The following is a 57,671-nucleotide window of genomic DNA, read 5'->3' on the forward strand; positions in this document are numbered from 1 at the left end:
GCGGTTCGCTGATCGGGTACGGCTCCACCACCGGCATGCTGAAGAGATCGAGCAGCAGATAGTCCGGCGGCACCGTAAAGGGAGGCCCGGAGACCGGCGTGCCGAGGCCGCGATGACCCTGTGGCAGCGGGCGAAACAGCAGCGTTTGCCAGGGCTTGTTGGCAAAGACCTCGCTGGGGAGGGAACCGAACGCCACGGCGGAGGGGATCTGCCGGTTCGGCGAAAAGAGCGTCATCGTCGTGTCATAGGAGGTGCTATGATACTGGTAGTAGGGCGTGCTCGTGCTGCTCGCGCGGCCATCTCCCTCATCCACCTTGTTGATATAGGGCCCGTCCGAGATATAGCCGAAGCCATTATCCCAGTCGCCCAGCACGGTGCTATTGCCTCCTCCCATTCGTACGCCCGCGTCATTGGGCGCGCGATAGCCGAAATCATAGGCGACCTGCATCTGCGAGTAGGGACGATAGGAGTCAAAACTGCCATTGCTGCTGGTGCCGATGCTGTAAGTCTGCGGATAGGTTACGTATCCCGACGGGTTGATCGGGAGCAGCTTCCCGGGAGTCGCGCCGAAGTACGGGTAGTTCATCGCCGTGCGCAGGGAATGCGCCATGAAGTTGCTCGGGCTGTCATAGTTGACGTTCCTGGCAAAGTAGGACGATGGGACATTGCTCTGGGCGGCGACCATGCGGGTGTCGCCCTCCGCCACCTCCACGCTCCGCACGACATCCGTGTACTTGCCATCTTCCCGTCGCCCGAGGATCCAGGAGACCGTTTGCCGTTGCCCGGTATTTCCGAGATCACCGCGGGCATTGAGACGGCCTCCGTAGTGATTCGCCGCGTTATTCGGCCCGACAAAGGTGCGAAAGTCTCCGAAGACGACCTGTCCGCCATCCTCCGGGCGCGGGGAGGTCAGAGTGACCACCGTGTTGACCGGGGGGAGATTCGGCACCGGCCAGCCATCAGCCGGGGAGGAGGGGATGTCGATCGTCAGTTTCTGGATTTCGTTCGCGGGGGTCTGGTTGTCGAGGATGGTGACGGTGATGGTACCGCCGGTGAAGTTGAACTTGCCGCCGACTGGGAAATCCGACGCCGTCTCGGTGTAGGCGATGAAGGGATAGACGTCCTGGGAAGTGGTCCCCAGTGTGCCCGATCCCTTGCTGGCGACAAATGGAGCCCAGCCCATCAGGCCGCCGACAAAGGTCTCGTTGACCAGCGCATCCCATACCGTGAAGGGATACGATTTCCACCCGCCGGAGGGATAGGCCTTGAATGTCGCCGAGGAGGGGAACCCCTTCATCGGGACCGTTGGCGTGGTCGGGTCGGTCACGGGTCCCCATTGGAAATTGTTCAGCCCGTCGATCTTCACCTGAAACTTCGGATAAATGTGCATGAAGCCCCGCGATGGGTCGAAGAACTCCAGGAACAACCCGGCCTGCACCCGGATGTTGCCCGGCTTTACTCCGGTGGGGTTCGAGCTGGCATTCCAGGCATTCATCGTCACGGGAGGAGTGAGCGATGGGGAGTTTTCCGCGTTCCCGATGAACATGAGGAAAGCCTTGCTCACCGTGGGGAAACGCCCAAAGCCCTTCGTTCCTGTCTTTTTATCGACGATGGGTATTACCTGTCCCTGCCCGAGCTTTGTGGAATCACCGGGGGCAAAGGGATTGGCGACCCGGGTGTCGTAGAGATTCGCGCTGCGGATGTAGTCAAATATCCCGGTGAGGATCTGGTCGCAGTCGGTGGCTCCCGAGGAGTTCTGCGTGTTGTATTTGCTTTGGAAATCCCCTCCGAATCCCGGGATGGGCTGCGAGGTGAGATGGCGGAGGTAATCCATGAGCATGCGATTGCGGCCGAGGCCGTTGACGGAGCTGGCCGTGGGCAGGTCGATGGTGGGACTTTCGCTGCCGCGCTGGGCCGGATCGGTGCTGCGCTGGAAGAAATACTGGTATCCGTTGATGGTGGAGCAAAAGGCGATCTGCTGGTCAAACACGCTGCGATTGCTGGCGCCTGTGCTGCTGCTGATCGGCCAGATGGCCACCCGTGGCTTGTTGAAGAGATTGACGTCGGGCGCGCGGCTGTTCGCCGTGAGGAAGAAGCGCCCCCGCGCGAGCTGCTCCTTCGTCAGCCCCTGCAGGGCTCGGGTGGACCCCGAGAGAGTGGGGGCAAAGATCAGTTCGTCGATCGTGGCATAGAGACGATCCGAGTCGAGGGAGAGCGACGGGATGGTGGACGCTCCGGTCTTCACCGTCTGTACGGTGCCGCCCTGCGACCCTCCGCCGACGATGCGGGGCGTGATCGCGTAGATCTGGTTTGCCGTGAGCGTGGGAAAGACGACGCTCAGGCTCGTCATGGCCGGGTGGCCGGGATAACGCTGAAACTCCCGGTTCATCGGCTGGTTCAGCGAGAGAGTCGTTGTGTCCTCGTCGGAAAGGAAGCGGGGCATGTCCATGTACGTGCCCTCGGAGGCTGTATTGACGTTGACCTTGCAGGTATCGTCGTCGGTCCAGAAGGCGATGCGTCCGGTGATGGGATTGCTGGCGGTCGGGCGCTTCGAGGCCGGGGCGTTGTCAAAGGTTGCCGTGGTGCTGCTGGTGTCGTCTGCCACCGTGACCGTGCCATCCTGGAGCACGTAGAGCCATTTCGTCGGCATCGGCACCGGCGTGTTGGTTACCGAGATGGCGCTGCCCGGGCTGTAGCTCACCTTGGACGGATCGACCGAGAAGCCCTCGACATCCGGCAGCCCGTCGCCATCGGCATCGTACCCCAGGTAGGCCGGCACGCTGGCTCCGGCGCGGTTTTTTGACAGCGAGCGAATGGCATTGCCGTCGAGGATGGGAAACACGGCGGTGTTCCCGGAGACGACCGGGCTGTTCAGGTCCGTATAAAGTGCCGGCTTGGTGCTCCACTGCGTATTGACATCCGACACGCCCGGCGTGAAGGAGGCGACCTGCGAGGAGGGCACCACCATGGCGTCGGAGGAGTACAGTTTGTAATACGCCTTGGCTGCGCCTGTTTGATCGTAGACCCGGATCATTCCCGGCTGTGAGGCCCACGTCTCCTGCACCCCGTGAGAGGTCGCAGCCTGGATCGCCCCGATGGCTATCTGCGCCGCGGAGTCCGCCAGTTGCTTCGACCGGGCGCCGTCGGCGTAACCTTTGGCGCCGGAGTGCTCGGTCGTGACGTTCGAGAGAAAGGCGATGATGAGCGCGGTGATGAGCACCAGGAAGGCGAGCACGAGCACCAGGGCCATGCCCCGTGTGTGATACCCGGCAGAGAGCAATATTCCGTCGCCTCGATGGGGAGTTCTCATGGCAGAGCTAGTTGGACTGCTCCCGGCTCCACTTCGCCGCCTTGAGGGCGACGTTCATGGTAAAGATCCGGTAGCTGAGGTTGAGTGATTTCAGGTTGCTCTCGAGCTGCTTCAGGTCACGGTCGTACATGTTGGCATTCGAGAATTCGCAGCCGGCATAGATGGGCCCCATGTTGGGTGGAGAGTCTCCGGTTTGCAGGCGGTTGAAGGATGTTTCATCGACCGCGACCATGGTTACCTGGACCACGGGCGGCAGCTGGTTCTTCGAGTTGATCGTGGGATCTGACTTCCCGACCGTGGAGTCGTAGAGATAGGTCGGCGCGAGCTTGGTGCCGGTCGTATCCTCCTGGCTCGAGAGTTTGGGGAGGAGGATGAGGGCGACGACATTCTCCGCCAGCACACGCACCGGCCGGGTGGACGCCGTGTACGGCGAGGTGCCATCGACGGCCGACTTGAACCACGAGACGCCATTGTAGCCCGCATTGCCGCCGGAGGATTTCTGGGCCTCATCGTAGAGAGAAAAGGACTCGGCCGGGCCCACGAGTTCCATCAGGCGGGAGCGATACCTTTCCCGGGGAGGGTTTGCTCCCTGGTTGACGAAGCCGGGTCGCCAGTCCTTGTCGCTGCCAAACTCGAGAAAAAATCCGCACGTGTTCAGCAGGGTGCCGAGGTCGGAGTAGTTCGTGTCATTGACATTGCCTAATGGGGCGGTGAAAAACACTCCGTGAGTCTTCGCATCCGGGTTGGAGAGTATGCTCGAGGCCGGTCCGCTCAGGAACCTTAGCTCCGATTGCCGGGAGTACGTGGTCGGATTGTTGGGATTATCATAGTCCCAATACGGATTGAGCGTAGCCTGGCTTAGCTTGCTCGTGATCGATTCAAACGCCTCCCGCGCGCCACGAAACTCCTCGATGCGCCCGCTTGCATATCCCCATGTCTTCCGGGTGGCGTCGATGATCGATGCGATGATCAGGAGCAGCAGCGCCAGGATCGCCACCGAGACGAGCAGCTCGATCAAGGTAAACCCCCGCAGTCGCCGGGGATGCGGGTCGGCTGCAAACACGACACTCATCGATTTTTCGCGACAAAGGCCTCGGTGGTCACCATGCCCACCGATCGATCATTCCACATCCCGGTTGAGCCATCGGTGGCCAGCGAGCGATTGCCGGGATTATTGACGATCTGGATCGTCACGGTCGCGAGATTGCCGTTGCTTGCCGGGGTGGAGCCGCCTCCCGGCAGGTCGGTGGTGGGATTGATCCACGTCTTGACATGATAGACTGCCGAAGATGGCATCGTGACTTCAGAACCCTGGTCATCAAAGTACCGCGTCGTGGAAGGGAAAAGAAACGGCGAGGTATGTCCCCCGACGAGTACGTCAAAATCCGTCTGCTGAATGTCATTGAGGATGCGCTGCGTGATCTGCGCCCCGATCGAGGCGTCGACCGCACGGCGGAACGTCTGCAGCCCGACCGGGAGCACTCCCACCAGCGCGACAAAGGCAAATGCCACGATGCCAATGGCGATGGTGACCTCCACCAGGCTGAAGGCCCGGCGCGCCGCTCCGCCGCGACGATGCCTAAGGATGATAGATGCGTGTCCGCCCATTTGCCGGATCGATTTGAACGGTTGAGTAGTCCGAGGGCGCCTTGGCCAGGCCATCACCTTCGGACGCATGATGCAAAGTCAGAAACCATGAGGCGCTCGACGGGGAAAGATCGGTCGAACCATCCGGCATGAAGCGAAACTTCACGCATCGATAGGATTTTCCAATTTCCGGCAGCGAATACCCGACCTCGGCTCCGCTGGCCACCGCCGGGGAGAGTCCTCCACTACTCGTGGCCGTAATGATCGAGGAAAGAGTGGATTGCGAATCGGAGGTTCCGGAGTCGATGAGGATCGAGGACGGCAGACGATACACACGACTGAGCGGCGATGCCGTGCCGGAGTCGAGGATCTCAAAGGTCTGAAGCGCGCGGTACTTTCCGTCGCCGGTTTCCGGCGAGGCGGCATATTGATAGAGCCTCACCTCCACGCTGCGGTTTTTTGCGATCGCCATCTGCCGGGCCAGCCCGAGCTGCTCGCTCAGGATCTGCGCTCCGGTGCGCAGGTCGGAGGCTCGCATGACCGACGATACCGCTGGCATGGTGAACGATGCCAGGATGCCAAACACCGCAATGACGGCGAGCAATTCCAGCAAGGAAAATCCCGCATCACGCCGACGCGGCGCGACGCTGCGATATATCCGGTTTTTTTCGACGGAATTAGCCATCAAGGGACACAGAACCACATCTGAATTCGTGGGAGGAATCATGGGGGAAAGCTGCATGGGAATATCCTATGGAAATTTTTCAAACACCAGACACTGCTGGAATCGAATCCGGGATTTTCGTCGATTTGTTTAAATAATTTCAGGCATCACCTGAGAATTTTTGGGGAGATATGTCGTCATCGGAGAGCACCTCGCAGCACCGCCTCCCGGGTCACGCTGGTAAATTTGCGGCGACCTGGATGGGGCCTCGTCACGAAACGCCTTCCATCTGTCACAAGGTTAAAACGGGTAGTTACAAAGTAAAGAGGTCGCCGCCAGCCGACACGGGTATTTCAATATTTTGTTTGAACAAAAGCCCTCTTTTCCCCCTTGTTTTGGGCAAGGAAAAGCGGGCTGATGATACGCGGCACTCCTCCGCGATCACCAGCCCGCCTTGGTTTGCAGCGATTCTGGCTGTCCCGCGCCCGGCTAGGGAGCGCGGCGGGTTTGATGGTTAGGCAACGTTGCGGCGCGATTTCGTGCGGAATCGACGATTGGCTCGGATGAGGGCGATGCGCTGCTGCACGCTGGCAGCCGACCGCAGGCCGTCGGCCGGGGTGTTTTTCACATAGTCGAGGAGCTGCGGGATCGTAGTGCTCGCCACATGGAGTCGCGTGTCGGACGAGGCGTAATAGATCAGCACGGTACCGTTCTTGCGGGCGACCCAGCCGTTGCTGAAGACGACATTGGAAACATCGCCGATGCGCTCCTCGCCTGTCGGCGCGATGAAGTACCCCTGCGGACGCGCAATGATCTTCCGGGGATCAGTCAAATCCGTGAGGAACAGATAAAGCACATAGCGTAGACCGGCGGCCGTGTTGCGCACGCCGTGTGCGAGGTGCAGCCAACCCTCGGGGGTCTTGATGGGAGCGGGTCCCTGTCCATTCTTCAATTCGCTAATGGTATGGTACACCCGGGGATCAATGATTTCCTCCTTGCCCGTGCGGGGCTTGTCGAGGGAACGGCAGAGGGCCCAGCCAATCCCACCTCCCGAGCCTGCATCGATGAAGGAATCCTGCGGCCGCGTGTAGAGTGCATACTGGCCGCGTACAAACTCCGGGTGCAGGACAACGTTGCGCTGCTGTGCCGAGGGGGTGACGAGATCGGGGAGACGCTCCCAATCCTGGAAATTGCGGGTGCGCACGATGCCGCACTGCGCGATGGCGCTGGATTGATCGGCCGGCGGGGCTTTCGGGTCCCGGCGTTCGGTGCAAAAGAGTCCATATATCCATCCATCCTCATGCTGCACGAGCCGCATGTCGTAGACATTGGTGTCGGGACTGTCTGTCTCGGGGATGACGCAGGGTTCGTCCCAGAAACGGAATCCATCGATGCCGTTCTTTGACTCGGCCATGGCAAAGAAACTTTTGCGGTCCCACCCCTCGACGCGCACGCACAGCAGCACCCGTCCTTTCCATTCGATCGCCCCCGCGTTGAAGGCGGCGTTGATCCCGAGACGCTCCTGGCAGAAAGGGTTCGTCCCCGGGTTCAGGTCGTACCTCCAGTCGAGCGGCACATGATCGGCGGTGAGCACGGGGTGGGTGTATCGACTGTAGACTCCGTTGTACCACGCGGGATCGATGGGATTCCGTCGTGCAAGGAGGGCGGAGTGTTTGCGCTGGAGCTTGCCAAGCTGAGAGGTGAAGTGGGTCTTTTTCATAGGGAAAGGCATCGGCTACATTGCGCCGCGGCGGGCTTCGAGCTGCCGGCGGATCACGCCCAGCTGGATGCGATCCAGCGGATACCGCCAGACGAAGAGCAGCCCTGCACTCCAGATCAGGACGGGCAGGCCGACATAGAGCAGCAGCATCGAGTGCAGCACCTCGGGGGGCTGCTCGCTGGCGCGCTTGACATCGAAACCCGAGAGCGAGAGCACCAGCCCACCCAGGCCCATCGAGCAGGTGAGCGCCGCCTTGATGAACCAGGAGTAAAAGGCGTTGAGCGCTCCCTCGCGTCGGCGGTGGGTCTGGAGCTCGTCATAGTCCGCGATGTCGGCCTTCATCGAGGGTACGAAGAGCCAGATCGCCGAGATCGCCGCAGACTCAAACACGCCCGGAATGACCTGGAGATAGGGATGATGGGGATTCATCAGCACGATGTTGGAGAGGTGCCCGATGAGACTGATGAGGAGCATGATGCCCACCACCTGCTTCTTGTCGAGGCGCTCGCCCAGCCAGGTGTAAAACGGGATGCACAGGATGCCGGTGACCACGATCACGCTGCCCTTCCATCCGCCGATGATCGAGGCCGCGGCGATATCGCCATGGCAGACATAGTAAATATTCACATACTGGCCGAGGGCGCTGACGGAGGAACTCCCCACCACCAGAAAGAACGACATGCCGATCAGGAGCCAGAGCGGTCTGCACCGGAAGGACTCGCGGATGCTTTGCCAGAAGGGGTCTCGCGCCTGCGTGCGGGTCTCCGCCTGATAGTACCGCTCCCGCACAAAGAGAGCTGGCATGAGGCCCACGACGAGGATGATGCCCGCGATGAACCAGCTGCTCACCTGCATGCCGTGAACGAGGTCGGGCTTTCCCGTCTCGGGATGGGCAAAGAGCGGGCCGGAGATGAACGCCATCGCCCAGCTCCCGATGAGGCCGCACATCTTGCCAAAGAAAGTCATCCATGCGGAGAGCCGCGTGCGTTCATCGTAGTTGGGCGTAAGCTCGAGTTGCAGCCCATAGTACGGCATCGCCCAGCAGGAGAAGCAGGTGTAGAATACCATGCCCACCACGAGGAGATAAACGAGGGTGCCCGTCTCGCCCAGCGATGCAGGCGGCCGCCACAGCCAGGGAAACACCATCGCGGTGAGGAACGCCCCGGCGGCGAGAAACGGACGCCGCCTGCCCCAGCGCGTCCGGGTGTTGTCCGATACATTGCCCATCACCGGGTCGAGCACCGCATTCCAGGCCTGGAGGATCATTAGCACGATCCCGAGCTTTGCCGGATCGATACCCATCCCGATGTTGAAATACGGCATCCACAGGGAACCCAGCAGCAGGGTCGTGCACAGATAGTCCGCCCAGATACCAAAGCTGAAGGCCGCCTTCTGGGGCAGCGGGATGCGGTCGGAGACCGGGATCGAGGGGCTGGCTGTCAGCACGTTCATTGGGGAGAGGGGCAAAGATCTCTGGCTCCCTGGCTCATCCGACTGCGGTATTTTTTTTGGACGAGGAGCAAGGTGCGGCGAGGATTCCTGCGAAAAGTGCTGTTTTCAACCGCATTTGCTTGCACTTTTATCGTCGAAAAATGAACTAACGGCCTTCACGCATGAGCGGCGTTCCTCATCACCTGTCTCCACATCGACCCGTCATCCTGGTCGCTCTGAACTGGTACTCCCTCGCCATTCATCGCGGCATCGCGCGGTATGCCAGCGAGGCGGGCTGGATACTCGACTCGAGCATGACTCGCCATGGACTCGTGCCGAAGGACTGGCACGGCGACGGTATCATCTGCAGCCTGCACTGGGACTCCAGCCTGCATGAGATGATCGCCCGCACCACGCTGCCCGTGGTGAACATCGGGGGGACGATTCTCAACCGGCCTGCCGTCATGCAAAACGACCAGGCGATCGGGAAACTCGCCGCGGGCTATTTCCAGAAACGCGGGTTTCAAAACTATGCGTTCTTTCTCAAGTCCAACGCTCTCACCTCTCGCCACCGCTGCCGGGCCTTTGCCGAGGCCGCACGTCGAGCGGGCGGACGATGCTTCGTCCTCGACTGGCCCACGGCCAGCGCCATGCCGAGGCAAACCCGCTACTCCCGGCACTACCCCGCCAATGAACATGACGAGCGACGGTTGCTGGACTGGCTCGCCGGCGAGATCGACAACCTGCCCAAGCCGGTCGCGCTCTTTGGCGAGTTCGACGATCCCGCCATCGATGTACTCTACGCCTGCCGTGAGCAGAATATCATGGTGCCCGAGCAGGTCGCCGTCCTCGGGATGGATAATGATGAACTGCGCTGCGAGTTTGCTCCGGTCCCGCTCTCGAGCATCGACATCAACCAGGAGCTGCTCGGCTACCGGGCTGCATCGATGCTCGATCAGCTTCTCAACCGGGAGCTGCTCCCCCGCAAGATCGTGCGCATCCCCCCGGCAGGCATCGTCACGCGCCAGAGCACCGACATTCTTGCCATCGCACACCCGCATGTTGCCACCGTGCTCCGCTACATCTGGCAGAACTACGCCCGGAGGATCAATGCCAAGACGGCGGCGGCGATCGTCCCGATCTCCTACCGCTGGCTGCACGATGCCTTCCTCCAGCACGTGGGCCGGACGATTGCCGACGAGATCCAGCACAAGCGTCTGGAGGCCGCAAAGAAACTCCTCACCGAGTCGCGTCGGAAAGCCGGGGACATCGCCGCCGAGGCGGGTTTTCCCAACGAGGACCGCATGGGGCGTGTCTTTCGCCGCGTGGAGGGCATGTCCCCGATGGCCTACCGCCGCCGCTTCGGGAAGGTCCACTCATCCGACCATCCCGCGGTACCTCGGAAGAAATAGGAAGACCTCCGCGACAGGACCGATGGCTCCCGCCCGCCTCCCGTTTGGCGAGACTTAGCGCCCCGCGAGGCCCCGGCGGTAATCGGACGGATTGCAATCCTCGTATTGACTGAATACCCGATGGAAACGGCGGGGATTGTTGAACCCTGCGCGTTCAGCGATTTCGGCGATGGTGAATTCTGTTTTCAGGAGAAGCTGCTGGGCCAGCCGGATACGGGCGAGCTGGAGTTCGCCGTGAATCGTGGAGGCCAGCTTGTCATGGAAAAGCCGCTCCGCCGCCCTGCGCGACATTTTCAGAAAGGTGCAGACCTCGCCTGTGGTGATCTCCTTTCCGGCATGCTCCTGGATGTAGAGGAGAGCGTCCCGCAGGCGCGGCTCGAGCGTGGAGCGCAAACCGGTGGATTCCCGGGCGATTACGCCCTGCGGCGGCAGAAAGACTGCCCGGGAGGTGAGCCGCTTCTTGCGTATCATCCGATCCAGCATCTCTGCCGCGAGCTGTCCGATGGTCTGGCTGGGTATGGCTATGCTCGAGAGGGGTGGGGAGGAAAGCCTGCATTCGGACGAGTCATTATCCACACCGAGGATGGCGACATCCTTGGGAACCCGCAGGCCGGAGAGTCGGCAGATCTGGCACAGCGTTCGCGCGGGCAGATCGTTCGATGCCAGGATCGCCACGGGCTTGGGCAGGCGGTGCAGCCACCGGGCGGCCTGCTTTTCCATGTCGGACCAGTTTTCCGTAATCGGGATGCGTGGGAAAAACTCGGCGTGACATGGGGATATCGAGAAGCCCTGCCGCTCCAGCGCGAGGCGAAAGCCCTGCTCCCTCCGTCGTGAGAATGCCGCTTCACGGCTGCCGTAGTAGCCAAAGGAGCGATACCCCAGGGATAAAAAGTACCGGGCAGCCTCCTCGCCGACCTTTTCATGGTCCACGTCGATGACCGGCGCGCCGGGTTCGTCGAACGTATGGGTGATGGAAACCAGCGGCAGGGCGAGCCGCATCAGGCCCCTCGCGAGCTTTTTGTCCGAGAGGTGAGCGATGATCCCGTCGGGCTTCCATCGCTTCAGGAGGGGGAGCACCCGCTTGTCCGGCGAGTCTTCATGATAGGTCCAGTTGAGGCGGTTTGCTTCGGCATGGGCCAGGATTCCGGAAAGCACGTCGCGGCAATATCCCAGGTCCTGGCCGAGCAGGAGAGCGATGCGGTATGGCGCAAAACGACCCATAAATGTCGTAAAATGGTATATCGATTTCATCCCGTTTCCAAGAAGATGCCGCCCCATGAGCTATTTCATCGGTATCGATGTCGGGACGGGGAGCGCACGGGCGGGCCTGTTTACCGCCGAGGGTGCGCTGGTGGCCCATCACAGCCGCGAGATCAGGGTCTGGCGGCCTGCTCCGGATTTCGTCGAGCAATCCTCCGAGGATATCTGGTCGGCTGTCGTGGAATGTGTCCGCGCGGCTCTCGAGAAATCGGGCGTGCGACCGGAGGAGGTCGCGGGCCTGGGCTTTGACGCCACGTGTTCCCTCGTGGCGGTGGATGCCGACGGGCGCCCGGTCACGGTCAGCCCGGACGGGCGGGACGAGCAAAACATCATCGTCTGGATGGATCATCGGGCCTTGCTCGAGACCGACCGGGTCAACGCCGCAGGTGATTTTCCGGTGTATGAATTCGTCGGCGGCAAGATCTCCCCCGAGATGCAGACGCCCAAGCTGCTCTGGCTCAAGACCCACCTGCCGGAGTCGTGGAGCCGCGCCAGATATTTCTTCGATCTACCGGATTACCTCACCTATCGGGCGACGGGCTCGACTGTTCGGTCCATGTGTTCCATGGCATGCAAATGGACCTATCTGGCTCACGAGGCGGATGCCGGGAAAAGCGGGTGGTGCGCCCCGTTCCTCGAGACCATCGGCCTTGGGGATCTCGTCGCTGAAGGATACAGCCGCATCGGCACGGATATACGGCCCATCGGCCAAACCGTGGGCGAGGGGCTGGGCAGTCAGGCGGCCGCGGAATTCGGCTTGGTTCCCGGGACCCCGGTGGGCGTATCGATCATCGATGCCCATGCCGGAGGCGTCGGCATGATTGGGATGAAGCTGCCTGGGGAGGCGGAGGGAGAACTGGACCGGCGTCTTGCGCTGATCGGTGGCACGTCCTCCTGCCATATGGTGGTGTCCCGGTCGAAACGACCCATTCCCGGCGTGTGGGGGCCGTATTGGTCCGCGATGGTTCCCGGCTACTGGCTCAATGAAGGTGGCCAGTCGGCCACCGGTGCGCTGGTGGACCATGTGATCTCGACTCACGGCGCATCAGTTCTCGCGAAGGAGGCGGCCCGGGAGCAGGGATGCTCTGTTTACGAGTTTCTCAACCGACGCCTTGATGCTCTGGCCGAGGGTGGCTTCCTTGCCTCGCTGACGCAGGAACTGCATGTATGCCCGTACTTTCACGGCAACCGCTCTCCTCGCGCCAACCCCCATCTTCTCGGGATGATCTCCGGTCTGCGGCTCTCGGCTGGCATCGACGATCTCGCTCTGCTTTACCTCGCGACGATTCAGGCCATCGCGTATGGCACGAGACATATTATCGAGACCATGAATGATGCCGGGTACCGCATCGACACCCTGCTTTGCTGTGGCGGTGGCACCAAGAATCCCGTCTTCCTCCAGCAGCATGCGGATATCACCGGCTGTCGCCTGGTCCTGCCTGCCGAAGCAGAGGCAGTCCTGCTCGGTGCCGCCATGTTGGGTGCAGTCGCCTCAGGGGCCTGCGAGTCCTTGGAATCCGCCATGGGTGCCATGTCCCGTCCCGGGAAAATCATCGAGCCCGACCCTCGGGCGACCGCATATCACGCCGCCAAGTACAAGGTCTTTCACCGCCTTTACCACGATCAACTGGCCTACCGTAGCATCATGGAAGGCACGGGAGAACCGACTTGATGAGAATTCCCTGATCCTGCTCCACCGTCCATGTGCTCGCCTCGTCGTGCTCGATGGAGCGGCTGTTACGGATCGCTCCTCCTCGATACACCGTTCGCGGGGGCGATGTTGGCCGCTACTTTCCCCTGTTTCATTCTTTCGCCTGACTGGTCGGGTATTCCATGCGTGACTCAGCGCCTGCCTCGTCGAGGTTTTGATGGTTTATGACCGTGCCATCATCGAGCGGGTTTACGTGCGAAAGTCGCAGCCGGATGAAGAGCTGTTTCATATCGCGAATGCCGCCCCACGTGAACCAGACACCGGTCACGAGCGCGATAAAGATGGGAGCGGCGATCCCGACTACATGCCAATAGGATAGCCAGACCGATTCCGGCCAGGGAGCGACAATGTTCCAGAGCGACCCGATGATCACCACCGCGAACCATAGGATTCCCCAGCCAAAGAGAGAGCCGGCGATCCATTTGTCGGCTCGGGTAAAATTGCTGTCGATACCCACGATTTTGCCGACCAGGGAAATTTTCCGTTCCGGGGTTGCCGGACTCTCAGCCGGGGCTTTCTCGATGGTCGCCGCATAGGGGCCTCGGTGCAGCATCCGATCCATATTGAAGCTTTCGCGACAGGTCAGCAGCGACACGACCACGTAGGTCGCAATCGCGATCAAAGACGCCCAGAAGGCGATTTCCACGCCATTCCAGGGGAAGGAGGGACCATAGATCTGCCGTACCAAGATCCCGCCACCAGAGAGCGTGGACCCTACGATCATCGCGGCCCAGGCGGCAGGGACTGTCCCCCGGCTCCAGTACAGCCCTCCTATGATCACCGCGCCGGCTCCACCGACAAAGATCGCCGTCGTAATCTGGAACCACATTATGATGTACTCCGTCTGCTTGAATAGCATCCCGAAGAAAAAGGCGAATATGGCGACCCCCACGATCGATAGTCGCAGGGCTCTTATGTGCTGACGGGGGGCCAGCGGTTTCTTGCGAAACGGCATGAGCACATCCTGCACAAAGATGCTTCCCCAGGAGTGCAGGTGCGTCGAGTCTCCGCCGATCATTCCCATCACCAGGATCGCACACAGCAACCCCTTGATGCCCACTGGCAGCAGAAAGGAAACCGCCACCGGGAGCTCCATCTGCTTTTGGATCTGAGCCTCGGGGATCTGCGCGACGATCGCGGGAACGGGCGCTGCCTGCGTGGCAAAGTCCGGATGCTTCAGGAATGTGATCGCGCAGACCGCGAGCAAGGTGATGACAGCTATCTTTCCCATTTCCCGCCAGCGACCAAGGACGGATGCCATCCGGGACTCGTGCGGATTCAGAGCCGCAGAGTTATACGCGCTCGCATTCTGCCAGGCCATGGTTCCATAGACAGTCAGAAAGGTCATCATCATGACGTAGAAGATATTGAAATCCTTTATCCCTTGAGAATCGAAGGGGTTGACCATGGATTGCCCCGGCGGCCGGGCGGAAAGCGTCTGGGCGATTTGATCCCAGGAAAAGATCAGGAGAAGCGCCCCGATCAGCACCAGATAGGACAACTGGGACAGGATTCCCTCGATACAATCGCTGACCATCATCGTAATCAACCCTCCCGTTAGCGTCACGAGGAGCGTGATGCTGAGGAATACCCCCATCAAGAGAACGAATGTCGGAACAGGATAGGCAAACAGGATAATCTCTCGCGGCAGGCCCAGTATGTAGACCATGAAATGCGAGCCGACAGCCGGGATGATGCCAAAATTCATTATCCCGGCAACAAAACCCAGCACGCCCGCAAAGACGCGGAAACGCTTGCTGTATCGTATCTCGAGGAACTGGGCGAGGGTCATCGCTCTCGTCTCTCGATACCGGTAGATCACAAATCCCGAGATCGCGACGACGAGAAGGATCGGCATCTGGAGCCAGATCCACCAGTTGGTTGTGAATCCGGACTGGGCGATCTTTTCAAACAGGGCGACGAAGACGACTGCTCCCGCTCCCATCTCGCCCTTGGCAATGGTCAATAGATAACGTCCCGCCACTCGTCCTCCCGACATAAAGTCGGCGACGCTTTTCATGTACTTTTGCGTCAATACCGCGACCGATAAAACGATGGTGAGCGGTATTGAGAGAACGATCCAATCCAGAATAGACATTGCAGCTGTGGTTTACGGGCTCTGGGGGGCGTTTCTCTTTTCGTGAATCGCGTTCTCTCCGGCAGGAGGGAACTGAGCCGGCCTTCCCGTTGCTCGATCAGCGATCGAAGTCGGGACTTCCTATCGGCGTCGTGTCGTCGGAAGAAACATAGCTGGGCGTGTCTCGCGTGACTTCCGATCGATAGAGCTCGCTTACGAGTTTCAACCCGGCTCCTCCGCTCACGTACAATACGCAGACTTTCCGGGAGTGAGGCTTGGGCATCGCATTGCGGAGAGCCACGACTTTTGATCCCAGGACTGTAAGATCGATCCAGCGGTTGTCATTTGCGCTGGAGCACAGGTCCATCGCGTAGATTTGCCTGGATGGCTGAGATACCGTTGAGATCGGGCGCTCGGAGAGCAGGGAGTTAAAGCCATACTTCCAGTCCGGATCGGGGCACCCGATTTTTTCGTCGAGCTGGCTTGGTGTCATGTTCTCCGGCATCGAAAGATATTTCGCCAGTATCCCGTGCGTATTCGTTGGATACTTGGAGTTGGGAAAGACCCCGTTGTTCTCCTGTACGTACAGCTGCATCGCGACTCCCCAGCTACGGATCGAGCTTACGCATCTCGCAGCTTGCGCATGGGTCCTCATCGATTTGAAGGCAGGCAGCACGAGTGCCGCCAGGATCGCAATAATGGCGACAGAGACGAGGATCTCGACCAGAGTGAATCCCCGGCGGCAGGCGCGATGGCAGGGACTCGAGAGAGTCGGAAGACCGCTGCCTTCCGCGCGTTTCACGATCCTGAGACCCTGGGGGGTCGGCCGACGGGAGGAGCAAAGCCAGACTGGGGGAATCTCACGTTTCATTGATTTCCTTAGTGGGGAGGATTTTATGAAGTTTGCTATAGGTCTCCTATCGGCTTGATTCAAATCGCTTTTTGTTTAAATCATAAAACAGATGTCGGAGAGTCAGCCAGAGGTCCGGATGAAAGATATTGCCGTTGCCCTTGGCTGTTCCGTCGCCACGGTCTCCCTCGCGCTGCGCAACGATTTCCGGATTTCCGAGGCGATGCGCGCCCGGGTCACTCTCCAGGCCAGAAAAATGGGGTACAAGCCCAACCCGCTCGTTTCATCCCTAATAGCTTATCGGAGAAAGCCGGGCCATTCGGAGGCAGGCACGCTTGCCGTGCTGACAAAGTTTGGTGTGTTGCAAAACCGCTGGAAGTTCGATGACTATTTTTATTTTTACTCCAGGCTATGGAATGGACTCGTTGAGCGCTCCGCCGAGTTGGGATTCCGCGTGGAGGAGGTGCCCCTTGCTGGCACTGAGAATGAAGGGAATAAACTGACCCGCATTTTCAGGACCCGGGGCATTAAGGGCATCATTTTGTTTCCGGGCGGTCCGTTGCATCAGCCGTATCCCGCGATGGATTGGAGGCATTTCTCTGTTGTCGCGGCGGCTTTCCATTCGGAGGAGTTGCCCGTGCATCGCGTGGCCTCAGATCATGCCCAGGCCATGAAAACCGCCATTCAGCACGTGGTTGCCCTCGGCTACCGGCGGCCGGGGCTGGCTCTGACGCCATTCCTGGACCCCGGGATTCGCTTCGCCATGTCCGGTCGCTTTCTGGCATGGCAGCAAGGCATCGCTCCCGACCTGCGGGTGCCTTTGATCGAAAGCAAGGCGCCGGAGCTGGATCGCAAGGCCTTTGAGCTTTGGGTAAGACGTCACCAGCCCGACGTGATCCTGTCGCTGACTGATGAGCATTACGGATGGCTTCGCGCCATGAAATCGCAAAAGGCGAGCCGGATCGATTTTGTCCATCTGGCGAAGAAAGAGAACAGCCCTCTCGCCGGAGTGAATCTGCGAAGCCACGAGGTGGGTCGCTCGGTGATCAATACCCTGGCCAGGGAGCTTTACCTGAACCACTCCGATATTCCCAAGGTTCCAGAGTTGATCCTCGTCAGCGGCGAATGGCAGGACGGGCACTCCGTGCGCCGGAAAATCGCGACTGATAAATAACCACCGGTTTACGGGTGAGCCGGGGGACGAGCTTATACAAGCAGGGATGACATGTCGGCCACGTAGACACGCCGGGTGTCGCCGTCCATGCCGTTGAAGACCACGAATCTCCAGGATCGGTCCCAGGCCGGGTGGGGGTCGCAGCGGAGCGCCTGGTGGATCTTCACCGCGGGATTGAGGGCATTGATGCGCGCCAGGCATTGCTCATTACCGGAGCGCAGGTCGATCCAGCGCAGCGGTACAGTGCCATCTCCGAACGCGGTCGGTTCGTTGACGTAGGTGTCTGTGAGCAAGTGGCAGCCATCCGGGTGCAGGGTGGGGTGACCAGAGCCGGCAAGATGTTCCGTGCCGGGAATGATGCGCAACCCGGAGCCGTCGGTATTGACTTCGACGAAGCGGAGCCGGTCGTCGCGAGTGACGGCAGGGAGAGCGAGGTTTTGGGAAATGCGGCGGCCGTCGGGAAACCAGGTGGCGTGATGGCCGGGGTGTTGCCAGAGGTCGGGGCCGGTGGCGCAACGGAGCGTCCCGAGGTCGGGGACGGCGGTTTCCGGATCGATGCGGAGAGTGATCCATGCAAACCGCACCGCCTCATAGTCGGTCTGAAACATGTCCCATCCGGCCCGTTCTCTGGCGCGAAACCAGCGGAGGCTAAGCATGAGGGCGTCGCCTTGAGGGTTGAACTTGCCATGGAACCCCGTGATCTCGCAGCGCTCGGGCGTATCGGCTGGCGCGACGGTGTCGAAGCGCACGGGCGATGCATTGGCCGCGGCAGTGTCGAGTATCGCTTTTATGGATAGGAGCAGGCGGCGCTCTCCCGAGCGAGTGTCGGTGATCCAGAACCCCTCGTCATCGACCGGCCCCACTCGCTGCGATGGCAGGGCGATGTCTGGAAGGACCACGCCGTAGCCCCGCTGGGTTTTGGCGGTAAGCGCGAGATTGGCGCTGATGAGCCACCGGCCATTGGGCGAGGCGTGATACACGGTGCCGCCAAGGCGCATGCGCCTCCCGGTGAGTGCGTCGACCTTCCACGCGAAGGGCGTCCACGTGGAGGGATCCACGTCGTTAAAAAACAGCTCGTGATCGGAATGGCCCCAGTTGAGGTTTGCTCCGAGTTGATGCTCCCAACCCCGGGTGGTGGCGAGGACGGTCTCGTCGCCGGTTTCCAGATCCACGCACGCCACGTCGGCCACGTCGCCCGGTGAGGGCAGCCGATCCTCGAAAGGCAGGCGCAGCACGCCCAGGTATCGCCCCGAAGGGCTGATCGGAGATGTGTCGAAGAACCGATGCGTGTACCTCCCGGCCCGAGGCGTCACGCACCAGACCGGAACGAGCGGATCGTGGTGCCGAAAGCGAGGAAAATGGCGGTCGAGGGACGGGGTGATATCCATCCGTCACGGATTACCCGGCGGGTTCTCGGCGCGCATTTGGATTTCGATACGCCCGCCATGCGGCAGCCGGACCTGATGATGAAGGGCTGAAGGGTTGGCGGCGTTGATGGGCGGCAGGGTGGTAATGTCTGCCATCGGCAACGGCTCTCCGCCATCGATGCGCACGGTCTCGATCCGTCCGGGCGCGGAAAAATCCAGCGTGAATGGGCGCTCGGCTACCAACTCCACCTGGAGCCGACCGAGCTCTTTTTCATAGGCACTGGAAACGAAGCGCGCGGGCTCCCAGTTAATCAGCCAGATGCCGGTTTCGTGGCCGCTCCATGCCCCGACCATCCCGGCGGTGCCATAGGGTGGCGTCTTCTGCTTGATGTACTTGAGCCAGATGTCGATATCGTTCTGGATCTTGTCGGCCGGCCACTCGGGCAGGAAGGCACGGATGGCGATGTGGGTGGCGGAGCGAGTATTATTGATGGGCATGGTGCGCCAGCCGGAGAACTGGTTGTCCATGAAGTCCGCCTGGAATTTCCGCATGAAATCCGCTCCGAGGATATTGAAGTAGAAGCCGGAGAGTTCGGGCATTTCGCCGGTCCAGGAGAAGATCATCGCCACATGATCGAGACCGCTGCCGGAATCTTTCGAGGCCATTTCCAGAGCTGGACCGTCCTCGGCGAATCCGACTCCGAAGAGCGCGGGGAATTCGCCTTTGGGATCCAGGTAGTGGACGAAGTTGAGGCGCAGCGCGGTGGCTGCGGCGATCTTGGTTCGCAGGTAGGCGATGCGCTCGAGGTCTTCGGTTTTCCCGAGGACTTCCGCCATGCGCTCCATCGCGGCCAGACCGGCGTAGGCGATGGTGTCCATATCGATGGAGCTGAACTTGACGGCTTCGCGCGAGGTGGTTTGTGGGACCGCCCAGTCGTTGAGGACTTCAAAGATACGCAGCGTATCCATGATGCGCGGCCAGAGTTCCTCGACGAGCGCCCAGTCTCCGCTGTACTTGGCGTAGAGATAGGTCGAGTACGCCGCCTGGCCGACATTGGAGTTGGGATCGCCAAACATCGCAGGCAGCATATGGCGGTCGCGCCAGCCACGGATGTAATAGGGCTCTCCGGTGAAGCGCTCCTTGCGCGGGATCCAGGACGATGGCTCATACATGCGGCGAACCAGGGGACGGGCAACGTCGAGAAGCTCGCTCCGAGACTCATTCGCAAGGAAACCTCCTCCTATGAGGGCATGCGTCCAGCGTTTGTAGTAGGCCATGATCCAGGGATGGTTGGATTCCACGGAGAGGGGCGGCTTTTTGACCGCTTCGTGAATCTCCGCTTCGATGCTTTTGATGGTGGATTCGAATTCAGAACGCCGGGGGAAGGCCGCGTGAGGCGCGGCGACACGGGGCAGTTCGTAAGCCAGGGTATTGCCTTCCTCCCAGCGCCAGGGACCGATCGGGGTGGCCACGCCCTTTCCGGTGCCTTTCGGGGAGACTCCGACGGGAATGCCCGTCCAGCCGAGAGAGTCTCGTGCCCAGCTGTAGATCGGTGGGATCGGCGCGTAATCAGCCGCCTGCCAGCCGGGCTGGCCCCAGCGGTCGTATGAAAACTCGTTGAGAATCCGCACGGTGTTGGCCTCGACCTTATAATACTCCCGGCAATCGACGGGATAGGTGCGGAGGAAACGCGTGAGGAGACGGGCGCGGTCGGCGAGCAGTCCCTCGTCCCAATGATCGTTGAGCAATCCGTAAAAAGCGGTGCTCACCCCCCACTTGCCAGGTGGCAGGCGGAGGCCTGCTGGCGTCCACTCCACAGGCTCTTTGGCATCGGAGGTGAAGAGCACGGCCACAGCCTTGTCTCCCCAGAAGGTAGGGCGTCCGTCGAGGCCCCAGATTCCGACAAACCACGGTTCGCGCAGGTCGCGCAGGGTTTGCGGCTTGGTGATCAACCCCTGGCTGGTGAGGATCGCGGCGGGGCCGATTCGGGCCGATCCACCGGAGCTGGCGGCCAGGCGCTGGAAGCGGACCTCATCCTCGTCCGGGGCGCCGCTGCGGAAAGGGAGTTGCCCACCTCCTCGGGAGCTGAAGTTCAGAGGCCGGGGCGAATCAACCAGGAAGCCAGGGACGAGGATTCCATAGGTATAGCGGATGGTGTCATTTTCGACCTTCAGATCCACGCGCATGGTTGTCCAGTTGACGGCGATCTTTTCGGAATCGTTATAAGATTGGCGGAGTCGGACTTTCCAAAGCTCCTCGTCGCGGCCGGTGTCGTCGGTTTGCTGGCCATCGACATAGAAGTCAAAATCCTGGCGGCGGCGAAGCTGCTCGCCGTTTGCAGCATAGGCGCGGAACCAGGAGGCTCCCACGATCTCGGTGAGCAAACCGTTGTATGCCGTGTTGCTGAAGCGGCCCGAGGTATGGTGGCTCAGTCCTTCTCGCCAGCTCTCTCCCTTGATCTCGCGGGTGGGGAAGTTGATGGCCGGGAGCGGGGACCATATGGCCTCCTTGTGCGGCGGCTGGATCGGCGTGAGGGCTTCGAGTTTGAGGCCGACCTCGGGATCAGTGCTCGCGATGAGGAGACGATCGAGGTTCTGCGGGAGCGGCAGGATGTCGTAAGGCTGGGCCTCGGTGAGCGACGAGAGCTCCACGGTATAGTCGTGGGTGCCGGCCTGGACGGCGATCTCGGGATGGCGATAGGTCACGTCGTCGGCGATGTCGCTCGACGCGCCGCGGGCGCCTCGATTGATCAGGGCGGTCACGTTGGCTGTGGTGTCTCGCGGAGAGGTGAGAGTGAGGCGCAAGCTCGTCTGGTGGGCTTGCAGCGGAGCTTGGACAAATGACCATTCGGCCGGTGCGATCTCGACCGCGCCTATGTCGGCAAATCCGCCCTCGGGCCTGGTCTTGCCAGGTTCCTTCCAGACGGATTCCACGCGGATGTGAATCTGGCGCACGGTGCGATCGATCGGTGCTGTCTGGATCTTTCCAGGAGCCTTCAGGAGCTCGACATGGATGGGAGCAGCCCCATCGCCATCCAGGATGATGGAGAGTTCGCGCGGGAGCGCGGAGTTTCCGGGACCGCCTTGGACGAAAGCCATGCGCCCGATCTTCTGGGGCTGCTTAAAGCGGATGGTGATGACGCTGCCCTCGAGTTTTTTGAACTGACTGACGGTATTCGCCTTTCCGTCCAGGAGACCTCGGGTGGACCGCTTCTGGTCTTCGTCACTGGTGGAGAGAGTTTCGATCTCATTTTCGCCCCATGCGATCCAGCGCAGGGGCGGCTCGTGTTCTGCCTGGGACTCGGTAGGGGCTGCCGCTGCCTGGCGAAGCACGGGACTGCCGAGAATCCCGCAGAAGGCGAGGGCGAGCATAAGGAGACGGGAGGGATGGGCGGAACGCAGAGGAAGCATGGAAGCGTGGTCGGGGTTGTTGCTGGAGATTTCGCTAAGGGGTGCTGGTCGGTTTGGGGGCTGACGTAAAGGCGGCCCGGAAATTGGGCGCTCCGGGCGAGGTGGACGAACTCCACGCCGTCTCGGTGCCGGTCCAGCGTTCAATGCCATTGCTCGTGATCGACGGGGTGAACCCGTATTGGGAGGGAGCCTTGGGCACGCGATCCGTGGTGATCGGCACGCTATTAAGGATGTAATAGGACTTTCCCTTTTCCAAAATGACGTTGTCGGGGAAGGCGTACTGCCCGTCGAGATAGGTGGAACTGACGGCGATCAAACCGTTGGTCTCATTGTTTACCTGCGGGTAGGTTTTTTCCGCAGGATCAAACTTGGAGGCATCAAAGATCAGCAGGTATCCCCGGCCTGTAGGCTCTCCTCCGGAGCGTCGCGGGGACAGCCAGGTGAAGGTGGTTAGTTTCCAGGCTGGCGAGGCGCTGAGCTCCGGGATGTCTGAGGGCGTGATCCGGATGCCCGGCGCCGTGACCGTGGAGCTATTGCCGTTAGCAAATTCCAGACTGACCGATCCGGCCCTAAGCTGTGCGCACGACAGGCACGCCAACAAGCCGATCAACAAGTATCCTCGAGGGGAAGAAGCATTCATGGTTGTACAGATTATAAAAATGGTCCGACGAAATACGAGGCGGGCATCCGTTTGTGTATTCGGTTTATTCGCGGCTGATTGTGGCAATCAGACGGCGGAAAGTCTGCGGCTCTCTGGGAGCGAGGGGGACTCCAGGTCCAGGACAGCACGAATCGTGCGCCCCATTTTCGCCGCGCCTGCGTGGACCACATTCATCGCCGCCGTCACCCGCCCGGACGCCCTGGCACGATCCGATGCGATTTCCTTCAGGATCTTCACGATAGCTTGCGGAGGGACCTCATGGATATTGTGCAACCAGTCCGCGAGTCCGATGTCGGCAAACATATGGGCTTTCCGGCCGTGATTGGGGCTGAAGTAGTGGATTGCCGGGGTGCCATTCGCCAGAGCCACGATGCATGAGTGCGGCTCCATGGAGACGACGACGGCAGCCCGGGCGTACACGGATGCGGCTTCATCGACATTCCAGAAGTGATCCCGCAACACCACATGGCTTTGCACCTCGGCAGGGAGCTGTTCCAGCAGCAGCCGGCGGGCCATGGCTATTTCCTTGTCCACCTCGGGAGATAACAGGACTTTTTTTCCAGTGGCCGCGACCCATCCGCAAATGACCTGCCGCAGGCTGTCGGCCCATCGCTCATTCTCAGCTATCTGCCCCGGCGTCGGCACCCGGGGGTTCAGGACGTTTCCGGCTCCACCTTCCAGGCTGGGCGTGTTGGTTCGCATGGTGACCGAAAGAAACTCGCCTTCCTCCAATCCCGCCTCGGCAAGAAAAGCGATTGCTTTCGCGTCGTCGATCACGTCGATCCCGAAGCATCCATCCGGACCCCAGTCCAGGATCTTTGGATTGAGTCCGTAATCGCGCAAATACGCGAGGGACAGGCTGTCCCGGCAATAGATAAACTCGGCCTGGCTCAGCAGGTCGGGCATTTCTTCGCCTCGGTCGGCACGGAATCCGTCAAACGAGTGCCCGTAAAGGCCAAACGGCTTTTGCGCGGCCACACACCGGCGAAGCACCGTCGGATCATATCCATATCCGTAAACATGGTTGTAGTGCATGCCGGAGTTTTGGATCACGAGATCGCACGTCTCGAAAACCTCCGCCCAGTCATCGTGTTCCTCTCCGACCGAGCTTGGCAGGAAGGTGACTCTCGGGAACCTCCGGCGCAGCATCTGCAGCACATCGGCGTTCCATCGGTGTAGCAGGACGGTTATCGCCGCCTCGGGAAGTTCCTCCTCGAGGCGACGCAGCGTTCCCGGGGTATGACCGATGTCTCCGATATTGCAGGTCTGCCATCCGGAGTGCAGCACGATGTGTTTCATGGCGGACAGAAAAATGGCAGGGTCAGCGGCGGCTGCGGCGGAGGCGCATGAGGAGGAATCCCGCGCCCAGGATACCGAGTATCGCGGCTGATGGTTCGGGGACGGTGACGCTGTTGAATGTCACCGCGCCGGTCACATTGGCGCTGAACTGGACCGCGACGGTATCGAAGGTGAAATACGGGCTGATATTATCGACACGAGACAGTTCGATCCCGTTAACGGTCGATAGCAAACTCAGCCCCGCCTCTGTCCGGGTGAGAGACAATGCCCATGTGGAGGGAATGTTTGCACCGAGTCCTATTGTGGCATTGCTTACTGTTCCCAGGGAGGGATTGTTTGAGGAGCCGCCAGCAAAGATTGCATTGTTGTTTGTCGCGATGCGTTCACGGATGCTGTACGCGCTGGACGTGGCGGCCGGGTTGAACCAGGTCGAGTATCCCTGGTAGGCGGCAAAAGCAGCGTTGTCGAAGCTGTTGCTGTTCGCGGTCACCTGGCTTCCTCCCGAGTTGAAGAGGCCGAACCGGACGGCCTCCATCGCATTCGGTATCTGGCTCATCGTGATGTTGAGGCTCAGGGTGATCGTCTGTCCCAGAGCGATCGTCTGGGGATTGAAGTATCCGACGATATTGACTGTCGCCGCAGTGGACGCGGGCGTGTAAACCAAGGAGCCGGAACTCACATTGAGCGAGGACCCGGTGCCTCCGCCGACGCGATACCAGCTAATACCATCGAGTACGGTCTGCGAATAAGCCGACTTTAGCGTCGGCATCAGGAGGGCTATGGCAGTCAGAGCAATTGTGGGGAAGGAGGGTGACTTCATGGTCCGCACCATTGACTCCCGAATGACCCGACTCAATTGTCATTTTGTTTAAATCATTAAACCGTTGGCGCTAGGAAATTGCTGGGTGGGCGCAGTGAAGGTGATTGGTGCGTCCAGCGAGGAATCCGCTTCGCCCTGTCCTGATTTTTTTGGCGAATGGCCTCCCTCTGGTTCGGTGGATCGTCCTGCCGACGACGGGAGAGAACTCGCGGGCTGCCTGCCCGGATGCCGCGGTGGAGATTCGCCACCCGGGCGGAGCAGGCTATACCTCGGGAGGCTTGTTGCGAAAGACCCAGCGGTAATATTCCGAGTGCTTGAGGTGGGCGGCGGCGGGCTCGTCGAGATAGACCGAGGCTTTCCTGTGCAGTTGCAGTGCCGACGCGGGGACGAACGCGGAGAGCGGGCCTTCCACCGCCGCCGCCGCCGCCTGCGCCTTTTTTTCCCCGAAGCCGAGGAGGCAGAGTTCGCCGGCTTCCAGGATCGTTCCAATACCCATCGTGATGACGTGAAGCGGGACGGCGTGATGCGCGTCAAAGTAGCGGCGGTTGTCCTCGACGGTCTGCGGGGCAAGAGTCTTGATGCGCGTGCGGGATGCGAGCGAGGAGCCGGGTTCGTTGAACCCGATGTGACCATTGCCCCCGATCCCGAGCACTTGCAGGTCGATGCCTCCCGCCTTGCGGATTTCCTCCTCGTACCGGGCGCAGTATTTCCCGAGGTCGCAATAGTCGACCTTGCCGGAAGGGACGAACACCCGGGCGGGATTCACGTTGATGTGACGAAAGAGGTTCTCCCACATGAAGGCATTGTACGATGAGGGATGGCTGGGTGAGAGGCCGAGATACTCGTCGAGATTGAACGTCGTGACGTGTTGAAAATCGAGGTCCTCTTCGCGATGCATGCGGATGAGCTCGGCGTACAGGGCGAGTGGGGAACTGCCGGTGGCGAGGCCCAGCGTGGCGGAGGGCTTCTGGCGGATGACGGTGGCAATGCGCTGCGCCGCCAGGGCGCTCGCCGCCTGCGCGTCGGGTTGGATGATGACTTCCATGATCAGGAGCGAAATGCCCGGCGCAGCCCTGCCTCCGCCGAGGCGCGGAAGCGATCGATGAACCCGAGCGCAAATGCTACGGGATCGAGCCGGGTGTCTTTCAGCAAGGCGGAAAGGTCGATGGCCAGGGCAAGGTGCGTCGCCTGGTCGGTCGTGTGCGATGCCGCGTACGTGGCGTTGGCCCGGCGGCGGCCCTCGGTCGCCAGGTCGTAGCGCTTCCCTCCGGCGATCTGGGAATCAAAGACTCCGTTGAGCGCATTGGCGATATGTGGCGACTGGCTCACGTCAAAGGCGACTTTTTCCTCGTCATTCACCCAGTCGAGGCCTCTCCAGACCTCGCATCCGTACAGCATCTCCGGGCGGCTCTCCTCTGGCAGCGACCGTAGCGCCTCGATCACACTGGCAAAGACATGCAGGTGGGTGTCGTGCTTGTCCAGGGGGCTGTGCGTATGGACGATGCGCGGGCGTGCTGCGATGCACAGGCTGGCGAGGTCCGTCGTCAGGGAGCGGCTGCCTTCGCGGAGCTCTTTGCTGGAGTACCCGAGCTGGGCGATGAACTTGTATTGACCGATCGCCGCCGCCAGTCGCTGTTCCCGCCGACGGATCGCCGCCATCTCGGCGTCGGTGGTTCCCGCGTATTTGCCGCACCGTGGACTTCCGCTGCCATCGGTGCAGACCACTCCGCCGAAGGAGGCCCGCCGGTCTGCGAGGCCGGGGAGGATTCCCTGGAGGGCCATGAACTCCAGGTCGTCCTGATGTGCGGCGATGCCGAGATGCTCCACCTGGAGCGATGCGTCCGGGTAAAGGTCGCCGGCGGGAAGGTGAATCTCGGCGGAGGGTTGGGTGAGGGCAATCATCGCTGCGTGGGAGTCGGGTTTTGCTCCGCGGTTCCCGTCGCGTGATCTTCCCACGACTTCAGCGAAATCCGATGCGGCACCGGGATATCCCGCCCGTTGAGGGTGCTCACGTCCCTCTTCTGGATGAGGTGTACCGGACGCGATGCGTAGCTTCCATCCGGCTGTCTCCAGTGGATGAGCCGGATGTACTCCATGACGTCCCCGGCATCCTGCAACGGTGCAGGATCGATGCGGAGCCAGGGATCGTCGGGATCGGACAAATCGACCGTCACACCCGCGAGACCTTCGAAATACTCGACCAGCCAGGCGGTCGACCCCGACAGGCCGAAGTTCATTCCGTTGCCATAGTGAGGGTCGTCCTTGTCGGAGGCATACGAGTTGGCGGGAGAGTCAAAGGGTCCGCCGAGCGCATCGTCTTTGCGCAGCACGGAAAGAACGGGGGCGAGGCTCTGGAAGGATGTCATCGTTTCTCCCGGCAGGCTCCGGCGGAAGCTGTGCATGAAGATCTGCCCGTGGTGATATTCTCCGTTTTCCGCCGTCCCGGGCGGGAGCATCCCCATGCGGCCGACAAGGCGGATTGCCGTCGGATTGTTGGCGACTGGCGGCGCGATGAGCGGCAGGCCGAGCTGAGAATCCCACAGGCGGTCGAAAGCGGAGAGGATGGAGCGGATCATGGCATTCACCTCCGCAATGGGAGTCAGGTACTCGCGCTCCAGCGTGAGCATTTTTATGCCATAGGCATTTGCCGTGACCACGCGCCGGGGCCGGCCGTCAAAGTCCCGTCCCCTCGCGCTTCCCAGGGTGTAGCCGGACTCTCCTGCGTGGTAATCGGGTGTGGTCCCGTCCACCCGGAGTTCGTGGAGGGAATCGACAAAATTGTCACCCTCCCAGGCCCAGCGAATCGCATTCAGCCGGAGCTGATTCGCCATCTCCCTGGCTCGCTGGATTTCATGGTGTATTGCCACATGCCATGAGCGGCTCCGGAGGACGGGCAGCGCGAGGATGTCAAGCATCTCGACGAAGGCCTCGACGGCGTGGGCGGTCAGGCGGGTGTTCACTCCCCGGCCGTTCCCGCGAGTCCCGGGCGCGCCGACGATGCTGGTGCCAAACATGTCGATGGGATCGCACCAGTCGCCATACAGGATCTGTACCATGCCGTAGGGCGAATCTTCCGCCGATCGCCGGATGTTCTCAAAGATCTCGGCCACGACTTCCGCGATGGGCGTCTCGGTGTCGTTGCCGATCATGGTGGAGTTGACCGGGTCGCCGGGCGATAGCAGGCGTACGCTTGGAACACTCACATCGAGGATGGAAAGATCGCCGGTCTGCCGGATGTACCGGCTCAGGGCATTGAGCAGCCACAGCGAGCTGTCGGCATAGGGCCGGTTGTCGTTATGCACCGCCTTGGTGCGGTCGAGCCAGCGGCTGGGGTATTGCCGGGGAAAGGTGCCGTGAAGCTTCTCCACGATGGTCAGCGGGATGCCTTCCCGCCGTATTGGCCGCCGGTCGGAAGTGCGAATCATCAAGCCGAAGGCATGCACCAGATCCGCCCGCACCCGTGCCGGATCGTTTCGCATTTTCACCCACATATCCTGGGCGCGATCCCGCGATCCGACCTCGATCCCATCCGCCAGCGGAGAGCCATGAGCGCGGCAGTTTTCATAAAGCTCGTCGACCGTGGCCCAGAGGGAGTTTGCGTAACGGGACACCGCAGGCTGCGCCGCCCAGTTAAAGAAGAAGCCGGCGCTGTCCTTTGCTGCGGAAGCCTCCGATGGTGCAGACATTCCCCCGGTGGACTCGATAAGGTTGGTCGCAGCCACACGGAATCTCTCCTGCGCCGCGGTGTAGCCCGGTTCGTCAGTCGCAAGCTGCTGGCGAAAGGCCGCGATGACCTCCGGATTCTCGACAAAGAGCAGATGCTCCTCCAGCGAGGCGCTTTCTCCGGGCGCGAGCTCCCATGCGTGAGCCGTGGCCGCCAGCGTGGGAGTGGAGAAGCGATTCAGCCTCTCTCCCGCTCCCTCGGGAAGGAATCCCCCGCGAGCTACCGCTTCCGGCCACAGGGCCGATGCCGCGCTGCTGCCTACGAAGCTCTGGTAATCGCAGGTCGCCCCGAGCCACTGGAGATGATGCCGCTTTTGCGCCAGCCGCTTGATCTGGTGAATCTCCGTGAATGGCACCGGGCAGGCCACCACGATGTCGGCGTCGGTCACGGGCAGTCCTGCGTCATACCAGTTATCCTTGTTATAGCTGAAAAACTGCGTGCCATGGACGTGGAAGGAACTCCATAGCTGGCCTCGCCGCGCAGCCGTCCCGGTGTTCTTCAAATGAGTGCGACGGACCAGCGCCGGGCCATGGGGCGTCATTGCCAGAGTGATCTCCACCGCCGTGGCGATCGCATCCGACGTCCCGGCGAACCAGATCGCCCTGTTGGCTCCCGTCGTCTTGATGACCCGGTGTGTGTCGCGCTTTTTCCACACCGGATTGATGAGGGAATAAAACTCGCCGCTCTCGAGTCGCAGCCAGACATTGTGACTCGGCAGCCCCGTCTCGCGTTTTACCACGGGATCGAAGCTCCCCTTCAGCACAGGGATCTCCTTTTGCTCCAGCAGGGTCCGAAAATGCGTCGAGCCGTTTGTCTGTACCGTCACCATCGCATGGCCCTCCTGGGCGACGAAAACTCCAGGGCATCCCTGGAGGGCGCTGGTGTAAATGACCTCTCCTCCGGGTCCATATCCGCCGTGGGAACTCACCGGCGAGGCAAGCGGCAAGCCATGGATTTTCTCGGCTCGTTCTGAGAAATTGGTGAAGCGCATAAGCTATTGTTGGAATTCAGTCGACTTTGGGAAATGGGATTAAACCACCTTCAGACAATGTATTGCGCGTGGGAAGTCCTCGGGATCTTCGGGATTCCGACAGGAAAACGGTTGAAAGGTGATACAAATGCTTTAACGTATAAGCTACCTTCAGTCAACAGACGTTGTTTCCATGCGCAGAAATCCATTTCATCCGGGAGTTTTCCCTGCAAAGTTGAGGAACCTGAAGCGATGAGTGAACCGGCTCGCTTGGATTCCAACGGCGCAAAGCCGGGCGATGGGGCGCATTCCGATGGTCTTTTGCGGTGTGGAAGCCTCACCTACACGCGGAAAGGACTGGTGGTTCTCTTCTGCTGGCTGCTCTGGGGCGACTTCTGCTTCAACCTCATGGAGACGATCGTCCCGAGCATCATTCCTCTGAAACTTCAGAGCCTTGGGTCCGCGAACTGGCTGATCTCCCTGATCATGACGACCCTGCCCGGGGTGTTTAATACGACGATCTGTCCGTGGGTGAGTTTCAAGAGCGACCGCTATCGCAGCCGGTGGGGACGTCGTATTCCCTTCATCCTCTTTACGATGCCGTTCCTGACGGCCTCGCTCTTGCTGATCGGCTTCAGCGATTCGCTGGGCGGCTGGCTGCATCGCGTCTTTTTCTCCGGCTCCGCCATTTCCCAGGGGGCGGTGGTGATCATCCTGCTGGGAGTGTTTGTCGGGATGTTTGACCTCTTCAATATGTTCGTGGGGTCAGTCTACTATTACCTCTACAATGATGTGGTTCCCGAGCATTACCAGAGCCGCTTCATGGGCTGGTCCCGGCTGGTCGGCGTGGCGACATCCACGCTCTACAACTTCTTCATCTACAAATACGCGCTCAGCCACATGCGGGAGATTTATGTCGGGGCGGCCCTCCTGTACTTCTTCGGCTTTGGCCTCATGTGCCTGAAGGTCCGGGAGGGGAGTTATCCCCCGGTGGAGGAGGGCGGTGGAGGTGGCTTCCTTGCGGATGTGCGGGTGTTCTTTCGCGACTGTTTCTCGATCCCTTTCTACTGGCTGATTTTCCTGGGCAATATGTTTGCCGCCATCGGGGCGACCTCGGGCGTCTTTAATGTGTTTTTCCTGCAATCGCTCGGCCTCGATCTCGATCAGATCGGAAAGAGCGCCGCCATCGCGGGGGCGCTGGTTGCTATCTGTCTCGCCTTCGCCGGCTGGCTGGCGGACAAGTGGCATCCGGTGAAGGTCGAGGCTTACGTGACAGCCTTTAGCGTCCTCCCGCTCATGATGGGGCTGCTATGGCTCTTCATCGATCCGCCTCCGGGGCATATCCTGTTTTGGATCATCGTGGGAGGCAGCGTGTTCTCGGCGCTGCTCACGGCGGTGAATGCCGTTGTCGCCATGCCTCGCATCATGCACTTGTTTCCCCGCGAGCAATTTGGAGCCTTTTGCGGCGCCCAGTCCATGGTGAGAGCTGCGGGAACCATGATCGGGGGAGCAGGCGTCGGCATCTTTCTGGATCTCGTCCGGCGGATGGTTCCGGAGAGCGGTATGTACTTTTATCGCTATGCGGTGGTGTGGCAGGTCTTCTTTGCCTTGCTGACCTTTGCCTTTTGTTATGCGGTCTTTCGTCGGTGGAGGCGGTTGGGTGGCGAATCGGGTTACGTGCCTCCCATGCAGGGACAGCAGGCGAGCCTGGCAAGCGCTCCTCCTTCCCGGCCGGAGCGGGCCTCTGGCGGACTCATGGTTCCTGTCATACTGGCCTGGGCGGGGTTGTGCCTGATGCTGGCAGCCTATCTGGTCTATTTCGCCTGGGTAGCAAAGGACCCCCACAGCGCCATGATTTGCGGCGCTTTCCTCGCGGCCTTTATCGTCTCGCTGTGGATCTTCCGCCGATTGATGGCATTCATGGAGCGAGCGTAGGGAAAATCGCTTAAGCGAATTATTGGCTTATCCGGGGTGAAGCTTCCGTCCTCCCATCAGGCATTGCTGGAAGAAGTAAAGGTTTCTGGAGATAAAATGAAAATATCAAACCGCTTGAATATAAAGGCTTGCGTTGATTCCCCGACGTCAGGTCGCAGTGACAGAAAAATTCCAAATTCCCAATTGACTGGGAGCAAAAATCAGCTTAAGCGTATAAGCAATCTATGAAGCGCAAGTCGACCATGGCGGAAGTTGCGAAACTGGCGGGGGTTTCCGCGTCGGTGGTTTCGTATGTTTTGAATGGCCGTGCAGTGGAAATGAGAATTCCTTCCGCCACGCAGGAGCGGGTGATGGAGGCCTGTCGTGAACTGGATTATCGGCGCGACTACCTGGCGAGCGCGATGGCGGGCAAGCGTACCAAGGTTATCGGGGTGCTTTTCTGTAATAGCCGCGGGGATTTCATGAGCGACATCCTGAGCGGCATTTACGACGTCCTGCGGGAGAACGACCACCAGGTTGCGCTGACGATCGTGGACGACAATGTGAATATCGAGCGGGCCGATCTGGAGTCGCTCATACATCGGCGCGTGGATGGCATTGTGGCCTTTCCGATCTGGGAGACACGCCCTGGCGACCATTGGCGCAAGGCGGTCGATTCCGGCATCCCGGTGATGTTTCTCAACATCGTGCCTAATGGCGTCAATGCCCCATCGATCGATATCGACAACTTCCAGGGAGGCCGCGAGGCCGCCCGGCTTGCGGTCCAGAATGGCTGTGAGGAGGCGGTGATGTACGAGTGCACGACTGGCACGCCTGGCCTGTCGGCGCGTGACGCCGGATTTGCACACGAGATCCGGCAGCTCGGAGTTCCTTTGCGGCGGATTCCCATGTCTTCCACTGGCGAAGCGTTGGCGGAATGCCTCGTCTCCGCGGAAAAAGTGACGGGATTCTTTGTCTCACGTGCCTCGGATTTTGTTCCTCCCCTTCGCCGTCTGGTGGAGGAGGGTGTCGAGTTTGATTCCCGACACGTCTTTGTCACCATCGGCAGCGCGCCCGAGGCCCATTTCATTGCCAACCCCTGGTTCATGCTTCCGCATCCGGCCCGTCAAATGGGTCGCCTGGCGGCGGCCAAGCTGTTGGAAAGCATTCGCAACGAGAACTGCCCGATCGAGAAGATCGTTCTCCCCCATCATTGGACAGCCAATGCAGCCGCCAGGGAATTGCTGGCCGGCGACGTACCGATTACCGAGGAGCGCCAAACCCGCTCTCTGTAAAAGCACAACATCAACATTAACTAACAATGAAAAAAGCAAGGTACTCCACGACGTTCTTGTCAGGTTGTTTTCTCGCCATATGCGCCCTTTCGATCGGACGCGCTGGCGCTTCCGTGTTGATCGATCCGATGGACTCCATCGGAAACTGGGGTGCCGGTGGCGGCCCTAACGCAAATCCCATCACGCTGGATGTTGATACCACCATCAAGACCGAGGGCACCGGTTCGCTCGACCTGACCGCGACCTTCCTCGACGTGGGCGGCGCCTATGCGGATCTCTATCTGTCGCTGTCCACTCCGCTGGACTTTAGCATGGATACCTTCAGCGTCGCGTTTCGCACGACCGACCCTGCTGCTTACGTCGTCTGGCGTCTCGGCACCGTGGAGGGTCCTGTGTATGAGGCGACGTATGTCCCCACGGCGGCCAACACCTGGGGCACCATCTCGTTTACCGCGAGCGACTTCACCTCCAACGTGGCCAACCTCCAGAATGTGAACCTGATCCAGTTTCGTGTCATCGGCGATGCGGTGGGCAGCTTCCCAACCACGGTTTCCAACCACTTTGACAATCTGCAGATTGTCCCCGAACCCCAAACCTATGCGCTTCTGCTCGTGGGCGGTCTTTTCTTTCTCGTAGCCCGCCGCTCACGCTCAAGCGTGCGCGCCTGATATATCGCACATGAAAACCTCTCTCTTCTATCTGGCGGTATTTGCGGGGATGGGGCTGGTGAACCTCTCTCCGCTGCAAGCCGGGGACATCTCTCTGGATTTCAAGCAAAGCGCCATCCGGGAGGAAAAAGGCAGCCAGTTGGCTTCCGGTACGTTTTCGGTGAAGGGCAACGATCTCTCTATCAAGGTGGAGACCTCGGCTTCATCGGAGTTCGACTTTTACCGTTTGGTCATCCCTGCCTCCGGCCAGGTGGATGTGGGCGCGAAGTTTGTCATGGAGGCGGATGTCACCCTCGCATCCGAAAACTTCCTCGACATCGTTCTGCAAACCGATGGTGGCACGCAGATATTTCACGCCATCAAGGAGTCCGTTTCCGGGCGCATCGAGATCCCAATCCGGGATTTCTCAGTGAGCGGCGAAGGGGCCTTTCCTTATAATATTGTCGAGATTCGGCTCATGGTTTCCGGCGACAAAAGCGCCGAGACGGGCGAGGATACTATCGTTATTAAGAAACTGGAGATTCTGGAGTGAAGATGCACTTTCTTTTGCCCAAATTGCTCAAGCGCATAAGCAGGCGCGAGGCCTTCTCGCTGATGGAGGTCCTGGCCAGTGTGGCGATCATTGCGATCCTCGCAGCCTTGATCACTCCCCTGGCGGGACGGATGAGGGATCAGGCAAACCGGGCAAAGTGCATCTCAAACCAACGGCAGATATTTGTGGGTGTTAGTACCTACGCCACGGATCATAATAGCGAGGTGCCGTCCGCGCGGCCCGTGGCCCAGCAGGGGGAAACTTATCAGGGGCACATTTATAACGACGACACCTACGGCGCGTTGCTCCTGCTTTATCCCGGGTACGTGTCGGACAAGCGGGTGTTTGTCTGCCCCTCTGACAGGGAGAGCAATCGCCGCCGCTGGGAGGCCGACCAGATGTCGGGACTCTATACGAGCTACTTTGCCTATCGCGATCTCGATAGCAATGGCGACCGCGTCAGGCGGTTCATCGCGACCGATCCCAACTACGCCGGGCGCCTCCCTCTCTTTGGGGATGCCGCCAGGAGCAACTTTCACAAGACCGGCTATAACGTCACATTCATGGACGGGCATTCGGAATTCGTGCCCGCCGAGATGTATCAAAAGGCCCCCTATGTGAACTTCTTTTGGGAGTAGTCTTTACAAGCAAGGCGTACCTCATGCGTTTCCTCCATCTTCTTCTGTTCGGAGTCCTTCTTCTGGCGGCCTGCGCCGCAGCCTCGGCGAAAAGCCTGCTCGTGGTCGCCGGAGACAACTACGAGGAGTTTCACACCTTCCGGCACTACATCGATCCCGCGATCAGGCAGAGCCTCGAGAAGGATGGCTGGGTGGTGGGGGAATGCTCATGGGATGCCCTCACCGAGGAGACGCTGGGCCGTTTCCAGGCGGTGATCTTCCTCCAGACCCCCGATACCTTCATCAAGGCCGACAAGGATGCGAGGTTGGGTCGTATGCAGACTCTCCTGCGGGATTATCTCTCCCGTGGCGGCGGAGTGCTCATCTTTCCCGATCTCTTCCGGGGGACGGTGCACAAAACGATCAATGCCTGGCTGGAACCCTACGGCATCAAGGCGCTCCCTCAGACCGTCCAGGAAACTCCCCGCGGCCAGCACCCTTTTGAAGCCTATCCGGCCATGGGCGTGGCTGGCACGGGCAATATCGCCAGGGATGCGCTCACCGATGGAGTCTCGCGATTCGTCTATCCGGAGGGAAATGAATTGACTACGACCTTCCAGGCTGGTGCCGACTGGAGGGTCCTGGTACGCGGGGAGAAGACGGCTCAATCCGTCCCGAACGAGGGCGTGGTGGAATCCGATCCGCTCTTTTCCGAGGAGCCTCCCATCGTGGCCGTGCGGGAGGCCGGGGGCGGCCGCATGGCATACTGGTCGGGACATTCCTCATTTTTCATCCTGAAGCCTTATCACCCCTACTGGGACGAGGGCCGTGTCCTCAAGGAGGGCGACGACCTGCGTCTCCTGGAAAATCTCCTCGCCTGGCTGGCGGGCTCGTCTGCCAGTCAGCTCGGGGGATTCACCAGCGAGGAGCAGACAGGCATCTTTCATTTTGAACAGGCGAGGGAGAGAAACATCTCCCAGGAGCAGCGGATTCCCGGTTCGCCCCGGCGCGGCGTGATTGGGCTGCAATCCCGGCTGAGCGGCGGCTCCCTATCGATCACCGATCTTTGCACGCAGGCCCGGCAGCTCGGGCTCGACTATGTTGTATTCACCGAGGATGCCGCTGCCGTATCGTCCGCCGATGTCTGGGAGGACTATGTCAAAGCCTGCGCCGAGGCCTCGGGTCCGGATTTTCTCGCTTTCCCCGGCGTGCTGGTGGAAAGCCCTGAGACTCATGACCGCGCCGTGGCCTTCAATCTTCGCAAACCCTGGCCGGAAACGCCATGGAATGTTGGCGACTTCGAGTCCTTCGTCCGGATCGGCGTGAACAACGCCTGGCGCGCCTTTTTCGCGCTGATTGATCCAGATGCCGCGCCTGTCCCGCTGGCGAATCAGGGAGCGGTCAATGCGATCGCGGTGGACTCCTCCTCCTCCGACGAGACCCAGGGCAGGCCGACGGCGGCTGGCATCTTCCAGCGTACCCAGCGCGAGATGTGGGGGCTGGCTCCCATCCGGTACCGCAGCGTACGGACGGAGAAGGAACTGACGGAAGCCGCCGAGACCGGCACGACCTTGCTTTACTCGGAAAAATGGGGAGGCGATTTTCGCGTCTCGCAGGACGAGATCACTTTCTCCGCCGTTGCTGACGGTCCGGTGCTGAAGAGCTTTTCGGCCTCCGGCGAAAGCACGTGGACGCCGCCGTTCTCCAGCCGCTACCGGGGACGCGTGGAGATCGAGCACCTCGTGCAGGGGCAGGTCGTGGAGCTGTGGTTCGGCCAGAATCGCATGCGGGCGGTGACCGCCCAGTCGTCCACGGTAGCCTTCCCGTTCAGTTTTGTTGCGGAAGGTTCCGGCCATCTTTTCGTCCGGGTGTTGGATCAGGAAAAACAGACGATTCTCCAGGCATCTGCGCTGAAGTTTGCCAAGGTGCGGTTCAACTCCTTCGTCGGTTCTGATCGCATGAACGGCTATTGGTATCCCGTGCGCGAGGCGAAGCCCGATACGCCGGGGAGTATTTTCATCGAGGGCAAATACGGTGTCATCGGCACCTCGGTGTATCCGCAACTCGCGTGGGGAGATCACTGGCAGTTCCGCTCGGAGAACCAGAACCTGTCGGAGCCGCTGGGATTTGAGGTCGGCGCGCCTCCGGGCACCATCGACCGGATGTGGGCGGGCTTTTACCTGAAGACGCCTGCCGGATGGGAGTCGCTCGCGCCGTGGAGAGGCATGAGCTACTTCAGCTCCGATGCCGCCGTGTGGACGGACTCGCCGATCGCTGAACGCCAGGAAAGCAAAGTGGACGGCCGCAAGGAGATCCGCGTCGAGCGCTCCATGCTCCTCGATCGCAAGACCGATGTCACCGGGTATCGCTGGGACGATCACGCCATCCTCTGGGTTTCTGCCGAGGCGGTCGCCAGGGAGGCGTCGCTACCAGAGGCGCGGGTTCTTGCTCTCAGGTTGGGCGACTCGCGAGGCAAATTCTCCACCCAGTCGATCTTGCGCGCCTCCGGGGAGCTCGAGAAGTCGGGGTTGTCCATCGGGCAGCGATTTCAGCTTCATGCCGGCGACGGCTTCTCGCTCGGGGACCTGCCGATGGGAATGGTCTCGATCTGGGCGCTGCAGGATCTGGATGGCGAGGTATTGGCTGATGCCGACCGTGCGACACTCCAGCTCTTCCCGCCTGCGGAAAGCTGGCCTCCTGCGACGGGCGATCGCGTGACGGCATCCTATCTGGTCGTCATCTCTCGTCATCAATCCGGGCAGCCTCGCGAGCTCGACAGCGTCCGCGCTGCCGTTTTCTCCGACAATTTCTGGCAGGCGGAGGCGGATCGGAAAAAGCCGGCGGGGGATGGGATTTCTCGGTTCCGCCAGCTTGTGTCGCTGGGCGGAGGTGTTCGTGGTGGTTGGGGGACATGGAGCCGCCCGGGGTGCGCCTGGCGGGCCGAGATTCGTGATTTCGCTCCGGGTTCCGGCGTCGGGATCCTGAGTCGCAACGATGGCGGCTGGACCTGGCGGCAGATCGAGACCGCTGGAGAGCGCGGCATGGTGTTTGTGGAGGCCACTACAAAAGAGCGGGCCTTCCTCGGCCAGCCCATCCTGTGCGACATCCCCTCCGTGAAGATCGAGCTCGGAACCCTCGATCCCCAGGGCAAGGCCTGGAAGGTCTCCCTTCACAACCCGACGGCTCAACCCGTCTCCACCAGGCTCCGCGTGCATCCGGACCTGGCCCGCATCGTCAAGATCGACGATCCCGCCTGCACCGTGAAACCCGGCGAAACAGTGGTTCGTACATTGGAACTCAATTCAGAAGGACGTTAATGACTGAACTAAACATCAATGAGTCCGGGCTGGATCGCCTCAACGGCAAAGCCATCCTCGGCGTATGTGCGTCGGGCGTGGCTGCGGAAGCCCGCTTCGCCGTCGATCCCGATTACAAACAGCGCCTCGAGGCCGCCGGGGCGGTGGTGAATCAGGCTTACTACGAGCAGCTCAGCGCGGATCTGCTCAGCCAGCATGATCTGGTCTATCTGGTCGGCTTTCCCAAGACGGACAGCCCGGAGTACATCAGCCTGGTCGAGCGTGAGACGAAGCCTCTTTTGCGTGCGTTCGTGGAGCAGGGCGGCGGGCTGCTCGTGTTTGTCGACGACCACTACGGGAGATTGTTCGAGCCGTTGAATCGCTTTCTGGCCGATTTTCAAGCCGAGGTTTTATGTGAGCCGTTGTTCGAGAAAAACAGCGCCAATAACGGGAAGCTGCCTACTTCTCCCGAGATTGCCACGCTGCGCACGACGGCTCTCAATTTCCGCCATCCCGTGCTGGATGGCGTTCACGAGATCGTTGTGCCCAATGCCTGGCAGGCGGGGGTCTGGCCTCTGCGGCTCGACGCTGGCTGGGAGATCCTGGCGAGCGGTGAGGCGACGGTGGAAAGCCGCGTCCTCTGGCAGGAGCAGGTCGCGACGTTCCGGCAATCGCCGCCCTTCTGCGCTTCGCGCAGGGTGGGGGCGGGACGACTCGCCATTTTCTCCGCACACTCCACCTTCTTTCTGGGCAATGGAATGCATCGCAGATGGGACGGCCATTTCTTTGCCGAGGCCCAAAACGACCGCTTCCTCGCCAATCTCCTCGTCTGGCTCGCGGAGGAGTCAACTCGGAAGCAGGCAACTGCCTCCCTGACTCTCATCGATGAGAACCAGACGATGGACTGGTTCACCTCCGTGCCTCCGGAAAAGCAGCCGATGACATGGCCCGCGCACAAGGGCATGGTCGGTCTGCGCTCCTCGCTGAGCGGGGGCTCGCACTCGGTGGCGGAGCTTTGCCGTGCGGCAAAGGATGCCGGCTTTTCCTGGGTCGTTTTCGCCGAGAAGGAGGAAGAGTTTCCCGATGCCAACTGGCCCCGGCTGGTGGCCGAATGCGAGGCGGAGAGCAGCGAGACCTTCTCCGCGCTGCCGGGCGTGGATTTTCTGGCGCGAAATGATTTTGATAATCGCGGCATCGTCATCCTGCCGAGATTCTGGCCGCGCAAGCTGGAGAACAGGCGGTTCATCATCCAAATGATCGAGGAGGGCGGGGGATTTCTCGTCTTCTCGCAGCCGTCCGCCGCCCATATCCCGGCCTGGAACAATGGTGGTTTTCAAGGAATGGAGATTATTACCTATTCCGGAGAGGGCGAGGTGATCGGAAAGGCCTTTGATCTTTACGAGAAGCTCCAGGCACATGACTGGTTTCAGGCTCCCATCGCCCGCTACCACGTGACGACCCCGGGGCAGATCGCTGCGCTGGCTGTGAGGAAGGGCTTGTTTCATACCTACGCGGCGGCACCCAGCCCGGGCCAGGTGCGCGACTCCCTGCCAAAGATCGAGGGCATGGAATATCAGGAGCTCTTTGTCAGCTCGGGGCCGTTGATCGAGCAGTTCTGGATGGAAGGTCCCGGAATGATCAAGGACATCTGGGAGGGCCGGTATTATGCGTGGTCGCTCGTGCCTGATGAGGTCATGACGCTTCATTGCCGCGTCTCCGGTCCCGCTCCCATTGAGGAGCTCCAGATCTGGGACGACGATCGCGTGTGTGCGGCGCAGCATCCGCGACAGGCCGTGGTCGATTTTGCCCTTCCGCGAGTCAATGACCGGCGATGTCGTTCCTACCGCCTCGTCGCGCGTGATGGCGAGGGCGGCGAAGCATGGTCCACCGCGAGAAGGGTGCGCGGCAGCCGGTTCCAGGCCCATGGGGGCGGCGACCGAATGAATACCTATGGCTCGCATTATTTTCCTCATCCGCGAGGCGAGTTCACGCTCCTGGGCGAGAGATGCTCGGCCAGCGCGACGATGCTCTTTGGCCTGGGCTGGAGACAGCACCAGTTGAACATCTATCCGCCCGTGGCGACTGTCGACTTTCACCCCGAGGGCGGCGAGTGGGGCGCTCCGGCGGGAAGGGTGGAGCGAGTCCACCTAAACCCGGTCATCCAGACGACCGAGGGATCCGAGATCGAGCGGCCGCTGGAGAGCCGCCTCGGCTTTGACTTTGCCTCGCACGAGGCGGCTGTCCTCCACGATGGCATCCATCACTTTGAGGACGTTAATTACACCGCCGCTCTCGATGGCTACATTCCCTATGCGCGTCCCCATCTGGAAAAGTGCAGCCCCGGCGTGGCCCGCTATGGCGAGACTCGCCTCATCGACGCGGAGATGTCCTATCGCTTCGGTCGATGGAGGCCCGAGGGCGGACCTGTCGTGATGCGGATGGATGTCAAGGTCACCGCCAAGAGGGACCTGGAGATCGCTTCCTGCGATGGACTGAGCCTGCGCATCCTGGCGCTGGAGACCGATCTCGATCGCTTTGTCTCCAGCCTCCATCTTCTCGCCCCGGGATCGGAACGGCGGAGTATGGACTACCCTGAGGCATTTTCCCTTCTTCCGCTGGGCGGGCAGGGATATGTCGCCGCCTCCGAGCAGCCTTATGGGAGCTTCGGCATCTATCAAGTGGCTGGCGCTCCGTTTACAGCGCGGGCCGGGAAGGTCTCCGGCCATTGCGAGCTGGAGGTCGGCTGGCAGTTGGAAACAGGAGCGAGATTTGCCAAGGGATACACCTGGTCGGCGAGCCTGCTGCTGGTGATCACCGGCACTCCCAAAGGCGGTGACTATTTCCATCGCCTGCACGAGGCGTTGGCTGATGGAGAGGGCCGATGGACGTTCACCCGGGGAACCCGGGCGGACGCTGGGGCCTATCCGGTACGGGTCGCGGCGACGGATTACGCCGTGGCGTTCCAGCGTGTCGCCTCTCCACAACTGAACGAGTGCGGGGTGGGCGAGTTGCTGGAGGTTTCCGGTCTGAAGGATAACTGGTCCGTGCTGGCCTTTGATCGGCAACGCGGTGGCCGGCCTCTCGGCTGCGCGCGGGGAGTTGCCTACTGGACCCTGCCGGATTTTGACCTGGAGGCTGTCGTTGGGCATCCCGTCATCTCCGAGTGCGAGGACCTGGAGATACAGGTCGTTCCCCGGGACGGAGGGCTTCAGATCTGGACCCACAATCCCACCTCCCAGCTCGTGGAAAGCGGCATCCGTACCAATCCCGCCTTCCCGGCGCTTTCCCGCTTCCTGCAAACCCTCTCCCTGCCCCCCGGCGCTTCTCAGGAGACTTTCATCCCTCTTCATTGATCATGGCCACGAATCTCGACCGCCCTCAGCATCTGGAAACCTGGATCGGACATCCGCACGGGTTGCGCCTTCGCCGCCATCCGCGTCAGGCCGAGGCCATGCGTTTTCTCGATGAATTCCCGATGGTCATCCGGTTTTCGGAGATCATCGAACGATCGGGCCTCGCTCCCTCCGCCCAGCCGACGCTGCGGGTGGAAACCCTCCCGGCCTTCCGTCAAAGCTCCGTCGGGTTGACGGTGGAGCTGCGTCTGGAGATTTCCCTGCCGGGCTCCGGCCCCGAGCCGAGGATGGCAAAGATCACCGCATCGACGCCCGAGGCGGAGGTGCAGGAGTTTGCGGTACTTCGCGCCGGGAAACGCCAGGTCGTGACCTTTCCGTTCCCGGAGTTCGCCGAGGCCGTCGACATGCATGTCTCGGTCGAGATTCGCGACGAGGGACGTGTCGATACCGTCGCCCGGCTCGTCCCGGAGAAGAAGTGGACATTTCACGTCGCCTTCCAGACCCACCTCGATCTGGGGTGGACCGATCGCGCCGATCGCGTGATTGCGGCTCTCCGCAAGATGACCTCCGTGGATGCGGTGGATATCTGCCGGGAGTTTGGTGACCGGCCGGAGGGCCAGAGGTTTGTCTGGACCTGCGAATGCAGCGAGGCTCTGCGCTACGCCTGGGAGGGTGGCGATGCCGCCCAGCGCAAGGCGCTCCTCGAGTGCATCGATCGGGAGCTTATCCAATGCTGCGTCCTGCCCTTCACCTTTCACACCAACCTCATGTCGCGACGGCTGCTCTCGCGGGCGATTCAACGGAGCTTCGAGCTTCGCCGTGAGATCGGGGCCGAGCACATGCTCGACCTCAGCGTCGCCCAGCAGAACGACGTGCCCGGTCACAACTGGGTGCTCCCCGATTTACTGGCCGAGGCCGGAGTGCGACGCGCCGTCCTGGGCCACAACTGGCTGGTCAAGGGCTGTCCCCTCCCTCCGCTCTTTCGCTGGAGAGGCCCGGATGGCGGCGAGGTGCTCGCCCTTTCCACGACCTGTGTGGACTATGGCGGCGCCTCCGGGCTGCCTGCCGATCCCAGGGACTTGCGAGGATTGTCGAGGAACAACCCCGACGGAGCCGACATCGCTGGCACGGCGCTGTTTCGATCCATCACCTATGGCGAGAATTGCGGCCCGGCCTTTGCCTCTCGCGAGCTCGGGAGCATCACCCGGTGGCAGGACGAGTTTGTCTGGCCCAGGCTGAAGGTCGGTGGTCCCAAGGACTATTTCAACCATCTGGAGACGGAGATCGATTACGGATCACTTCCCATCGTCGATCGCGAGATCAGCGACTGGTGGCTCGATGGACCGGCCAGCATGCCGACCGCCATGGGGAAATTCCGTCGCGCCCAGCGCATCTTTGATCTCGGCGCGTCCAGCCCGGATCTTGAGGAAGACCTCACGCTCTTTGCCGAGCACTCCTTTGGGCTCAATGCCCAGTTGGTCAAGGTGAAGGCGGCCGAGGCGGGTTGGCGCATCGACGAGGGCTTCGAGGAGTACATCGCCTCGTGGCATGACAAGGAGGCCTACGCCGACGACGCCCTGGCGGAAGCCCGCTCCCTCGTGGAGCATTCCGCCGCGTCAGGCAGTTTTTCTCCGGAGGAAAACGTCGGGTCCTGGGAGATCGCTTCCGATGAGCGCGGCCTGGTGCGGCTCACGGACCCCGAGGGTACGACATGGGTCGATGCCTCGGCCGAGCCGGACCTCCCCCGCTTTGGCAGCCTGATTCAGAAATTCCTTCCCCGGGAAACCGGCAGCTGGTTTCACCATGACCTGCCTTTTGCTCCGAATCAGGGCATCCATGCGGCCAGGGTGATTTCCTCGGACTCCGACGCTTCCGCCCTGGTCGTCCGCCAGACGCTGAGTTCTCCCGCGGGAGCTATCGACGACATCAGCCTGCGAATCGAAAATGTCGGGGAGACCGGAATCCTGCGCACCGAGTTGATGATCCATGGCAAGGAGGCGACGGCGCAGTCGGAAACTCTCGCGCTCGCGCTGCCCCTTCTCGTTGGAAAGCCTGTCTACTCGGGCGACGTCGGCGGACGTATGCTGCGCGTGGACACGGATCAACTCCCGGGAGGCAATCGCGACGCGCACGCCTTCGGCCTCGGCTGGATGGTCGAGGATGGGAGCAAGCGGCTGCTCGTCAGCTCGCCGGATGTTTTCCTATGGCATTTCGGCGGATTGTGGCACGGAAACTTTAACCGGCGCGAAATGCCGCGCACCGGAGAAGTCTATGCCCACCTGTTCAATAACGCGTGGCAGACCAACTTTCGTGTCTGGATCGAAGGCGAAATGTCCTTTGTCTTCTACATGAAACACCTCGGCCAGGATGAGGCTCCGCTTCCGGCTCTGGAGAAAATGGCTGGCCTGTGGTGGGACGAGCTTCCGCGAAAAGCTTCGGGTGTGAAACCAGCGTTTCGCGCCCCGCAGACAGCTACCGTCTAGTCCATCTCGGGACTCACCGTGAGCGGGCATGGATTCCATGCCCGCAGCTGCGCGGGCGAGGGTTCCCTCTAGTGACGAGGCGACACTAGTGACGGGGGGAATTGCCTGCGCCCGTTTTGATCGCGGCCTCACCGAGGTTGTGATGGGCCACCACGGTACCGTCGTCGAGATGGTTCACGCGCTGGGAGCCGAGGAAGAAGGTGAGGAACCGCGCTCCCACCACGGGAATGACACCGAAATTTGCCAGGCCTGCGGCGAAGCCGAGAAAACCCGTGAAAATGCGGAAGCGCTTGCTGTAGCGAATCTCAAAAAACTGTGCCAGCGTGAGCGCGCGGGTTTCGCGGAACCGGTAGACAACCCATCCGCTGATCCCGACGATGAGCGTCACCGGAATGCTCAGCCATTCCCACCACGTCAGGACGAATCCGGACTTGGAGATACGCTCAAACATCGCCACGAAGACGACCGCGCCGACGCCCTGCTCGCCCTTGGCCACGGCGAGGAGATAGCGTCCCGCGAGGCGACCGCCGGAGAGAAAATCCGCCACGCTCTTCATGAAGCGGTGCGAGTAAAACCCGACGACCAGCAGGATCAAGAGCGGGATGGTGATGATGAGCCAGTCTATCCAGTGCATGATTGGCGATGCGTGCCGCGTTACGGGAGGTTGAGCAATGGGCCGGCCTTGGGCTGGCTGACCTGCCCGAGATCGAGAGTTTGCTTGAGGTATCCGGCATCGTTGTCCAGAACCGAGAGGTTCAGGCGCAACGGCTGCGAAGGCAGGGAGGACTTGGCGATCGTGATGTGATAGGTGATGCGGGCGATGCTGGTGGATTCCTCGCGCTGAATGGCAAAGGTTGCCTCTTTGGAGCCGATGCTGGCTGCGCTCCCGTTGACGAGTCCTCCGGTCGCATCGAGAACGGGCTTGCCGTCTGCGCCGGCCAGCACGAGGCGCACGGCGTCGTTTTGAGGCAGTTGGTCACTCGTGGATGCCGCTGTCATTCTATCGTCCATGACACTGAGAAAGATGTGGAGGCTCTCCGTGGTCTGGCGCGTCCACACGATGGCGGAGAGATCCTTCTCACCTGTGTACCAGCGGCTCTGGTCCGGCTCCTTCACCCAGAGATTTGTGAGTTCGGAACTGCCGAGTAGCGCGAAGGGCTCCAGCGGCAGCCAGCCGGCTGGCTGGTCTGGATTCGCGATGTCGCCGAGAGGGGGCACGGGACCCTGGACCTGGAAGGGAATGTCCGTGCGGGCGATCTGCTGACCGGCGCTCTGGATTGATACGGTCAGGCGATCCGGGTCGACTCCTCCCGAGGTGAAGATCGCCAGTTCCTTCGGTCCGGCGTAATCAACGACCCATCCGCCGCTCCCGCTGAATCCGGTGACGGCGATCGTATTGCGTCCCGCGTGGAGAGGAAGAGTGAAGGTGTGACTGCCAAAGTCTCCACCGCCATGCACCCGGTCGGTCGTGGTGTCGTAGAGCTTCTTTCCATTGACGAACCATGTCATCCAAAAGTCTGGGCTCGCAGCGCAGCGCAGTTCCGTGGCGGTGGGTGAGTCAATATAGGCAAAGGCCGTTCCGGGTCGCCACTCCGAGAAGCCGCCCGCGATCTTGCCAAAGTTGATCCTGTGATCCGGGGTCCATTGAAATTCACCCGCTGACATTCCGCTCTTGGTGAGTAGTTCGTCAGGGACGCTGGAGAGTTGTGCCGGAGTGAGCGTGGTTCCGTCGACATCGAGGAAAACCCTCCACCAGACCGGGAGGCTGAGCGGGGTTTCTGATCGGCCGAGCGCGACCGAGACGGGGACGGTGGCCGGCTGGTTCAGGGGCAGGGTGAGAGCAGAGTCCTTTGGAGTCGCCTCGATGGCGACGCGGGCATGCGGGGCCACGGTGACCTGGACGTCGAGAGGCTTCGCCGTCGGATTGAAGAAGGAGAGCGTGACCGGGTTGGTCGTGCTGGTGAGGAGAGGCGTGTCGAGGTTGGCACGGAGGAGGGGTGAGAGCACGTCGACCGCGTCCGCACCATCGGGAGAGGTCCACGCGAGATAGACGGGGTCGGGGCCGACCGGGAACGAGGCGACATTGCCGGACATGACTTCCACCGGCAGCGTGTTGCCAAACATGTCGTAGAGTTTCACATCTTCCACCTTGGAGTCCGGCGTCGCGAGGCGAACGAGGAGCGTGTATTTCGCGGCACGTTCGCAGAAGGCCAGCACCGTCTTCCGTCCATCAGGCGCACCTTTCTCGTTCCGGCCCTCAAAGAGGTATCCATTCACGCCCTCGGCTCCGGATTTCCCGGCAAAGTCCAGCAGCCGGACAAACTGCTGATGCCGCAGGCGCTCGACCATGGTGCGATAGCTGAGAACGGAAGGCCGCGGTTCGATGACATGCTCGGTCATGCCGTAGCCGCCCTCGTGCCCCTCCATCATGACGAGGCGGAAGTACATCAGGAACGGCTCATGGACCGACTGGGCAAAGGCGGTCTTCTCGACCACGGTCCGCGCCTGGTCCATCAGCGTGGAGTGATCCGTGCCCATGTAGCCCGACTCGGTCTCGATGAAGGGCATGTGGTCCTTCCCGAATTGCCGAGCCGTTTCGCGGATGCGTTCATACGCCATCCGCTCGGCCTGAATGCCCGGTCCATGACCGTGATAGCCAAAGGCATCGATGCGCTTGGTGTCGATAAGCTCCAGAAACTCCCGCGAGCGCTTCTCACCGATGTCATGAACGAACGACAGGCCGCCATTCATCACGACGGTTGCGTCTCGTGGCAGGCCTGCCTCTTTCGAGCCTTCCTTGATCGCGTCGTACATGGCGTAGAAGCTCTCGAGGAAATCCGGGATCGAGTTCGGATAGAAAAACGGCAGGTCAGGTTCGTTGCCGAGCTCGAAGAAATGATATTTTCCCGGGCCTTTTCCGGCATGCTTGAGCGAGAGCTTCTTGAGGAAGGCGACCTTCTTTTCCAGCGCGGTGGCGCGCTTGGCGGGGTCCTTGTCCTTTGGGGGATCGACCATGATCATAGCCTGGAGATCCTGACTGGCCAGGATTGCCAGCGCACGCGACGCGTCCTCCACCGTTTCCTTCATGTCGATGTTGTAGGGATTGCGCAGGATGTCGACTCCCATCAGCCGGTAGTAGGTGAACATCGCTGGCGTATGAGTGGCGTGCTGAAAGTTGTTCGCCGGATCGAGGCCGTAGAGATATTCCCCGTCGCGAGCTTTGGTGAGCGCCGTATCGGTAATCACTCCCAGGCGAAACTTGCGTGAGAGGATCGGCTTGTCCGGCGAGTCCGTTTGTCGGATGTCGAGGATGGCCTCATAGGGGCCGAGGGGAAGCTTGGCGTGGTCGAAGGTGAAGCGCAGGTTCTCGGCGCCTCCGGCCGGGAGGCTCAGCTTGCCTTCCTCTTTTTGCACCGGCGCGCTGAAGCTCGATATCTGGAGCGTGTAGCTCAGGGAGCAGGGAATGCGGGCATGGTTCTTCAGCGGAATGGTGAACTCCCGGGAACCTCCGCGGGTGAAGAGAAGCACGCCTCCCTCCTGCGGACCGACGATTTCCCCGACGCGCAGCACACGGCGCCAGTTGACGTTTTTATCCAGATCGTAGCCGATGATCCGGACGTCCTTGACGGAAAGCGCATTGGCCGCCGAGAGCGTGAGATCGTTCTTTCCGGTGGGAGCGAAGTCATTGAGCTCGATCTTGCGGGTGTGCCACTCCTCCGGGTTGCGGCCCGGCATGCGCTCCTCGACGAGATTGCTGAATCCGCTGCTGGTGGAGGCATCCAGATTGAAAAGGACCGAGGGCGCGGTGCGGAATGTCGTCTCGATGTCGATCACCGGGTATCTCCCGGCGAGGTAATCCGGATCACTCACGTGGAAGCGGAAGGCTCTCTGCCAGCCCTTGTCGGGATCGCTGCCATGCTTGGCCGCCCATCCGCCTGCTGCATCAGGGGCGAGCCTGGTCCTGTCGACCTCCAGGCCGGAGCTTTGGATCGTCTGGTCAAAGACGACCTCCAGGGTCTTGGTGCTCTCAGCCGATGCCCATCCGGCGAGGCTCTGGCTGGCGAGGAGGAAAAGCGGGAGGAGGCGACGAGGCGACAACATGGGTGTTTAGCTGGGTAGAGTGGCTGGGAGGGAAGCGGGCGAGATGGTACGTTGAAAAAAAGCGGGCATTTCCCTCGAGACGTCTGGGTGACCCCAATTGCGGTGGTCCATGCTCTCCTGCAAAATCAGATGGGAGGGGACTCCGGTCTCTCGCAATGAGGCATCAAAGTCTTGCGACTGCCGGGCAGGGACCACGTCGTCGATCAGGCCGTGGATCAGGAGAAATGGTGGCGCGCTTGCCGACAGATACGTGACCGGGCTGGCAAATGCCGCGCGCTGGCAGCGCCCCGGTTCGTGGCCGAGCAGGTCATCCTCTGCGCCATGCTTCCGGTGTCTGGCCAGGGTGAGGAAGTCGAAGAATCCCGCCACGCAGCAAACCGCGTCGAGGCGGCTCGAGTATCCGAGATTCTCTCCCTCATCGAAAATGGGGAGGGAGTTTGTCACTGCGCACAACGCGACGAGATGTGCTCCGGCAGAGTGCCCCCACGCTCCGATCTTGTCAGTGGCGAGTCCGTAAGTCCGACCGTTTGCGCGGAGCCAGCGGATCGCGGCTTTCACGTCGCAGACCTGGGCAGGAAATGGGAAGGCGGGGAGCAGTCGATAGGTGATGGTCGCCACGGCGAAGCCCCGGGCGATCAGCGCATCGACCTGGACGGTGTCCTCCTTGTCACCACTCCGCCATCCGCCGCCATGCACATACAGAATCACCGGGCATGGCTCCTCTCCCTCCGGGCGGTGAATGTCCAGGAGCAGCGAGGTGCCTTGGGGGCAATCGTAGGCCAGATCGCGAAAGACGGTTGCAGCGGACACAGGAAAAAGGGGGCTTGGTTCTCTGAATCGGGTATTTCCGGCGAGAAATCAAGCCTCATAGTATAAAACTGATATAGTTGGTATAATATTGGAACATTTTGCTATACAGTGAGGGTTGAATGTGGATTATTGAAGTATGGTGTCAGCTCCCTCCCTGCGACTAACCGTCCTTTTGTTTTGTACTTTGATTTCCGGGCTCTCCTGCGGGCAGGATGCTGTTGGGAAACCTGATCTGGTGATCGACAGTTTCCGAGTAGAGGGGGGAATGCCGCAGGAGGGCCAGGGGCTTAATCTGGTGGCGACAGTGCGCAATCAAGGTGATGCGCCGACTCCGGATCACACGACGGTCTCGGTGACTTATTTCGACATCACATCGGACCCAAAGGGCAAAATGCTGACGTACGGATCGCAGTTCAAGCAGTCCTTGCCTGCGGGCCAGACGGCGGAAATCAAGGTGGATGCGCCATGGAAGCCGATGGCTGGCACCTACAAGCTCCGGGCGGTCGTCGATGATGTGAAGCGCATCGACGATAAGGACCGGGCTAACAATGTCCTCGAGCAGGAGATCACGATTGGAAAAAATCCCGACATCGAGGCCATGCTCAAGGGTGATGCCGCGCCGTCGGATTATCAGGCTTCAAGCAATGAGGTGCTGCCCAACGGAGACTTCGCCGATGCCAATATCAAGCTGCCCTTCAGCGAGGGCAGCGCGGATGTCGTGACGGTCGATGATACCCGGGCGCTTCTGTTCAAGGGGCGCTTCGTGCTCGGCTGGGATGCGCCGGACAAGGTCATCGCTGGCGCCGATTACGTCTTTTCCTTCCGCGCAAAGGCGCTGGGTGTTTCCGGCGAGAAGCCTAATGCCTCGATGAACATCTTTCTCTGGGCCTGCTATCCCACGCTGCATGAGCCGCCAAAGGACGGCGCGATCCCCATCGCCTCGTGGAAGGATTCCTTCAACTGGAAGAAATTCCAGAAGGATTTCCGCATGCCGCTCGGCGTGTCGCGGTTCGTTGGGTTCTTCAATTCCGATGCGGAGAACGGCTGGACGTACCTTTCCGATATCTCGCTGCGCCCGGTGGATGATTATCCTCTCGAGATTCCCGCGAATGCGCCGGTTTACGGCGACAGCAGCCGTGAGCAAATGACCTGGATCTGGAGCAGCGCGGATTTCCCGTGGCCCAAGATCTTCGTGCGCGGGCGTCCGCAGATGGGGCGCGACCAGAGCGTGCCGGTGGCGGCGCAAACCGTGTGGTTCCGCCGTACGGTCACAGCTCCCCAGGGATTCCGGGAGGCGCAGGTGACTTTTGTGGGTGACGACACGGCTTCGCTGGAGATCAATGGCAGGGAGATCGGGCGCAATGGCTCGCTTCAGGACATCCAGAACATCGACATTCAGAATGTGCTCAAGCCCGGGACGAATGAGGTGGTCTTCAAGGTCGACAACAGTCGCGGCCCGGGCGGCCTGCTCGGTCGGATCGAGTGGAAGACGGCAGACGGAAAGGCGGTCTATATCCCGACAAATGCGAGTTGGGAGGCGTCGATCGATCAAAGCGCGACCTGGGCCAGGGCGACCCCGATCGCTGTGCCGGCTCCGCTCTCTACCAGGACGGCCTGGGTCTATCCGCATCTCCCATTGCTAAGCTATTCGCTTTCCTATGATCTCCCGCAGCCGAGGCAGGGAGTGCGCCTGGCGGTACGCTCGCCGGGCGGGTTCCGGGTCTTTGCCGATAACAAGGAGGTCTATGCCACCATGTGCGCGAGCCATACGATGAAAGTCGACCTTACGGACGAACTGGCCGGCGCTAGGACGATCCGCGTGGACATCGAGGATATTGGCCAGCCTCCGTTGGGCTCGGGATTGTTGCAGGTCAAGACCGCCAAGGGCTGGCAGGATATTCCCTTCTCCGACTTCCGGCACGATGGCGCGAAACCGGTGGAGGTGGCTTCCGCATTTTTCTCGGCCAAGACCTGGCCGACCGCGATGGGCTCCTTCGAGGCGGCCACGTCCCGCCCGATGCCGGATTTCAGTAGCAGACTGGAGCCGTGGGCGCTCGACTTGCTGCAAGGCGCAAAGCAGATCTTCCAGTTGGGATCACCTCAGGGGACCTCGGATGCCTTTGGCCCGATCAAGGGTGGCCCGGATCTTGTGACGGTGCCTGCTCCTGACCTCAAGGATGTCTCCAGGGGGCTGGAGAGCAAGCTGCTGCCTGAGACGACGCTGAAGTTCAATCTCCCGCAGATCCCGGCCAATGGCGCGGCCTTCGTTCTCGGGGTGGAGGATGCGGATGCGATGGTGACGTCCGTCGGCGTGTTTGTGAATGGCGTGCTCAGCGGCATGCCGCAGGTCCTGGGTTACGACCTGGTGCCCGGTGAGCGCCTGACCAACCGGGCATGGGTCGTCACCATTCCCAAGGAACGCCTGAAGACGGGAGAAAACACCCTCACCTTGCGCATCCTCCCCCCCTACTATCAAAGCAGCAACGCGGTGCAAAACCAGTCGGAGGAGTACATCCAGATGATGGGACTCCGCGGAAAGGGAAACAATCCCTACACCGGCTCCTGGCTGCACTGGAATTACCTTTCCCTCTACGCCCTGGGCAAACCGGCGGCGGAGCCAGTCAATGGGCGCCCGGTCTGGATGGGAACCAATCTCGGCTATCTCCATCACGATGGCGGCGAACCCTGGCGGCAGTGCGCCATTCGCGACCTGAGCTATCTCGGTTTCGTCGGCACGCAGGCGCCGATCCGCTATGGCATCTGGAATGCCGGTGAGCTCAACAAGATCAACCGCCCGGACGGCGCGCCCTCGGGCGGAGAGACGACCGCGGAGTATCAGCTCAAGAGCCTCGTCGACGTCGGCATGGCTCCCCATCTGCTCAATGAGCCGGGACGAGGGATTACAAGCCTCGACCAGCTCGCGGATTCCCACGAGGCGAAGATCCTGAGGGATTATGGGAAGTACTTTGCATCCTATGAAATCGGCAATGAAGTCGACGAGCCGATCTGGGGCTGGGACTCGCTCAAGATCGCCGATGCCTACTCGACCATCCAGCGCCAGGCGGTCGCGGCGCAGGCCTTCCGCAAGATGTTCCCCGAGCTGAAGTTTACCATCATCGGCCAGGGCTGGTATCACGCGTGGGATTTCTCCGTCATCGACGCGCAATTCCGCAAGGAGGCGCCGAATGACCCCGGCTTTACCGACGATCTCTCCACGCACAACTACGCAAAGAGCTACATCATTCCCGCTGTGGGCTACAACCTGCTCTACGGCTCCAATCCGCCGGCTCCGATCTGGACGACAGAGTGCGGCGCGTACTCCAGCGATCGTGAGGATGCGACCGAGTTTGACGCAAACATCCGCGGCAATCTCGCCTTCGCCACCTACATCATCCAGTACGTCTGTCACGCGGGGAACGATGAGTTCAAACACTTCTCCCTTTTCCTCTCCAAGGACAAGGACGCAAAGGTGATGGAGCGCGCCCGCTCGTATCGCCGACTCGTGCATACCTTTGGTCTCCATGGCAAACCTCTGCCCTGGACCTATGCGAACGCCGACGCGATGAAGGACAAGCTGGTCTACGTCAACCCGGTCGACGCCGGAAAGTGGATCAAGATTTCCTTCGCCAGCTATTCGCACGATCCCGAGGAGATCGACGTGTCCGTCGTCCTTCCCAAGTCCGGAAAGTTCCAGGCCACGCGCTACGGCGACGGTCGGATCGTCGAGGAAGGTATCCGCACGGCCACCATCGAGGCGAACCCGACTGCCCGGTTCAAGGAGACGCTCGCACCCGGAGAAACCATTGAATATCTCATCGCGAAATAGCCTCCGGGCGAGACGGGTTTGCTCGACTCCTGCCTCGACAAGCGGGAGCATGCAGGCTGATTGAATGCAGCCAACCTCTCGAACCATGTCCTCGATGGAATCTGAAATCAGCCGCTCACCTCGCGACAAGGTCGTCCGCCGCGTGCAGGAGTGGATCAAGTCCGGAGCGCTCCGCCCGGGGGATTTCCTTCCATCGGAGCGACAGCTGGCCGATCAACTGGGCGTCGCGCGGTTGACCGCGCGATATGCGCTGATCGACCTTCAGCGCGAGGGCATCCTGGAAACCGTCAATCGCAAGCGTCGGCTCGTCGCGCAGGCGCGGCGATCAGCCTTGGCGCAGGCCGTCATCCTCGTCAGCACCGCGCGGTACTCGCCCGCGATCGGCTGGGAGAGCCGCGTCCAGGTGCAGGTCGAGGAGGATTTGCAGCGACAGGGGTTCAACCCCATGCTCTTCAATCCCCGGGCCTCATCTCCCGACCGGCTCTACGCCTTGCTCGATGAGGACCCCGCTGGCTTCATTGTGTTTGCCGATGCCTCCGAGCATCCGGCCGTGCAGGAGTTTGTCACGCGCGCGGTCGCGTCGGGCCGGCCTGTGGTCGTGCAAAGTGACAGCGAGCAGTTTCATGACGCCGTACGGGTCACCTCCGATCATGAGGCCGGCGCGTATGAGCTGACCAGGTGCCTGATCGATCGCGGCTGCCGCCGCATCCTTCGCTTCTGGGCCAGGCCGGTAAAAACAGGATGGATCGAGCGTCGCGACGCCGGGGTGCAGAGAGCGTTGACGGAAGCCGGCCTGCCGATCCTTCCCGAGCTTCTCGCTGCGGTGATGGATCGCCAGGGAGAAGAACTCCCCGACCAATATTACTTCACCTCGCGCACCCGCCAGATGCTGGGGTTTCTTTACGAGCATCTCACCGGCCCGAGCCGGGTGGATGGCATCCTCGTCCTGAGCGATCCCGATGCATTGAGCGTGGCCAATGCCTGCCGCATTGCCGGGCTTGAACCCAATCGCGATATTCTCATCGGAGGCTATGACCATTGCTGGAGCATCTGCCCGGAGTACTTCTTTGAAAAAACCGCTCCTGCGGCCACTGTCGACAAGAGGAACGACCTGATCGGCAAGGAACTTGTCGCCGAGTTCCTCAAGGGAACTTCTGCCTCCGACCAGCGGCGCTTGATCCTCGTGCCTCCCGTGCTGGTGCCGCTGCCCGAGGCCACCTCATGACAGACGCTTTATGAAACGCATCGTGCTTTCCCTGCTGGCGATCGTGATGGCTCAGGCTCCTGCCTGGGCTGCCGCGATCTTTCAAACCGAGTTTCAAGATTTCCCGCTTGGCGAGATCACCCCGACCACCGTCCTGCCAGGGGGCTGGACGGCTGGCGTAAATGCGGAGAAGCACTCCACTCTCAACGTGGTGGAGGCCGACGCCGGAAAGAAAGCCGTGCAGTTTACCGATTCCTCCGCGGAGTTTGTCGACAGGGCGGCTCCCTGGCTGAACAAGAGCTTTGAAGGCACGAAGGGCACCCTCGTGGTGGACATCAACGTGACTCTCCTGGATACCCGGCCTGCCAATCCCGTCCTGCAAATCATCGTCTGCGACGGCCTGCCCGAGGATACCCGGCGGCACCTCGTCACCATGGCCGTGCACAGCGAGGGAGAGATCCGCTTCTTCGACGGCACTATCTATACCGACTCAAAGGTGCGGCTCGACCCCGGGGCTGCCTACGTCATCCGGCTGGAACTCAATCAGGACACGGCCAAGTGGAGACTCCAGATCTTTGCCGCCGGCGACCTCGCCAACGCCATCGCCGACATCCCGGATATCGCCATGCGCTCGACCGGCTTCCCCGCCAAGATGGTCAGCTTCAAGGGAGGAGTCAATGCGACCGGCGTCTCTCTGGACCCGTTCATTCAGCTGAACGGCCTTTCCGTCACCGCGCCCTAGTCCCGCGGCGCGCCGCCGGGGGATTGCAGATGGTGATTGCGAGAATTCCCAGGGTGAACCGCGTGTCGGGATTCACCTTTACGCGGATGGAGTCCAGCTTCACCTCCGGCGTGGGGTTTGTCCATTGCAGGGTATAAAGGAAGCGCTCGGATGCCTCGGGATCACCGTCCTTGGTCACGGTCAGGTGCCGCGCCCGGGAGTTGTCAAATTGCTGATAGCTGGGCCACCAGTCCTGGATGGTGGACTCCTCGTTCCATTGCGGGATCAGCGCCTCGTCCGAAGGTCCGAAGCCGAACGGGACGAGGCCGAGCGCGTGCGAGGAGCCGTCTTCCAGCACCATTTCGTATTCCGCGCATTTCACATGATCGGTCGCCCATCCGCATCCATGCAGAAAATAGGCCAGCCTCGCGTGCTGGTTGACCGGGATTGTGACTTCGGAAGGGAGGGAATGATCTCGCGCGTGATGGGAGCGCAGCACCAGCGAGGATCTGGGATTTTTTGCATCCTCCGGGATGACGTCAAAGGGGACACCCTGGATCTTTTGTCGACCGGCGGGCAGGTACAGCAGCGGCGCCAAGCCGAGCCAGCTCTTGAATCGATGCAACCCCCGGTTGGCGAAGGGCCGCAGGTCGATCTGTTCAAAGGCCCGTGCAGTCAGCTTTGCGACAGCCGGGTAGGGCATCTTCCAACTCTGCGCAGCCGACGCCCGGCGCGTGGCATGAGTTTCCGTCTCGAGGCCGGCCTTTGCCGCGGCGGAGATGGTCGTGGCCCGCGGCCGGGATGGAGCCTTGCCTGGAGCCGTTGTCGATTGCCGGGCGATGAGTTGAGGCTCGATAAGGAGACGCTCGGGAGGGGGTAATGCGCCTCCCCGCGCGAGGCCGGACTTCTGCGCAAACAGCACGGTCGCCGCATACCGTCCCAGCCGGGCATAATCATACGCGACCACGCTCAGCGGGGGATCAGTCGAGATTCCCATGTCGGGGTCACCGACGGCCACCACGGAAAGACTTTTGGGGACCATCCGCCCCTCGCTCGTGTCCTCGATGAACATTCTCGCCATCTTGGCATTCGTAAACACGATGCCTGTGACCTGGGGAAACTCGTTGGCCAGTCGCGTCGCGGCGACCTGCACCTCGGCGAGTCGCAGGTCGGGTGAGAGCACGCGTGACACGGAGGAGCCCAGATTTCGCTCATGGCAGCTGCGTTGATAGCCATCCACGATCGACGTGTCGGCTCCCGGCAGGTGGAAGCACGCGATCTCGGTATGGCCGAGGTTGAACAGATGAGCCACTGCCATGCGCCCGGCAGTGTTTCCATGGATGTCCACCATGCTGCCTGGATAGTTGCCCGTGGCGCCCAGGACGACCGTCGGGATCGCGCGTTGTCGAAACTGCTCGATCAAGTCTCCCACCGGCGTGTCCTTGTCTGTCCATACCGCAAGGCCCTGGCAGTTTTGCTCGAGCAGCCGTCTCATGGAGTTGCGGTAGGCCCGCCAGTGCCAGTCGAGCGAGATCACCCGGCTCCCATGCAGGGAGGCGATTTCCGCAGCCCCCGCGGCGATTTTGGGGTTGGGGCAGAGAATGTGCAGCGGCGGCGTTTCCGTGACAGACTCCGGCGTTCGCGCCAGGAAAAGCTTGTAGCCATCGCGGCGGAGGATGCCTCGGGTGATCAGGTGGCCGATGGCGCGATTGACCACGGAAAAATCCGCCTTCCACTCCGCCGCGAGTTCCCGCCCGGAGGGAAGCCGGGCCGGGGGCTCCAATTCGTGCGACGAGATGTAGTCCAGCAAACGGCGGGCGATTACCTCGGAGGAGGTGCGGTTCGAATTTGTGGCCACAACATTTTGTAAATCCCCCAGCCGCGCCTGGAATGCAACTGCTTTTTCTTGTTGGTTCACTTCTGGTCGAAGACTGGTTGCTTAACTAAACTTTGTATGAAGCACTCCCTCCGCCTGCGACTCACAAGAGCCCTCCTTCCCGCCGCTTGCGCGACCGCCCTGTTCTCAGCGGTCGATGCCGATGCGGCTAACACGGTCTATACCTACACAGCCACCTCGGGCACCAACAACTGGTCCGGCGGTACGGGGTGGGATGTTGCTCCCGTGAGCAGCAAGGACACGACCCTTCAGTTTGGCCCGTTCACCTCGACTGGCGTCGGCGTTTCCAATAACGACCTGCCGGGAAACTTTATCCTTAACAAACTGTATTTCAACACGCTCGCTTACGGGACAAACTCCAACTACCTTGCCCTGACCGGTGGTACTTTACAGTTTCAGACGAACTCCGATGGCACAGCCCCGTCGCTGCAGTTTACCAGTCCGGGCAACTCGGCGCTGGGGCTTGAGGTCCGCAACAACGTCATCCTCGACGCGGATCTCACGATCGGAGCGTTTCCCAATTACGCGCTCTACTGGGGAGGCGATCCCGCCCATAATGCGAGCCTGGGTTCCACCTACGGTGTGACCAGCGGCACAGGAGGACTCATCCTCACTTCCCAGAACTTCCGCGTTACCGGGAACAACACTTTTTCAGGTGGAGTGAAGTTGAACGGCGGCAGCTACAATGCGCTGCAGGGATCGACCGGTGCCGCCGGTGCCGTTACTGCGGGAGCGTTTGGCACGGGAACCATTACCTTCAATGCCGGAGCCACTATTGACAGTTCATTCACGGGAGTAACGAGCGATGTGGCATGGAATAATGCCATCGTCATCAACGGTGCGAATACCGTGGCACGGTTCGGCGCAGGTGCGACGAGTCGAAACATGATCCTCGGCGGAGCGATCACGCTCGGAAACAACGTCACCATCGCGGCGGATCTCGCCAACGGCAAGGCGCTGACGATTTCCAACACGATCTCAGGCAATTACAAACTGACCCTGCAGGCCAATCAGTTCAACGCCAACACCAACACGATTATTCTCAATGGCAGCAATACCTATACCGGTGGCACGTTGCTTATCAAGGGAGCGAGCAATGCCGGTGTGACCGTGCTCGCGCTCGGAAATGATAATGCGCTGGGTACGGGAACGTTCACGATGGGTGACAGCAAGGGCGGGGTCACGGTTGCGAGCGCCGATGCCAGCACCCGGACGATTGGCAATCGGGTGGCATTCGGATCGGATGTCACCTTCGGTACGGCAACCTACACGGGTAACCTCAACTTCACCAATGCCACTGCGGCCAGCCTCGGGGCCAATCGCACCTTTACGGTGTTGAACTCCACATCGTTCGCTAATGGGTTCAGCGGAGCATACTCCCTGACCAAGGAAGGCGCGGGGACATTAACGTTGAAGGGGGTGAACACCTTCACGGGAGGTACGACGGTTAATGCCGGAACGCTTATCGTTGGGCAGAGTGGCGCGGGCTCCCTGGCTAGCGCGGTG

36 protein-coding genes (2 of these 36 running past the window's edge) are annotated in these 57,671 nt (G+C 61.0%); 15 read left to right on the top strand and 21 right to left on the bottom strand.

The window, feature by feature from the left end:
• The 6 genes from vccA to TSACC_RS05675 form a co-directional block, all read right to left on the bottom strand.
• Positions 1-3,310, bottom strand: the 5' portion of a protein-coding gene (gene vccA, locus TSACC_RS05650) for a Verru_Chthon cassette protein A (protein ID WP_084400220.1). The gene continues 671 nt to the left of window position 1, outside the view; only the first 3,310 of its 3,981 coding nucleotides appear in the window; its start codon is at positions 3,308-3,310; its stop codon lies off the left edge, out of view.
• A 7-nt stretch (positions 3,311-3,317) separates the two neighbouring features.
• Complete coding sequence (gene vccC, locus TSACC_RS05655; protein WP_075078418.1) at positions 3,318-4,382, bottom strand: Verru_Chthon cassette protein C; 1,065 nt, start codon at positions 4,380-4,382, stop codon at positions 3,318-3,320.
• Positions 4,379-4,918 carry a Verru_Chthon cassette protein B gene (vccB, locus tag TSACC_RS05660; protein ID WP_075078419.1) on the bottom strand — a complete coding sequence of 180 codons (540 nt, stop codon included), beginning with the start codon at positions 4,916-4,918 and terminating at the stop codon, positions 4,379-4,381. Before vccB ends, vccC begins: the two co-directional genes overlap by 4 nt.
• Entirely contained in the window at positions 4,890-5,582 is a 693-nt protein-coding gene (vccD, locus tag TSACC_RS05665) for a Verru_Chthon cassette protein D (protein ID WP_169809543.1), read from the bottom strand. The genes vccB and vccD overlap by 29 nt, the downstream gene beginning before the upstream one ends.
• Before the next feature lie 493 nt (positions 5,583-6,075).
• Complete coding sequence (locus tag TSACC_RS05670; protein WP_101927824.1) at positions 6,076-7,281, bottom strand: glycoside hydrolase family 130 protein; 1,206 nt, start codon at positions 7,279-7,281, stop codon at positions 6,076-6,078.
• 15 nt (positions 7,282-7,296) lie between these two features.
• Positions 7,297-8,733, bottom strand: a complete 1,437-nt coding sequence (locus tag TSACC_RS05675; RefSeq protein WP_075078422.1) for an MFS transporter — start codon at positions 8,731-8,733, stop codon at positions 7,297-7,299.
• Between the two features lie 161 nt (positions 8,734-8,894).
• On the opposite strand from TSACC_RS05675, the gene TSACC_RS05680 reads away from it, so the two are divergent.
• Positions 8,895-10,124, top strand: a complete 1,230-nt coding sequence (locus TSACC_RS05680) for a substrate-binding domain-containing protein (RefSeq protein ID WP_075078423.1) — start codon at positions 8,895-8,897, stop codon at positions 10,122-10,124.
• A gap of 54 nt (positions 10,125-10,178) precedes the next feature.
• Here the strand turns inward: TSACC_RS05680 and TSACC_RS05685 are convergent, their stop codons facing one another.
• On the bottom strand, positions 10,179-11,345 hold the full coding sequence (locus TSACC_RS05685) for an AraC family transcriptional regulator (protein WP_075078424.1): 1,167 nt from the start codon (positions 11,343-11,345) through the stop codon (positions 10,179-10,181).
• Between the two features lie 55 nt (positions 11,346-11,400).
• On the opposite strand from TSACC_RS05685, the gene TSACC_RS05690 reads away from it, so the two are divergent.
• On the top strand, positions 11,401-13,056 hold the full coding sequence (locus TSACC_RS05690) for an FGGY-family carbohydrate kinase (RefSeq protein WP_075078425.1): 1,656 nt from the start codon (positions 11,401-11,403) through the stop codon (positions 13,054-13,056).
• A gap of 130 nt (positions 13,057-13,186) precedes the next feature.
• On the opposite strand, the gene TSACC_RS05695 is transcribed toward TSACC_RS05690, so the two are convergent.
• Both TSACC_RS05695 and TSACC_RS05700 read right to left on the bottom strand, forming a co-directional pair.
• A complete protein-coding gene (locus TSACC_RS05695) occupies positions 13,187-15,193 on the bottom strand; it encodes a sodium:solute symporter family protein (RefSeq protein WP_075078426.1) in 2,007 nt (668 codons plus the stop codon).
• 97 nt (positions 15,194-15,290) lie between these two features.
• Positions 15,291-15,974, bottom strand: a complete 684-nt coding sequence (locus TSACC_RS05700) for a type II secretion system protein (RefSeq protein WP_169809545.1) — start codon at positions 15,972-15,974, stop codon at positions 15,291-15,293.
• Positions 15,975-16,161: 187 nt separating this feature from the next.
• On the opposite strand from TSACC_RS05700, the gene TSACC_RS05705 reads away from it, so the two are divergent.
• The gene (locus TSACC_RS05705) at positions 16,162-17,196 is read left to right on the top strand and encodes a LacI family DNA-binding transcriptional regulator (protein ID WP_075078428.1); all 1,035 of its coding nucleotides are present in this window, start codon (positions 16,162-16,164) and stop codon (positions 17,194-17,196) included.
• A 32-nt stretch (positions 17,197-17,228) separates the two neighbouring features.
• On the opposite strand, the gene TSACC_RS05710 is transcribed toward TSACC_RS05705, so the two are convergent.
• The 8 genes from TSACC_RS05710 to TSACC_RS05745 form a co-directional block, all read right to left on the bottom strand.
• A complete protein-coding gene (locus tag TSACC_RS05710) occupies positions 17,229-18,584 on the bottom strand; it encodes a hypothetical protein (protein ID WP_075078429.1) in 1,356 nt (451 codons plus the stop codon).
• A 3-nt stretch (positions 18,585-18,587) separates the two neighbouring features.
• Positions 18,588-21,974: a hypothetical protein gene (locus tag TSACC_RS05715; protein WP_075078430.1), complete on the bottom strand. Its 3,387-nt coding sequence runs from the start codon at positions 21,972-21,974 to the stop codon at positions 18,588-18,590.
• A 34-nt stretch (positions 21,975-22,008) separates the two neighbouring features.
• Positions 22,009-22,614 (bottom strand): hypothetical protein, encoded by a 606-nt coding sequence (locus tag TSACC_RS05720; RefSeq protein ID WP_153811303.1) that lies wholly within the window; start codon positions 22,612-22,614, stop codon positions 22,009-22,011.
• 87 nt (positions 22,615-22,701) lie between these two features.
• Positions 22,702-23,934: a polysaccharide pyruvyl transferase family protein gene (locus TSACC_RS05725; RefSeq protein ID WP_075078432.1), complete on the bottom strand. Its 1,233-nt coding sequence runs from the start codon at positions 23,932-23,934 to the stop codon at positions 22,702-22,704.
• Positions 23,935-23,956: 22 nt separating this feature from the next.
• Positions 23,957-24,754 carry a hypothetical protein gene (locus TSACC_RS05730; RefSeq protein WP_153811304.1) on the bottom strand — a complete coding sequence of 266 codons (798 nt, stop codon included), beginning with the start codon at positions 24,752-24,754 and terminating at the stop codon, positions 23,957-23,959.
• A 262-nt stretch (positions 24,755-25,016) separates the two neighbouring features.
• Entirely contained in the window at positions 25,017-25,799 is a 783-nt protein-coding gene (gene nagB / locus TSACC_RS05735) for a glucosamine-6-phosphate deaminase (protein ID WP_075078434.1), read from the bottom strand.
• A gap of 2 nt (positions 25,800-25,801) precedes the next feature.
• Positions 25,802-26,656 (bottom strand): PIG-L deacetylase family protein, encoded by an 855-nt coding sequence (locus TSACC_RS05740; RefSeq protein WP_075078435.1) that lies wholly within the window; start codon positions 26,654-26,656, stop codon positions 25,802-25,804.
• Positions 26,653-29,469, bottom strand: a complete 2,817-nt coding sequence (locus TSACC_RS05745) for a GH36-type glycosyl hydrolase domain-containing protein (protein WP_075078436.1) — start codon at positions 29,467-29,469, stop codon at positions 26,653-26,655. The genes TSACC_RS05740 and TSACC_RS05745 overlap by 4 nt, the downstream gene beginning before the upstream one ends.
• Positions 29,470-29,700: 231 nt before the next feature.
• On the opposite strand from TSACC_RS05745, the gene TSACC_RS05750 reads away from it, so the two are divergent.
• The 8 genes from TSACC_RS05750 to TSACC_RS05785 all read left to right on the top strand — a co-directional run bounded on the left by TSACC_RS05750 (position 29,701) and on the right by TSACC_RS05785 (position 43,606).
• Positions 29,701-31,383, top strand: coding sequence for an MFS transporter (locus TSACC_RS05750; protein WP_075078437.1), 1,683 nt, complete (start codon positions 29,701-29,703; stop codon positions 31,381-31,383).
• Positions 31,384-31,625: 242 nt separating this feature from the next.
• Positions 31,626-32,657 carry a LacI family DNA-binding transcriptional regulator gene (locus TSACC_RS05755; protein ID WP_237764002.1) on the top strand — a complete coding sequence of 344 codons (1,032 nt, stop codon included), beginning with the start codon at positions 31,626-31,628 and terminating at the stop codon, positions 32,655-32,657.
• A gap of 26 nt (positions 32,658-32,683) precedes the next feature.
• Positions 32,684-33,325: a PEP-CTERM sorting domain-containing protein gene (locus tag TSACC_RS05760; protein ID WP_084400224.1), complete on the top strand. Its 642-nt coding sequence runs from the start codon at positions 32,684-32,686 to the stop codon at positions 33,323-33,325.
• A 10-nt stretch (positions 33,326-33,335) separates the two neighbouring features.
• A complete protein-coding gene (locus TSACC_RS05765) occupies positions 33,336-33,857 on the top strand; it encodes a hypothetical protein (protein ID WP_075078440.1) in 522 nt (173 codons plus the stop codon).
• Positions 33,858-33,859: 2 nt separating this feature from the next.
• The gene (locus TSACC_RS05770) at positions 33,860-34,495 is read left to right on the top strand and encodes a prepilin-type N-terminal cleavage/methylation domain-containing protein (RefSeq protein WP_075078441.1); all 636 of its coding nucleotides are present in this window, start codon (positions 33,860-33,862) and stop codon (positions 34,493-34,495) included.
• Positions 34,496-34,518: 23 nt separating this feature from the next.
• Positions 34,519-37,791, top strand: a complete 3,273-nt coding sequence (locus TSACC_RS05775) for a hypothetical protein (RefSeq protein WP_075078442.1) — start codon at positions 34,519-34,521, stop codon at positions 37,789-37,791.
• Positions 37,791-41,123, top strand: a complete 3,333-nt coding sequence (locus TSACC_RS05780; RefSeq protein WP_075078443.1) for a hypothetical protein — start codon at positions 37,791-37,793, stop codon at positions 41,121-41,123. Before TSACC_RS05775 ends, TSACC_RS05780 begins: the two co-directional genes overlap by 1 nt.
• A 2-nt stretch (positions 41,124-41,125) precedes the next feature.
• Positions 41,126-43,606: a glycoside hydrolase family 38 N-terminal domain-containing protein gene (locus TSACC_RS05785; protein WP_075078444.1), complete on the top strand. Its 2,481-nt coding sequence runs from the start codon at positions 41,126-41,128 to the stop codon at positions 43,604-43,606.
• An 85-nt stretch (positions 43,607-43,691) separates the two neighbouring features.
• Here TSACC_RS05785 and TSACC_RS05790 read toward each other — a convergent pair whose 3' ends face one another.
• From TSACC_RS05790 to TSACC_RS05800, 3 genes are read right to left on the bottom strand one after another with little or no spacing between them, the layout of a single operon-like run.
• Positions 43,692-44,240, bottom strand: a complete 549-nt coding sequence (locus TSACC_RS05790; RefSeq protein WP_075078445.1) for a sodium:solute symporter family transporter — start codon at positions 44,238-44,240, stop codon at positions 43,692-43,694.
• Between the two features lie 20 nt (positions 44,241-44,260).
• A complete protein-coding gene (locus TSACC_RS05795; RefSeq protein ID WP_075078446.1) occupies positions 44,261-47,707 on the bottom strand; it encodes a hypothetical protein in 3,447 nt (1,148 codons plus the stop codon).
• A gap of 6 nt (positions 47,708-47,713) precedes the next feature.
• Positions 47,714-48,517 carry an alpha/beta hydrolase gene (locus TSACC_RS05800; protein ID WP_075078447.1) on the bottom strand — a complete coding sequence of 268 codons (804 nt, stop codon included), beginning with the start codon at positions 48,515-48,517 and terminating at the stop codon, positions 47,714-47,716.
• Positions 48,518-48,752: 235 nt separating this feature from the next.
• Between TSACC_RS05800 and TSACC_RS05805 the strand changes: the two genes are divergently transcribed.
• The 3 genes from TSACC_RS05805 to TSACC_RS05815 all read left to right on the top strand — a co-directional run bounded on the left by TSACC_RS05805 (position 48,753) and on the right by TSACC_RS05815 (position 54,289).
• Positions 48,753-52,343, top strand: coding sequence for a CARDB domain-containing protein (locus TSACC_RS05805; protein WP_169809546.1), 3,591 nt, complete (start codon positions 48,753-48,755; stop codon positions 52,341-52,343).
• A 94-nt stretch (positions 52,344-52,437) separates the two neighbouring features.
• Entirely contained in the window at positions 52,438-53,568 is a 1,131-nt protein-coding gene (locus TSACC_RS05810; RefSeq protein WP_169809547.1) for a GntR family transcriptional regulator, read from the top strand.
• A gap of 10 nt (positions 53,569-53,578) precedes the next feature.
• Positions 53,579-54,289, top strand: coding sequence for a hypothetical protein (locus TSACC_RS05815; RefSeq protein ID WP_075078450.1), 711 nt, complete (start codon positions 53,579-53,581; stop codon positions 54,287-54,289).
• Here the strand turns inward: TSACC_RS05815 and TSACC_RS05820 are convergent.
• Positions 54,276-56,126, bottom strand: coding sequence for a substrate-binding domain-containing protein (locus TSACC_RS05820; RefSeq protein ID WP_075078451.1), 1,851 nt, complete (start codon positions 56,124-56,126; stop codon positions 54,276-54,278). The two genes, TSACC_RS05815 and TSACC_RS05820, sit on opposite strands and share 14 nt — an antisense overlap.
• A gap of 96 nt (positions 56,127-56,222) precedes the next feature.
• Here TSACC_RS05820 and TSACC_RS05825 point away from each other — a divergent pair, with 96 nt between their 5' ends.
• Positions 56,223-57,671 carry the 5' portion of a PEP-CTERM sorting domain-containing protein gene (locus tag TSACC_RS05825; RefSeq protein WP_075078452.1) on the top strand. Its footprint extends 519 nt past the window's final position, so only the first 1,449 of its 1,968 coding nucleotides appear in the window; the start codon lies at positions 56,223-56,225; its stop codon lies off the right edge, out of view.

It is taken from the genome of Terrimicrobium sacchariphilum (genome assembly GCF_001613545.1).
GTDB lineage: Bacteria > Verrucomicrobiota > Verrucomicrobiia > Chthoniobacterales > Terrimicrobiaceae > Terrimicrobium > Terrimicrobium sacchariphilum.

What these genes read in the sequence shown, in the direction of transcription:
- vccC (WP_075078418.1), bottom strand. Translation starts at nt 4,382, where the DNA reads ATGAGTGTCGTGTTTGCAGCCGACCCGCATCCCCGGCGACTGCGGGGG.
- vccB (WP_075078419.1), bottom strand. Translation starts at nt 4,918, where the DNA reads ATGGGCGGACACGCATCTATCATCCTTAGGCATCGTCGCGGCGGAGCG.
- vccD (WP_169809543.1), bottom strand. Translation starts at nt 5,582, where the DNA reads ATGGCTAATTCCGTCGAAAAAAACCGGATATATCGCAGCGTCGCGCCG.
- TSACC_RS05670 (WP_101927824.1), bottom strand. Translation starts at nt 7,281, where the DNA reads ATGAAAAAGACCCACTTCACCTCTCAGCTTGGCAAGCTCCAGCGCAAA.
- TSACC_RS05675 (WP_075078422.1), bottom strand. Translation starts at nt 8,733, where the DNA reads ATGAACGTGCTGACAGCCAGCCCCTCGATCCCGGTCTCCGACCGCATC.
- TSACC_RS05680 (WP_075078423.1), top strand. Translation starts at nt 8,895, where the DNA reads ATGAGCGGCGTTCCTCATCACCTGTCTCCACATCGACCCGTCATCCTG.
- TSACC_RS05685 (WP_075078424.1), bottom strand. Translation starts at nt 11,345, where the DNA reads ATGGGTCGTTTTGCGCCATACCGCATCGCTCTCCTGCTCGGCCAGGAC.
- TSACC_RS05690 (WP_075078425.1), top strand. Translation starts at nt 11,401, where the DNA reads ATGAGCTATTTCATCGGTATCGATGTCGGGACGGGGAGCGCACGGGCG.
- TSACC_RS05695 (WP_075078426.1), bottom strand. Translation starts at nt 15,193, where the DNA reads ATGTCTATTCTGGATTGGATCGTTCTCTCAATACCGCTCACCATCGTT.
- TSACC_RS05705 (WP_075078428.1), top strand. Translation starts at nt 16,162, where the DNA reads ATGAAAGATATTGCCGTTGCCCTTGGCTGTTCCGTCGCCACGGTCTCC.
- TSACC_RS05710 (WP_075078429.1), bottom strand. Translation starts at nt 18,584, where the DNA reads ATGGATATCACCCCGTCCCTCGACCGCCATTTTCCTCGCTTTCGGCAC.
- TSACC_RS05715 (WP_075078430.1), bottom strand. Translation starts at nt 21,974, where the DNA reads ATGCTTCCTCTGCGTTCCGCCCATCCCTCCCGTCTCCTTATGCTCGCC.
- TSACC_RS05720 (WP_153811303.1), bottom strand. Translation starts at nt 22,614, where the DNA reads ATGAATGCTTCTTCCCCTCGAGGATACTTGTTGATCGGCTTGTTGGCG.
- TSACC_RS05725 (WP_075078432.1), bottom strand. Translation starts at nt 23,934, where the DNA reads ATGAAACACATCGTGCTGCACTCCGGATGGCAGACCTGCAATATCGGA.
- TSACC_RS05730 (WP_153811304.1), bottom strand. Translation starts at nt 24,754, where the DNA reads ATGAAGTCACCCTCCTTCCCCACAATTGCTCTGACTGCCATAGCCCTC.
- nagB (WP_075078434.1), bottom strand. Translation starts at nt 25,799, where the DNA reads ATGGAAGTCATCATCCAACCCGACGCGCAGGCGGCGAGCGCCCTGGCG.
- TSACC_RS05740 (WP_075078435.1), bottom strand. Translation starts at nt 26,656, where the DNA reads ATGATTGCCCTCACCCAACCCTCCGCCGAGATTCACCTTCCCGCCGGC.
- TSACC_RS05745 (WP_075078436.1), bottom strand. Translation starts at nt 29,469, where the DNA reads ATGCGCTTCACCAATTTCTCAGAACGAGCCGAGAAAATCCATGGCTTG.
- TSACC_RS05750 (WP_075078437.1), top strand. Translation starts at nt 29,701, where the DNA reads ATGAGTGAACCGGCTCGCTTGGATTCCAACGGCGCAAAGCCGGGCGAT.
- TSACC_RS05755 (WP_237764002.1), top strand. Translation starts at nt 31,626, where the DNA reads ATGGCGGAAGTTGCGAAACTGGCGGGGGTTTCCGCGTCGGTGGTTTCG.
- TSACC_RS05760 (WP_084400224.1), top strand. Translation starts at nt 32,684, where the DNA reads ATGAAAAAAGCAAGGTACTCCACGACGTTCTTGTCAGGTTGTTTTCTC.
- TSACC_RS05765 (WP_075078440.1), top strand. Translation starts at nt 33,336, where the DNA reads ATGAAAACCTCTCTCTTCTATCTGGCGGTATTTGCGGGGATGGGGCTG.
- TSACC_RS05770 (WP_075078441.1), top strand. Translation starts at nt 33,860, where the DNA reads ATGCACTTTCTTTTGCCCAAATTGCTCAAGCGCATAAGCAGGCGCGAG.
- TSACC_RS05775 (WP_075078442.1), top strand. Translation starts at nt 34,519, where the DNA reads ATGCGTTTCCTCCATCTTCTTCTGTTCGGAGTCCTTCTTCTGGCGGCC.
- TSACC_RS05780 (WP_075078443.1), top strand. Translation starts at nt 37,791, where the DNA reads ATGACTGAACTAAACATCAATGAGTCCGGGCTGGATCGCCTCAACGGC.
- TSACC_RS05785 (WP_075078444.1), top strand. Translation starts at nt 41,126, where the DNA reads ATGGCCACGAATCTCGACCGCCCTCAGCATCTGGAAACCTGGATCGGA.
- TSACC_RS05790 (WP_075078445.1), bottom strand. Translation starts at nt 44,240, where the DNA reads ATGCACTGGATAGACTGGCTCATCATCACCATCCCGCTCTTGATCCTG.
- TSACC_RS05795 (WP_075078446.1), bottom strand. Translation starts at nt 47,707, where the DNA reads ATGTTGTCGCCTCGTCGCCTCCTCCCGCTTTTCCTCCTCGCCAGCCAG.
- TSACC_RS05810 (WP_169809547.1), top strand. Translation starts at nt 52,438, where the DNA reads ATGGAATCTGAAATCAGCCGCTCACCTCGCGACAAGGTCGTCCGCCGC.
- TSACC_RS05815 (WP_075078450.1), top strand. Translation starts at nt 53,579, where the DNA reads ATGAAACGCATCGTGCTTTCCCTGCTGGCGATCGTGATGGCTCAGGCT.